Raw genomic sequence first — 56,642 nt, forward strand, 5'->3', positions numbered from 1 at the left:
CTGGGCCGCCCCCTAGACCGGCCCCGTACCGGGGGCGCCGCACATAACACCGCCCGCCGGCCCGGCCGGCGTCTGCGGCCCGCCGGGCGCCCCGACGTACCAGCCGGTCCGGCGCGACGCCCCTCGTCGGCTCAGAGGCCCACCGAGAACATGTCGCTCCTCCCGGAGCTGTCCTCAGGCGCCGGACTCGTCGTCCGGCGCCGGACCGGACGCGTCTGCGGCCGTCTGGCACCACGCCGTACCGGCCAGCGCGACGCCCCTCGTCAGACGCCCAGCTCAGAAGTCCAGCGAGGACACGTCGCTCTCCGGAACTCCGGAGCTGTCCTCGGACCGGGCTTGTCGGCGGGCGCCGGGCTTGTCGGCGGGCGCCAGCCCGGCCACGTCTGCGGCCCGTCCGGCGGCACGACGTACCGGCCCGGTCCGGCGCGACGCCCCTCGTCGGCTCAGAAGCCCACCGAGAACACGTCGCTCCTCCGGAGCTGTCCTCGGGCGCCAGCCCGGCCGCGTCTGCGGGGCGGCCGGCGGCACGCCATACCGGCCCGGGCCGGCGGCACGACGTAGCGGTCCGGGTCGGCGCGCCTCGTCAGAGGCCCAGCGAGGACACGTCGCCCATCACCACCTGTGGGCGCTTCGACGGGTCCAGCCAGCGCAGGAGTTCCTTCATGCGGGGCATCGGGAGCGAGACACAGCCCTGTGTCGGGCCGCCGTGGTCCACATGGATCCAGATGCCGCCGCCCCTGGACGCGCCCAGCGGGCGGGTCCAGTCCAGCGGGGTGGTGCCCGCCTTGCGGTTGTAGTTGATCGCGACCACATGGTCGAACGACCCGGCCAGCGGCTCGCCCTCGAAACCCACGCCGCCGAGCGTGAAGGCCGGGCCCTGGTCGTACGGCAGTCTCGTGCCCGGGTCCGGGAGCCGGCCGCCCGCGTCGGTCAGGCCGAAGACACCGATCGGACTGCGCAGGTCGCCCTGCCGGTGCTCGTCGGTCCAGCCCTTCAGGGCGTTGTGCGCCGGCCAGGGGTCGGAGACCGAGCGCCAGCCCTCCACGGGGTCCCGCTCGTAGAGGACCAGCGTGGCGCGGTTGGAGTCGGGCGCGTCGCCGGTGACCACGACGGCCTGGCGCGAGGACCGGGGGATCGCCGCCCTGGTCTTCGGGCCGAGCGCCGGGATCTGTCTGGGGCGTACCACCCGGCTCTTGGACTCGCCGGCGTCCGGCACCGCGCGCCCGAGACCGCCGCGCGCCGCCTCGCCGCTCCCGTCGGCGCTCGCCTCCCCGGCGGCGGCCTTGTCGTCGACCGCCGTCGGGACGGACGATCCCCCATCGCCCCCGAACGCGCCGCCGAGCCCTCCCCCGCAGCCACCGAGCAGCAGACCGCCGACGAGCACGAGCGCGGCCACGTGGTGCGGGCGTGCGCGGTGAGACATGTGTGACCTTTCAGTTCGCACGGGCGTCACTCCGCCCGGTCGTTCTCGGCATGGGGGGTCGGGGCCCGGCTTGGTTCGGGGCCGTGCGCCCCGGGGGCGGGATAGTCCACATCGGCGATCATGGCGCGTACCGTGCCGACGATCGGGGAACTCGCCCCGGCGCCCGCGGTACAGACACTGACTTGGATGCCCTCGCCGCCCTCGGGGTCCGGTCCGGGCAGCAGGGCGCTGTACTCCTCGGTGCCCCCGAGCTTGCGGCAGAGCACCTGGGGCTCCGCCAGCGCGCGGAGCACGGACGGATCCTTCGGACCGGTGTCGAACCCGCTGTAGTTCTTCGGATCCAGCGAGACCAGGACGCCCCCGGGCCGCAGCGTCCTGACGGGGTCGCAGAAGGTCTCCGGCTCCGTCGGACAGACGGGCGTCACGGTCGGTACGGGCTGGCTCGCGACGAACCCGCGGGGCGCGCTCTTGAACTCGGGTTCGCTCGGCACCGCGAGCGCCTGCCAGCCCGGCGGCAGCCGCAGGGTGAGATCGCCCAGGTCCGGGAAGCGGACCGCGTGGCCGCCCGCCGAGTCCGTGGTGGCGACGGTGGGGGCCGGGCTCGCGGGCGGTGCGCCCTCGTCCGGGCCGCGCAGGAAGCCCGGCAGGAGTGTGCCCGCCACCACGAGACCGGTCACCGCCGCCGACGTGCCGGCGGCGCGGCGGCGCCGGCGGGAGCGGGCCGCCCGCTCCCGGACGCGGCGCAGCCGCTCCTCGGGGGCGTGCAGCCGGGGTACGACACGCTCCAGCAGGATCCGCAGCTCCCGCTCCTCGGCCGGCGGGCTCGCGTCCTCACCCGGGTCCCCGGCCGGGCCCGGCCCTCCGCCCTCCTCGGGCCCGCCCCCGTAAAGGCTCCGGCGCTCGTGCTCAGACACCTCGTGCTCAGACACCCCGCTCACCCCCGTCCACCGGCACGGGCAGCGCGGCCCGCAGCGCGCGCAGCGCCTTCGCCGACTGGCTCTTGACCGTCCCCGGCGCGCAGCCCAGCGTCGCCGCCGTCTCCTCGACGCTCAGGTCCTCGAAGAAGCGCAGCACGACGACCGCGCGCTGTCTCACCGGCAGCGACCGCACCGCGGCGGCCAGCGACTGCTCCAGGTCCACGCTCTCGTACGCGTCGAACGAACCCGCCGCGTCCGGGACTTCGCCGTGCGGCACCTCGCCGCGCCAGCGTCTGCGCCACCAGGAGGCATGCGTATGGACCAGCGCCGTGCGTACGTATGCCTCCGGCCGCTCGCCGGAGATCCGGTGCCACTTGGGCCACACCTTGGCCAGGGTCGTCTGGAGCAGGTCCTCCGCCAGGTGCGCGTCGCCCGTCAGCAGCCAGGCCACCCGCAGCAGTCGCGGCCCGCGAGAGGCGACGAAAGCCTCGAAGTCGCCGTCGCTGTCGCCCGGGTCCATCGCCTCGTCGCCCTCGCCAATCCGTTCGGTCGTCCACGACCGGTCAACGTGCCGGGGAGGCTTTCAGGTTGCCCCATGGCAGGAAGACGCCACGCACAGGGCCCGGAACCGTACGGTTCCGGGCCCTGCGGTGAACGGGAGACGCGGCGGCGGCTACTTCGCGACCGGCTTGCGGAGCTGGATGTTCAGCTCCCGCAGCCGGGTCTCGTCCAGCTCGGTCGGCGCGCCCATCATCAGGTCCTGCGCGTTGCCGTTGAGCGGGAAGGCGATCGTCTCGCGGATGTTGGGCTCGTCGGCGAGCAGCATCACGATGCGGTCGACGCCCGGCGCGATGCCGCCGTGCGGCGGGGCGCCGAGGCGGAAGGCGCGCAGCATGCCCGCGAACTCGTGCTCGACGGTCTCGCGGTCGTAGCCCGCGATCTCGAACGCCTTGAGCATCAGCTCGGGCTCGTGGTTCCTGATCGCGCCCGACGACAGCTCGATGCCGTTGCAGACGATGTCGTACTGCCAGGCGAGGATGTCGAGCGGGTCCTTCGTCTCCAGGTCCTCAAGACCGCCCTGGGGCATGGAGAACGGGTTGTGCGAGAAGTCGATCTTGCCGGTCTCCTCGTCCTTCTCGTACATCGGGAAGTCCACGACCCAGCAGAAGCGGAAGACGCCCTCCTCGAAGTGGCCGGAGCGCTTGGCCGCCTCGACGCGGACCGCGCTCATGATCTTCGAGACCTCGTCGAACTCGCCCGCGCCGAAGAAGATCGCGTGGCCGGGCACGAGGGACAGCCGCTCGGTGAGGACCTTGACGTTGTCCTCGGTGAGGAACTTGGCGATCGGTCCCGCGAGCGTGCCGTCCTCGCCGACCCGCACCCAGGCCAGGCCCTTGGCGCCCTGCTCGACGGCGTAGTCGCCGAGGCCGTCGAAGAACTTCCGCGACTGGCCCGCGGTGTCCGGCACGGGCAGCGCGCGTACGTGCTTGCCGGCGAACGCCTTGAACTCGGAGCCCTCGAAGACGTCCGAGATGTCGACCAGCTCCAGCTGCGCCCGCAGGTCCGGCTTGTCGTTGCCGTACTTGAGCATCGACTCGCGGAACGGGATGCGCGGGAAGGGGGACGTGACCTCCCGGCCGCCGCCGAACTCGGTGAACAGCTCCGTCATCAGCTTCTCGATCGGCCGGAAGACGTCCTCCTGCTCGACGAAGGACATCTCCACGTCGAGCTGGTAGAACTCGCCGGGCGAGCGGTCGGCGCGGGCATCCTCGTCACGGAAGCAGGGCGCGATCTGGAAGTAGCGGTCGAAGCCGGAGATCATCAGCAGCTGCTTGAACTGCTGGGGGGCCTGCGGCAGCGCGTAGAACTTGCCCGGGTTCAGCCGGGAGGGGACGACGAAGTCACGGGCGCCCTCGGGGGACGTCGCCGTCAGGATCGGGGTCGCCATCTCGTTGAAGCCCAGCGCGGTCATCTTGTGCCGGATGGCGGAGATCACGGCCGTACGCAGCAGGATGTTGCGGTGCATGCGCTCGCGGCGCAGGTCGAGGAAGCGGTATTCGAGCCGCCGCTCCTCGTTGACGCCGTCGTCGGTGTTGATCGTGAACGGCAGCGGTCCCGCGGCGCCGAGGACCTCGACCTCGCCGACCTCGATCTCGATCTCACCGGTCGGCAGGTCCGGGTTGACGTTGTCGGCGCCACGGGCGGAGACCGTGCCGTCGATCCGGACGACGGTCTCCTTGGTGAGCTTGGAGAGCGCCTCGTTCGCGGGGGTGCCGGGGCGGGCGACGAGCTGGACGAGACCGTAGTGGTCGCGGAGATCGATGAAGAGGATGCCGCCCAGGTCTCGACGATTGTGCAGCCAGCCGCTCAGCCGGACGTCGGTGGAGACGTCGGAGGCGCGGAGCTCGCCGCAGGTGTGGGACCTGTACCGATGCATCGTCGTTCATCCAGTCTTAGCTCTTGGCGGATGGGCTTGGCCGCACCAGGTTACCGGCAGGGCCAACGGCGCCTCCCCCCTGTTTACGGGGTCCGCCCGGCGGCCGGTCCCCGCCCGGCGGACGCCCGGCCACCCGCACGCCTGCTTGACACCGCGCATAGCACCTGTACCGGTTTAAAGTGGTCCAATGCGCACCGAGGAGGTACTGGCCGCGATCGCGACCGGTCTGTGGCGCTGGGACAACGCCGCCGGGTACGTCACTCTCGACGCGGAGGCGGCGCGGCTCTTCGGGCTGCCCGCGGAGCCCACGGTCCTGAGCGAGGCCGCCATGCGCGCGCGCCTGCACCCCGTCGACTGGACCGAGACCTACGGCATCGTGCGCCTCGCCGTCGCCGAGGGGACGCTCGCCGAGGCCCACGCGCGGGTCGTGGACGAGGACGGGCAGGTGATCCGTACCATCAGGTCCCGCTCGAAGCCCCGCGTCACCCAGCACGAGTACGGGGAGGACTACGAGCTGATCGGCACCATCCAGGAGATCGTGGCCCCCCAGCCGGGCGCGCTGACCGGGCAGAGCCCCGTCGCCGGCGACTGGCGGCGCTCACGCGAGGCGTTCCTCCTCGACGCGGGCCGGGCGCTCGCCGAGGCGCACTCCACCTCCGAGGTGCTGCGGGTCGCGGCGTCGCTGTCCATGCCCGGGTTCTCCCCCGACGGGCTCGCCGTCTTCGGCGTCGAGGGCGAGCATCTGACGATCATCGGGCACCACGGGCACCCGGACGGCGCGGAGGGACCCTTCACGAACATGTCCGTGAACACGGACTACCCGGCGGCCGAGGTCGTACGGACCGGGCGGGCGATCTATCTGCCGACGCCCAGGGACTACCAGGACCGCTACCCCGCGACCTGGCCGCTGGTCCAGGGCTTCGGCCGCAGGTCCTGGGCGTTCGTGCCGCTGATCGTCGCCGGGCGCACGATGGGCGCCTGGATGGCGGCGTTCAAACACCCGGTGACGTTCACGCCCGACGAGCGGTCCGTGCTGACGACGGTCGCCAGGATGCTCGGGCAGGCGCTGGTGCGCGCGGATGTCGCGGAGACGGAGCGCGAGCTGTCGCTGGGGCTCCAGCGCACGATGATGCCGACGCTGGGGCCGGAGATCCCGGGGATGAGCGTGGCGGCGCGCTATGTGCCGACGGGCGGCGGGCTCCAGGTGGGCGGCGACTGGTACGACATGATCCCGCTGCCGGGCAGCGGCAAGGTGGCCCTGGTCATCGGGGACGTGCAGGGGCACGACGTACGGGCCGCGGGCCTGATGGGGCAGCTGCGGATCGCCCTGCGCGCGTACGCGGCCGAGGGGCACCGGCCCGATGCCGTACTGGCCCGGGCGTCGCGCTTCCTGCACGGGATGTACGAGTTCTCGACCCCGCACGGGCTCGCGCACCTCGACGACAGCGAGGAGGACCGGGACGCCGAGTACAACCTGGCGCGCTTCGCGACGTGCCTGTACATGGAGGTCGACCCGGACAAGGGCACGCTCGACATCGCACGGGCCGGACACCCCGACCCGGTGATCCGGTCGGCGGACGGCACGGCCCGTATCCGGCAGACGGCGGGCGGGATGCCGCTGGGCATCGAGGCCGACTCGAACTACCCCACGACGCGGGTGGTCCTGGAGCCCGGCGACACCATCATGCTCTGCACCGACGGGCTGATCGAGACCGGCGGGCACGACATGCTGAGCGGCTGGACACGGCTGCGGCCCGTGCTGGAGAGCAACACCGGCGCCTCGCTGGAGAAGCTCGCGGACGCGCTGGTGGAGGCGGTCCACGGCCCCGGCTCGCACTACACGACGGGCCCGCTGGCCGACCGCCGCGAGGACGACATCGCGCTGATGCTGCTCTCACGGGACAGCACGCGTCCGGCACCGGCGCGCCCGCATCCGCGCCGCGCGGTGCTGACGATCTCCCAGGCGGAGCCCTCGCAGGTCGCGGACGCCCGGCGGCAGTTGAAGGATCTGCTGCACGACTGGGCGGACGAGGAACAGGTCGACTCGGCGGTGCTGATGCTCTCCGAGATGGCCACGAACGTGCTCGTCCACACGGACGGCGACGCGGTGCTGATCGCGGAGGCGGCGGGGGAGCGGGGCAAGCGCCGGCTGCGGGTGGAGGTCGCGGACGCCAGCGACGAACTCCCCCACCGGCGCAAGCCGGGCGAGCTGGCGTCGAGCGGCCGGGGCCTGGTGCTGATGGAGATGCTGGCGGACGCGTGGGGGGTGGATCCGCGCGGCGAGGGCAAGTCGATCTGGTTCGAGATCTACGAGTCGGGCCGGACGGCCACGGTGTAGGCCACGTCCGGTGAGCGCGCCCGTTCGGCGGGTCAGGGGGCGCCGGGCGGGCCGGGGCCCGGGGTCCCCGCCTCGTACCGTTCCCTGATCTCCGCGAGCACCCCGAAGGCCGCCGCCGTCAGTGGTACGGCCAGCAGCGTGCCCAGGATTCCGGCCACGCTCGCCCCCGCCGCGATGGCCAGCATCACCACCGCCGGATGCATCTGCACCGTCCGGCTCTGCACCACCGGCTGGAGCACATGCCCCTCCAGGACCTGTACGGCGAGGACGACCCCGAGCACCCACAGGGCGATCGCCACCCCCCGGTCGGCGAGCGCGACGAGCACGGCGACGGCGCCGGTCAGGAACGCGCCCAGGTACGGGATGTACGCCCCCACGAAGACCAGCGCCCCGAGCCCCACGGCGCCCGGCACGCGCAGGATCAGCAGACCGGCGGTGATGCAGACGGCGTCGATGAGCGCGATGAAGGTCGTACCGCGCATGAAGCCCTCGACGGCCCCGAACGCCCTGCGGGCCATGGCCTCGACGGTGTCGCCGGTACGGCGCGGGGCGACGGAGCGCAGCGCGCCGGCGACCCGGTCGGAGTCCTTGAGGAAGAAGAAGATCAGCAGCAGCGCCAGGACGGCGGTGGCGATCAGCTCGCCGACGACGCTGAGCCCGGTGATCACGCCGGAGGCGGCCGTACCGCCGAACTTGCTCAGCAGGTCCTTCGCGTTCGACGCGACGTCGTCGAGCGAGGTCCCGGCCACCCCGAACTGGTCCCCGAGGTCCTGCCCGGCCTGCTTGAGCGAGTCGACGATCTGGTCGCCGGTCTCGATGAGCGCGGTGACGACGACGTATCCGGCCCCGCCGACGACCCCGACCACGGCCAGACAGGTCAGCCCGGCGGCCAGGGACCTGGGCATCCTCATGGCGACGAGGCGCCGGTGGAGCGGGCGCAGCAGCGCGGTCCCGAGGATTGCGAGCAGCACGGGGGTGACGGCGGTCTTGAACGTGACGACGATCCACACCCCGACGGTGACGACGCCGGCGACGAGCAGCACGACGGCGCACCAGGCACCCACCCGCCAGACCTCGGGGGGCAGCACGCCGGGCGGGCCCCCGCGCGAGTTCTCCATCCGCCCACCCGACCACGCCGACCGGGGCGGTGCCGCGCGGATGGGGCCGGGTGGGTGCCGGGGTGTCACTCACGGGTGGGGCGGGCGCGTCGGTGGGCGGACCGGGGCGCGGTGTCCGGTGTCCGGCGGATCGGGGTGGGGCGGAGACCGCCCCACCCCGACCGGACCCGCGCGCTCCTACCTCGTCCTACTCGGCGTCGGCCGGCACCGTGCCCAGCCGGCCGGACTGGAAGTCCTCGAAGGCCTGCTTCAGCTCGGCGTGACTGTTCATCACGAACGGGCCGTAGTGCGCCATCGGCTCCCGGATCGGCCGGCCGCCCAGCAGGACGACCTCCAGGTCCGGCGTGTTCGAGTCCTGGGACTCGTCCGCGCGGACCGTCAGCGACGACCCCGCGCCGAAGACCGCCGTCTGGCCCATGTGCACCGGCCGCCGGTCGGGACCGGCGGCGCCGCGCCCGGCGAGGACGTACGCGAGACCGTTGAAGTCCTCGCGCCACGGCAGCGTCACCTCGGCACCCGGCCGGAGCGTCGCGTGGATCATCGTGATCGGCGTGTGCGTGATGCCGGGGCCCTCGTGCCCGTCGAGCGAGCCCGCGATCACCCGCAGCAGCGCGCCTCCGTCGTGCGAGGTGAGGAGCTGCACCTGGCCGCCGCGGATGTCCTGGTAGCGCGGGTCCATCATCTTGTCGGCGGCGGGCAGGTTCACCCAGAGCTGGAGGCCGTGGAAGAGACCCCCCGACATCACGAGGGACTCCGGCGGCGCCTCGATGTGGAGCAGGCCGGAGCCCGCCGTCATCCACTGGGTGTCGCCGTTGCGGATCGTTCCGCCGCCACCGTTGCTGTCCTGGTGGATGAAGGTGCCGTCGATCAGGTACGTCACGGTCTCGAAGCCGCGGTGCGGGTGCCAGGGGGTGCCCTTGGGCTCTCCCGGCGCGTACTCCACCTCGCCCATCTGGTCCATCATGATGAACGGGTCGAGGTGCTGGTAGTTGATCCCCGCGAACGCCCGGCGCACCGGGAATCCCTCGCCCTCGAAGCCACCGGGCGCGGTGGACACGGCGAGCACGGGCCGGGCGACGGCGTCGGCGGCCGCCGTGACACGGGGAAGGGTGAGTGGGTTTTCGACGGTCACAGCGGGCATTGGGGGCCTCCTCGGCTTCTGGCTCCAATTTAGTTGAACGGTGAACATCTGACAAGGCAGCGGATATTCCGCGCGCGTGTTACGCGCGTCACGCAGGGGAATCGGGTCAGCCGTTCATCGGTCAGCGGTGCGGAAGAACAGTCGCGCGAGGGGTCGGGCCCGGAGGGGCGGACCGCATAGGGGCCGACCGCGGAAGGATCAGCGGCGGAAGGATCAGCGGCGGAGGGATCAGCCGTACATCCGGCGCATCGCGAAGTCGACCATCTGCTCCACGGCCTTCGCGTCGAACACCATCCGGTGCTCACCCTCCATGTCGATCACGAAGCCGTACCCCGTCGGCAGCAGGTCGATCACCTCGGCACCCGTGATCACGAAGTACTTCGACTCCTTGCCCGCGTACCGCCGCAGCTCCTTGAGCGTGCTGAACATCGGGATGACGGGCTGCTGGGTGTTGTGCAGGGCCAGGAACCCGGGGTTGTCGCCGCGCGGGCAGTAGACCTTCGACGTCGCGAAGATCTGCTGGAAGTCCTCCGCGGAGAGCGACCCGGTCGTGAACGCCCGCACCGCGTCCGCCAGCGAGGGAGGGGACGGCTCGGGATACAGCGGCTGCTCGCCGTATCCGCCGCCCATCGGCTGCTGCGGGGGTGCGTACTGCTGCTGAGCGCCAGCGTTCTGGTCGTAGCCGTACATGGCCCCCAGAGTACTGAGGAAAGACCCGTCCATGGGCGCGTTGGGCCGCATGCGCTCCTCGTCGTCCTCGTCACAGATGTCCGGTAGGGGTTGCGTCTTATTACCGGCGGGTAGCATCATCGGAGCCAGTACTGAGTACGGGTACGAGGAATCTGCCTCCCTACCGCTTACGGAGCCGTCGCCATGGGGCACTACAAGTCGAATCTCCGCGACATCGAGTTCAACCTCTTCGAGGTCCTCGGGCGCGACAAGCTGTACGGCACGGGCCCGTTCGCGGAGATGGACGTCGAGACAGCCAGGACGATTCTCTCCGAGGTCACCAAGCTCGCCGAGTCCGAGCTGGCCGCCTCCTACGCCGACGCAGACCGCAATCCTCCGGTCTTCGACCCCGAGACCAGCACCGCTCCGGTGCCCGCCTCCTTCAAGAAGAGCTACCAGGCCTTCATGGACTCGGAGTACTGGCGTCTCGGCCTGCCCGAGGAGATCGGCGGCACCACCTCGCCCCGCTCCCTGATCTGGTCCTACGCGGAGCTGCTGCTCGGGGCCAACCCGGCGATCTGGATGTACACCTCGGGCCCGGCCTTCGCCGGCATCCTCTTCCAGGAGGGCAACGAGGCGCAGAAGAAGATCGCCGAGATCGCCGTCGAGAAGCAGTGGGGCTCCACGATGGTGCTCACCGAGCCCGACGCGGGCTCGGACGTGGGCGCCGGCCGGACGAAGGCCGTCGAGCAGGAGGACGGCTCCTGGCACATCGAGGGCGTGAAGCGGTTCATCACCTCCGGCGAGCACGACATGTCGGACAACATCCTCCATTACGTGCTGGCCCGCCCCGAGGGCGCCGGCCCCGGCACGAAGGGCCTGTCGCTCTTCCTCGTACCGAAGTACGAGTTCGACTGGCAGACCGGCGAGCTGGGCGAGCGCAACGGCGTGTACGCGACGAACGTCGAGCACAAGATGGGCCTCAAGGCGTCCAACACGTGCGAGCTGACCTTCGGCGACCGGCACCCGGCCAAGGGCTGGCTCATCGGTGACAAGCACGACGGCATCCGCCAGATGTTCATGATCATCGAGTTCGCCCGGATGATGGTCGGCACGAAGGCCATCGCCGCGCTCTCCACGGGCTATCTGAACGCGCTGGAGTACGCCAAGGAGCGCGTCCAGGGCCCGGACCTCTCGCAGTTCATGGACAAGAGGGCGCCCAAGGTCACCATCACGCACCACCCCGACGTACGCCGCTCGCTGATGACGCAGAAGGCGTACGCCGAGGGCATGCGCGCGCTGGTGCTCTACACCGCCTCCCTCCAGGACGAGATCGCCAAGCGGGAGGCGGAGGGCGAGGACGTCAAGGCGCAGCACGCTCTGAACGACCTGCTGTTGCCCATCGTGAAGGGCTACGGCTCCGAGAAGTCGTACGAGCAGCTCGCGCAGTCGCTCCAGACGCTCGGCGGCTCCGGGTATCTCCAGGAGTACCCGATCGAGCAGTACATCCGCGACGCCAAGATCGACACGCTGTACGAGGGCACCACCGCGATCCAGGGCCAGGACTTCTTCTTCCGGAAGATCGTCCGTGACCAGGGGCAGGCGCTGAACACCCTCTCCGAGGAGATCAAGCAGTTCCTCGCCGTCGGCACCGGCGGCGGAGAGCTGGCGCCGGCCCGTGACGCGCTCGCCAAGGCGGCCGTCGACCTGGAGGCGATCGTCGGCAGGATGCTGACCGACCTCTCCGCCACCGCCGAGGACGTCAAGAACATCTACAAGGTGGGCCTCAACACCACCCGCCTGCTGATGGCCTCGGGCGATGTCGTGGTCGGCTATCTGCTGCTGCGCGGCGCGGCCGTGGCGGTGGAGAAGCTGGAGACGGCGTCCGCGAAGGACGTTCCCTTCTACCAGGGCAAGATCGCGGCGGCGAAGTTCTTCGCGGCGACGGTCCTGCCGGGGGTCTCGGCGGAGCGCACGGTGGCCGAGTCGGTCGACAACTCGCTGATGGATCTGGACGAAGCGGCGTTCTGACGCGGGGGTCGGGAGCGGACCCCCGCACCGTTCCGACGCCGAGGGCGGGAGCGGACCCGTGCAGGGTTCGGACGCTGTGGGCGGGAGCGGACCCGCGCCGTTCCGTCGAGGGCGGGTCAGGGCCGGCGCGCCGGTCCGAGGCCGTGGGTGGGTGCGGACCCCCGCACTGTTCCGACGCCGTGGGCGGGTGCGGACCCGCACGCCGTTCCGACCTCGTGGGCGGGTGCGGACCCGCGCAGGGTTCGGACGCCGAGGGCGGGTCAGGACCGGCGCGCTCTTTCGGCCTGTGAGCGGGCCCGCTCCCGCCCGCACCGTTCGGACGGCGAGGGCGGGAGCGGGCCCGCGCCGTTCCGCCGAGGGCGGGTGCCGACCCGTGCAGGGTTCTGACGTCGAGGGCGGGAGCGGGCCCGCGCAGGTATGCGAGATCGTCGGGCGGGCCGATGGCGGGCTGGTCGGCGATCTCGCTCTCCGGTCGGGAGTTCGCACCGCGCCCGCGATGTCGGTGTAGCGGACAGGAATGGTCCGCCGTCCGGGTCGGCGGCCCCGGAGGCCGTCTCGTTATGGTGACCTCATGAGCAGATCCGCCCGCTTCGACCGCGGCCACACCGACGACCTGATGACCTTCCTCGCCACCAGCCCCACCCCGTACCACGCGGTGGCGAGCGCGGCCGAGCGCCTGGAGAAGGCCGGCTTCCGGCAGGTCCAGGAGACGGACGCGTGGGAGGGGACCACCGGCGGCAAGTACGTCCTGCGCGGCGGGGCGCTCATCGCCTGGTACGTCCCGGAGGGTGCCGAGCCGCACACGCCGTTCCGGATCGTCGGCGCGCACACGGACTCCCCCAACCTCCGGGTGAAGCCGATCCCCGACACCGGCGCGTACGGCTGGCGACAGGTCGCCGTCGAGGTCTACGGCGGGCCGCTGCTCAACACCTGGCTGGACCGGGACCTCGGGCTGGCCGGGCGCCTCTCCCTGCGGGACGGCCGCGAGCGGCTCGTCAACGTGGACCGGCCGCTCCTGCGCGTACCGCAGCTGGCCGTCCATCTGGACCGGGGCGTCAACTCCGACGGACTGAAGCTGAATCCGCAGCGGCACATGCAGCCGATCTGGGGGCTCGGCGAGGCCGAGGAGGGCGACCTGATCCGCTTCGTCGCCGAGGAGGCCGGGGTCGAGGCGTCCGACATCATCGGCTGGGACCTCATGCCGCACTCGGTCGAGCCGCCGGCCTACCTCGGGCGCGACCGCGAACTGGTGGCCGGGCCGCGGATGGACAACCTGCTGTCGGTGCACGCCGGTACGGCCGCGCTGGCCGCCGTCGCGACGGCGGGCGGGTCGGGGACGGCGCTGCCGTACATCCCGGTCCTCGCCGCCTTCGACCACGAGGAGAGCGGCTCCCAGTCGGACACCGGCGCGGACGGGCCGCTGCTGGGCACGGTGATGGAGCGCTCGGTGCTGGCACGCGGCGGTTCGTACGAGGACCGGGCGCGGGCACTGGCCGGCACGGTCTGTCTCTCGTCCGACACCGGGCACGCCGTGCACCCCAACTACCCGGAGCGGCACGACCCGACGCACCACCCGCGTGCCAACGGCGGCCCGATCCTCAAGGTCAACGTCAACATGCGGTACGCCACGGACGGGGGCGGGCGCGCGGTGTTCACGGCGGCGTGCGAGCGGGCGGGCGTGCCGTGGCAGACGTTCGTCTCGAACAACTCGATGCCCTGCGGCACGACGATCGGCCCGATCACCGCCGCCCGGCACGGCATCAAGACGGTGGACATCGGGGCGGCGATCGTATCGATGCACAGCGCGCGTGAACTGTGCGGTGCGGACGACCCGTTCCTGCTGGCCAACGCGCTGGCCGCGTTCCTGGAGGGCTGAGCGGAGAGCCGGGCGGAGGGCAGCGTTCCGCCGACGCGGAGTCCGGCTTTCCGGCCGACCTCGGCCCGCCCTCGGCCCGCCCTCGGCCGGCCCTCGGCCCGCGTCGGCCCGCGTCGGCCGGAGCGCCGCCGGCGTCCGCGCCCCCGGTTCCGCGCGCCGGTCCGCGCGCCGGCCGGAAGGTCGGACTCCCCGCGCCCGCATGGGTGTTGCCGGGCCGGGTACCCGCATGGTCGGCCCGGGAACGGCCACCAATCGTGTCAGGAGGCGGGATTCATGGGCGTTGGCGGATGCATCGCACTCATCGCGGTGGGGGCGATCCTCACGTTCGCGACGGACTGGGAGGCGGAGAGCGTCAACCTCGACCTGGTCGGGGTGATCCTCATGGCGGTCGGCCTCATCGGCATCGCGACCTTCACGAGCATGGCGAAGCGTCGGCGGGCGGTCGTCCAGCCGCCGACGGTCATCGAGCGCGAGCGCTAGGCGAGGAACGCGGCGTGGGGCGCTCCACGCCCGCCTCCTCTCCCGGCCCTCCCGTCCTCTCGGTCCCCTCAGTCCGACGCGTCGAGACCGGCCAGCACCAGGCCCAGCCGGCCCGTGCCGGACGCGGTGACACGTACGGGTACACCCCAGTCCTGCTGGTGCACATGGCAGGCCGGGTACTCGATCTCCGGCGCGTCGTCGCAGGACGCGGCCATCGCCGAGACATGCAGGACGCCCTCGGTGACACCGTCCGCGAGCACCAGCTCGCGCGCCAGGTCGGTCCCGGCACCGGCGCCCTCCGCCAGCAGTTCGGGCGGGGTGGCGGAGATCAGGAGCCGGGTCGAGGGACCGTAACGGGTGTCCAGCTTCTGCCCCTTGGGCGCCTCGAAGACCACGTCGAGCCGCAGTGCCCCCGGCGCCACATCGGTCGCGGCGCGCCGCGTGCGGTGCGCGACCGACTCGACGCTGACGGCCTCGTCCGGCAGCCGGAGCCTGGTCAGCCGGTGCCGGGCGGACTCGACCACGACGATGCCGTCACCGACGAGCACCGCGCCGGACGGCTCCCGCAGATCGGTGGCGAGCGTCGTGACCTCGCCGGTCGCCGGGTCGTAGCGGCGCAGGGCGTGGTTGTAGGTGTCCGACACGGCCACCGAGCCGTCCGGCAGGGCGGTCACGCCGAGCGGGTGCTGGAACAGGGCCTCCGCGGCGGGGCCGTCGCGGTGGCCGAAGTCGAAGAGCCCGGTGCCGACGGCGGTCCGTACCGCGTAGCCGTCCCCGTCCCGCTCCACGTACCGCAGGGCGCTGGTCTCGGAGTCGGCGACCCACAGCCGGTCCTCGGTCGCGGCCAGTCCGGACGGCTGCGCGAACCACGCCTCGGCGGCGGGCCCGTCGACCAGACCCTCGTTGGTCGTCCCGGCCGCGACCGAGACGGTGCGGGTCTTCGGGTCGTACGTCCACAGCTGGTGCACACCGGCCATCGCGATCCACAGCCGGTCGTCCCACCAGGCCACGTCCCAGGGCGAGGAGAGCGCGACGTCGAGCGCGGGCCCGTGGGTCGGTGAGCCCTGCCACCACTGGCTGCCCGTGCCGGCGAGGGTCTCGACGGCGCCGGAGGCGGGGTTGAACTCGCGGACGGCGTGGTTCACGGTGTCGGCGACCGCGATCCGGCCGTTCGGGAGCTGGGCGATGCCCTGCGGCTCGTTGAACGACTCCGGCCCGAATCCGCGCTCACCGCCGCCAACCCGCCGCACGACGCTCTCGCCGTCGGCCGCCAGCTCGACGAGCTGGTGCCGGGTGGTGTCGGAGACGAGGAAGTTCCCCGAGTCGAGCGTGAGCACCTTGCCGGGGAAGCGCAGGTCGGTGGCGACGGGCTCGGGCGGGACGTAGGGGCCGTCGCCGCGCCGCAGGGTGCCCTTCGCGGCGTGCTCGGCCTCCAGCTCCTCCACGAGCCTCTCGATGGCGTGCGCGTGGCCCTCGCCGGCGTGCTGCGCGACGACGTACCCCTCCGGGTCGATGACGACGAGCGTGGGCCAGGCCCGTACCGCGTACTGCTTCCAGGTCGCCAGCTCCGGGTCGTCCAGCACGGGGTGATGCACCTCGTACCGCTCGACGGCGTCCACGACGGCGGCGTGCTCGGCCTCGTGGACGAACTTCGGCGAGTGGACGCCGACGGTCACGACCGTGTCGCTGTGCTTCTGCTCCAGCTCGCGCAACTCGTCGATGACATGGAGGCAGTTGATGCAGCAGAAGGTCCAGAAGTCGAGCAGGACGATACGCCCGCGCAGCTCGGCGAGGCTGAGCGCCTTGCCCCCGGTGTTCAGCCAGCCACCGGCCCCGACCAGCTCGGGAGCACGGACACGGGCGCGGCGGCGTGGTACGGGAGGGGGTGCGGAGGCGGAAGCGTCGTTCATGCTCCAAGGGTGCCATCCACCTCGCCCCCCGCCACCGGGCCCGGCCCCGGGCCCCGACAATCCCCAGATGTACGGGCTACCGCGTCCCACGGCACCCCTGCCCACCGGGGCCAAGTAGCTGCCCGCGCGCGGGCGGGGCGGGGGTCCGCGTACCACTCCGGCCACGCCCAACGGGGCCGGACCGCCGCCCGCGCGTGGGCGGGTGGGCCGGGGGGAGCTGGCCGGGACGGCCGCGTACCCCGACGGGCCACGGCCGCCCCATGCGGCCGGGTGCGCCCGCGGGCACAGCCCGAAGGCCGCGAAGCCCGGCCCCGCACCCCGAAACGCCCATGCCCACCGAGGCCGCACGATCGCTCCCGCGCCAGCGTGGTGGGCCCGGGCAGTAGCCCGATTCGACGCCCCCGACGAGCTACCGCTCACCATTACGCCCATGCCCGCCGGGGCCTTACGGCCGCCCCCGCGCGGGCGGGTTGGCCCCGGAGGCGCCGCCCCGGACGGCCGGCATCCCCGGCCTCGGCGCCCCCGACAAAAGTCGGATGTACGAGCTGCCACACACCGCACCGCCCTGCCCACCGGGGCCGAGTGGGCGGAACTCCGCCCCGAAGGCCGCGAAGCCCGGCTCCGGCACCCCGACGAGCTACCGCTCACCACTCCGGCCACGCCCACCGGAGCCGGATACCCGCCCGCGCGTGGGCGGGTGGCCGCCCCCACGCCGGGCGGGTGAGCCGGGGGGAGCTGGCCGGGACGGCCGCGTACCCCGACGGGCCACGGCCGCCCCATGCGGCCGGGTGCGCCCGCGGGCACAGCCCCGAAGGCCGCGAAGCCCGGCCCGGCACCCCGACGAGCTGCCGCTCACCACCCCGCCCACGCCCACCGGGGCCGGACGGCTGCCCCCGCGCCGGGCGGGTGGGCCGGGGGGAGCTGGACGGGACGGCCGCGTACCCCGACGGGCCACCGAGGCCGGACGGTCGCTTCCGCGCCAGCGTGGTGGGCCCGGGCGGTAGCCCGATTCGACGCCCCCGACGGGCTACCGCCCAGGCCCACCCGGGCCGGACGGCCGCCCCCGCGTCGGCGCGTTGGCACCGGGTGGGGCGTCCGGGGCAACCGGCATCGCCGGGGGCGGCGTGGTGCGTGGGTTCGCCGCGTGCAGGAGGGTTTCGCCCGGCTCCGTGCGGAAGTAGAGCACCGACCGGCCCGAGCGGCGGCGGGCGATCAGGCCCGCGTCCCGCAGGACCCTGAGGTGCCGGCCCACCGAGCCGAGGGCCTGGCCCGTGAGTGCCACCAGTTGCGTCGTGCTCTTCGGGGAGCCGAGCAGCGCCAGTACGGCCGCCCGGCCGGGGCCGAGCAGGGCCCGCAGGGGCTCCGGCACCGGCGGGCGGGCGCCCTCGTGGGCCAGGGCCCCGGCGCACGGGTACACCACGGCGTACCGGTCGGCGTCCCACGACACCCAGCTCTGCCGGGGCGTCACCGGCACGAACATCAGCCGCGCACCGGGGATCTCCTGCGACCGGTCCGCGCGGGTGGAAATCTGGAGCCGGCTGCCGCCGAGCCAGCGCATCCCCCGGCGCATGTCGCCCAGCGCGCTCGCCCAGCCGCCCCGGCTGAGCTGCGCCGTACGCGCGACGATGTCGGCCTCGATGAGGCGCCGGCGCCGCGGCCAGTACGGCAGCACCGTCTCCGCCCACACCCACTCGACGACCTCGGCGGCCCGCTCCGGCAGATCGTCGCGGCCGACGAGCAGGGCGGGCAGCGGGCCGTTCAGGGAGACCAGCAGGTCGGCGCGGACGGCCGCGGGCGGGGTGTCCCGGATCCGCGTCAGCTCGGTCTCGAAGGTCTGCCCGGTCAGGGGCCGGCCGGTGGGCGTGGGGGTGATGAAGTCCGCGTTCCATGTGCGGCCGAAGGCCGCCCGTACGAGCAGGGCCGTCACCGGGTCCTCGGCCTGCCGGGCCCGGTAGGCGGGCAGATGGGCGTCCAGCCACGCGCGCTCGCCCGGGTGCGCGGCCCGGCCGTCCTCCAGGGCCCGCAGGCTCGCCACCGCCTCCGTAAGAGGCGACACCACGAACCGGCTCCCGGCGAGCGTGTCCGCGTCGACCTGCCACCAGCCCATCCCGTCCCGCCTCCCGCCTCCCGCCCCCGCCATGTTTCGCCCTCCCGCGAAACATTAACGCCCGCTCCGGCGCGCCTCGGAGACTCCGGACATGCGCACCTACCAAGAGCTCTTCCGCACCCCGGAGTTCACCCCGCTCTTCCTCACCTCGGCCGCACAGGTGGCGGCCCAGACCGTGAGCGGACTCGCGCTGAGCACGCTCGTCTACACCGCGACCGGCTCACCGCTGCTCTCCGCGCTCGCCATGTTCGGCCCCTCACTGGCGCAGGTGCTCGGCGCGACGATGCTCCTGTCGGCGGCCGACCGGCTGCCCCCGCGCGCCACACTGACCACGCTGTCGCTGATCTTCGCCCTCGGCACGGCGGCCACGGCACTGCCGGGTCTGCCGGTCCCCGCGGTCCTCGCGATCGTGCTCTGCCTCGGCACGGTCTCCGCGCTGGGCGGCGGGGTGCGCTACGGGCTCCTCAACGAAGTCCTCTCCAAGGAGGGCTACCTCCTCGGCCGGTCCGCGATCAACATGTCCGCCGGGCTGATGCAGATATGCGGCTTCGCGGCCGGCGGTGTGCTGGTCGCGTTGCTGTCGCCGCGCGGCGCGCTGCTCACCGGCGCCGGGCTGTATCTCGCCGCGGCGGCCGTCGCGCGACTCGGCCTCAGTAGGAGGCCGCCACGCGCCACCGGCCGCCCCTCGGTCGCCCAGACCTGGCGGAACAACGCGCGCCTGTGGTCCTCCCGGCCCCGCCGCACCGTCTATCTGGCGCTCTGGGTCCCCAACGGTCTGGTCGTCGGCTGCGAGTCCCTGTACGTGCCCTACGCGCCCGAGCACGCGGGGCTGCTCTTCGCCGCCGGCGCGGCGGGCATGCTCACCGGGGACATCCTGATCGGCCGGTTCGTCCCGCGACGCCTGCGCGCGCGTCTCACCGTCCCGCTGTTGCTGCTGCTCGCGGTGCCGCACCTGTTCTTCTTCCTCGGCCCGGCGCTCCCGCTGGCCGTACCCCTCGTGACGCTCGCGACGGTCGGCTACGCGGCGAGCCTCGTCTCCCAGGAGCGCCTCATGGCCCTGACCCCGGACGAACTGGGCGGGCACGCGCTCGGGCTGCACTCCTCCGGCATGCTCACGATGCAGGGCGTGTGCGCCCTCCTCGCGGGCACCGTCGCCGAGCGGACCTCGCCCGCGACGGGCATCACGGTGCTGGCGGCGGCCTCCGTCCTGGTCACGCTCCTGCTGGCCCCCGGGCTGCGGGAGAAGGCGGTGCCGCCGACGGGCGCCGTCATCCGTACGCGTACAGGTGAAGCGGTCCCGCCGTCGCCCGGGGACCCGGTGGGTACGGATCCCGTATGAAGTACTTGGTGCGCGACAAGATCTTCGCCATCGGCGACGACTACTGGATCGAGGACGAGCAGGGCCGCCAGGCCTTCCTCGTGGACGGAAAGGCGTTGCGGCTGCGCGACACCCTGGAGCTGAAGGACCCGCAGGGGCGGGTGCTGGTCACGCTCCGCCAGAAGCTGGTGAGCCTGCGGGACACGATGACGATCGAGCGGGACGGCGAGCCGCTGGCCACCATCCGTAAGAAGAGGCTGTCGCTGCTCCGCAACCACTACCGGGTCGCACTCGCCGACGGCACCGAACTGGACGTGAGCGGGCGGATCCTGGACCGCGAGTTCGCGATCGAGTACGACGGCGAGTTGCTGGCGCATGTCTCACGCCGGTGGTTCCGGGTGCGGGAGACGTACGCCGTGGACGTGATCAGGGACGAGGCCGACCCCTCGCTGCTGATCGCGGTCGCGGTGTGTGTGATCCGGATGGCGGAGAAGGAGCGCGAGGAGGGCTGAGTCCGGCCCGCCGCCCAAGGAAGAGGGCTGAGTCCGGCCCGCCCCTCAAGGAGGCGGGCCCCTCGGGCGGCGGACTCAGCGGCCGGGTGCCGTCACGCCCAGCAGACGGTCCTTCAGCACCGGAAACCGCTCACGCGTCGTCGCGACCTTCGCCGGGTCGAACTCGACGGTCAGGACCTCCTCGCCGGTCCCCGCCTCCGCCAGCACCTCGCCCCACGGGTCGACCACGATGCTGTGTCCGGACTGCTCCACCCCGGCGTGCGTGCCGGCCGTCGAGCAGGCGAGGACGTACGCCTGGTTCTCCACCGCGCGCGCCTGCGCGAGCAGCGTCCAGTGCGCGCGGCGGCGGGCCGGCCAGCCCGCCGGGACCACGAAAAGCTGCGCGCCCTCGTCCAGCAGCCCCCGGAACAGCTCGGGGAACCGCAGGTCGTAACAGGTCGCGAGGCCCATCACCGCGTCCGGCAGGGCGACGGTCACCAGCTCGTCGCCCGCGCCCATCAGGGTCGCCTCGCCCTTGTCGAAGCCGAAGCGGTGGATCTTGCGGTACGAGCGTACGAGCGAGCCGTCCGGCGCGATGACGAGCGCGGTGTTGTAGAGGTCGGCCGCACCGTCCAGGACGGCCTCGGGGGCGCGTTCCACGATGGACCCGGCGTGCAGCCAGACACCCGCGTCGCTCGCGGCCTTCGACATCTCCTGGAACGTCGGACCGTCCAGCGTCTCGGCCTCGGCGGCGAACGACTCGTAGGCGAAAGCACCCACCGGCCAGAGCTCGGGCAGGACCACGAGGTCGGCGCCGCGCTGCTGCCTTACCAAGGAGGCCGCGCGTTGCCTACGGGAATTGACTGATTCGTCCGGGTCTACTGCGATCTGGATGAGAGAGGCGCGCACACTACCACCGTCCTGGCATTCGAGCCTTCTACACGGGCCTACGATCGTCACACGAAAGCACTGCCGGGGTGCCAACGGGCAGCGTAACTTAGGCCTTCGAACCTCCCACGCAGCCCACAGCCCGCCGCCCGCAGCCAGCAGCCCAGCCCGCTAACCGCAGAACCGTCGAGGGGTCCCGTGACCGTCCATCCCAGCCTTCAAACCTACGCCGACGCCTGGTCCCACTCCATTGAAGCCATAGCCGAGCTGGTGCAGCCACTCGTCGAGGGTGAGTGGAACCGGCGCACGCCGTGCCCCGGCTGGTCGGTGCGGGACATCGTCTCGCACGTCATCGGTCTTGAGTGCGAGATGCTCGGGGACCCGCGCCCGATCCACACCCTGCCGCGCGACCTGTACCACGTGCAGAGCGAGATCTCCCGCTACATGGAGATGCAGGTGGACGTACGCCGCCACCACACCGCTCCGGAGATGACCTCCGAGCTCGAATACACGATCATCCGCCGCAACCGTCAGTTGCGGAACGAGAACCGCGAACCCCACACCATGGTCCGCGCCCCCCTCGGCACCGAGCAGACGCTCGAACAGGCCATGCGGGCCCGCGCGTTCGACATCTGGGTGCACGAGCAGGATCTGCGTACGACCCTGAGCAAGCCCGGCAACCTCGACTCCGGCGGGGCGCTGGTCACCCGCGACGTGCTCCTCGAAGCCCTTCCGAAGGTCGTCGCGAAGAGCGCGGGCGCCCCGCCGAACACGGCGGTCGTCCTCGACGTGCACGGACCCGTCGAGTTCCTGCGGACGGTCCGGGTCGACGCGGACGGCCGCGGCACGATCGACGGCTCTCCTTCGCTCGGCCCCGCGGTGACGCTGGTGATGGACTGGGAGACGTACTTCCGGCTGGCGTGCGGGCGGGTGCGGGCCGCGGCGGTGCCGGACCGGATCAAGACGGACGGGGACGCGGAGCTGGCGGCGGCGATCCTGCGGGAGTTCGCGGTCACGCAGTAGCGCCGCGCGCCTTCTGTGTCCGTGCGTTCTGTGTCCGTGCGTTCTGTGTCCGTGCCTTCTGTGTCCGTGCCTTCTTACGTAGGCGGGCTTACGTAGGCAGGCTTACGTAGGCGGGTGCGTACGCGCTCAGGCGGGCACGTGCACCGCCTCCACCCGGCTCGCCACCAGCCGCTCCCTCTCCCGTCGTGCCGTACGCGCCCGCAGCCGCAGGATCTGGACGATCCCGAGCGCTTCGAGGACGAAGACGGACGAGAACGCCACGCGGTAGTCGCCGTCGGTCGCGTCCAGCAGCACGCCGATCGCGAGCAGCGTCGTCATCGAGGCCATGAAACCGCCCATGTTGACGATGCCGGACGCGGTGCCCTGACGGGCCGGCGGGTTCGCGGGCCGGGCGAAGTCGAAGCCGATCATCGAGGCGGGTCCGCAGGAGCCGAGGACGACGCAGAGGGTGATCAGCAGCCACATCGGCGCGTGGTCGCCCGGGTAGGCGAGGGTGGACGCCCACACGAGCGCGGTCACACCGACCGTGCCGAGGGCGAGCGGGGCTCTCGCGGCGTGGTGGCGGGCGATGATCTGCCCGTAGACGAGCCCGATCACCATGTTGACGAGGACGACGAGGGTGAGCAGATCGCCCGCCGCGGCCCGGGACAGCCCCTGGGCCTCGACGAGGAACGGCAGGCCCCACAGCAGCAGGAAGACCATGGCGGGGAACTGGGTGGTGAAGTGCACCCAGAGCCCCAGCCTGGTGCCGGGCTCCCGCCACGACTCGGCGATCTGCTTCCGTACGTAGGTCGCGCCCGCGTGCTCGGAGGGCGGCGGTTCATGACCCTCGGGGTGGTCCTTCAGGAAGCACAGCAGGAGTACGAGGACGACGACACCGGCCATCGAGCTGCCGACGAACGTCGTCGTCCAGCCGAGGCCGCTCAGCAGCCGGGCGATGAGGAGGGTCGACACCAGATTGCCGGCCATCCCGAAGAGCCCCGTGAACTGCGCGATCAACGGGCCCTGGCGGGCGGGGAACCAGTGGGCGCCCAGGCGCAGTACGGCGATGAAGGTCATCGCGTCGCCGCAGCCGAGCAGGGCGCGGGCGGCGAGGGCCATGCCGTAGGTGGGGGCGAGGGCGAAGCTGAGCTGGCCGAGGGTGAAGAGGGTCACGCCGAGGGTGAGGACTCTGCGGGTGCCGAGCCGGTCGACCATCAGACCGACGGGGATCTGCATCCCCGCGTAGACGAGGAGTTGGAGGATCGAGAAGGTGGAGAGGGCGGAGGCGTTGACGTGGAAGCGGTCGGCGGCGTCGAGCCCGGCGACGCCGAGGCTCGTACGGAAGATGACGGCGACGAAGTAGACGGCGACGCCGATGCTCCAGACGGCGAGGGCGCGTCGGCCGCCGGGCGGGTCACCGGGGAGGGCGGGAGAGGGGCGGCGGCCGGAGGAACCGGACGATCCCGAGGAACCCGAGGAACCCGAGGCCCGGGACGGCGCCGACGGACCGGAGGGGCCCGAGGCCCCGGACGGCGCCGACGAACCGGAGGGCCCTGAGGGCCCGGAGGCCGCGCCGGGGTCGCCTTCTGACGGCTCCGAGGCCGCGCCCGGGTCGCCTCCCGACGGCTCCGAATCTCCCCAGGGTCCCGAATCTCCCGACGGCCCCGACGCTCCGGAGGAGGACGAGCTCACCGGTCCTCACCCCGTATGAGCACCTTGACGCGGCTGACGTGGGCGCGCACGCACCGCGCGGCGGCCTCGGCGTCACCGGCCCGGATCGCTTCCAGCAGCTCGGCGTGCTCGACGATGCTGGTCTCCACGCGGTCGGGGTGCGCCTCCATGACGGCGACGCCCATCCTCAACTGCCGGTCCCTGAGCTGGTCGTAGAGCTTCGACAGGATCTCGTTGCCGGCGTTGCGCACGATCTCGGCGTGGAAGCACCGGTCGGTGACCGCCACGGCCGCCAGGTCGCCCTCGGCGGCGTGGCGGCGCTGCTCTTCGAGGAGTTCCTCCAGGCGAGCGACGAGCCGCGCGGACGCGGGGACCGCCTTGCGGGCAGTGAACTCCTCCACCAGCAGACGGGTCTCGACGACATCGGCGATCTCCTGCGCGGAGACGGCGAGGACGAGGGCGCCCTTCTTGGGATAGAGCTTGATCAGCCCCTCGACCTCCAGCTTGAGCAGCGCTTCACGCACGGGTGTACGGGACACCCCTACGGCCTCGGCGAGTTCGCCCTCCGTAAGGAGGGTTCCACCCTGGTAGTGCCGGTCGAGAACGCCCTGCTTGATGTGGCTGTACACACGGTCGGCTGCGGGCGGCTGTTTCACGGGGACGGCGGACACGGGGGAGGTGGCGGCAGGCGCGGATGGCATGCGCACAGCTTAGATACAACAGGGATGCGAGAGTGATCCCGTCCGTATCGCGGAACGGCCGGATTTCCCTGGCGTGCCGTACATCCCTTCGGATCACTCATATGTCTTTTCAGTGGACCGCCCCTTTTAGGGTGTGAGTCGTATTGACTTGAGCAGGCTTCACCTCAGACAGCGCAGTCGCGACATCGGAGCGTTCCTTTGATAACCAGCTTCCCCGGCGTGCGGAGAAACGTACGTAGGTCCACCGTGGTAGCCCTCACCGCCGGCGCCATGCTGACGGGCACGGCCCTGGTCGCCCCGGCGACCCAGGCCGCCGAGTCCGCGCCCGCCGCCAAGGCAGCTGCCGCGGCCCTGCCGACCCTCTCGGCCAAGGGCGCCTACCTGCTGGACAACGCCACTGGCGCTAAGAAGTACGGCAAGGCCGCCGACACGCGCCGCCAGATGGCCAGCACCACGAAGATCATGACCGCGGCCGTCGTGCTCAACACCAAGGGCATCGACCTCAACCGCAAGGTCACCATCAAGCAGACCTACCGCGACTACGTCGTCCGGGAGGGCGCGAGCACCGCGGACCTGCGCACCGGCGACAAGGTGACGATCCGCCAGCTCCTCTACGGCCTGATGCTCCCGTCCGGCTGCGACGCGGCGTACGCCCTGGCGGACGCGATCGGCACCGGCTCGACGGTGGCGGCGCGCACGAAGTCGTTCATCGGGAAGATGAACACGAAGGCCAAGGACCTGGGCCTGAAGAACACCAAGTTCGACTCGTTCGACGGCATCTCGGCGGCGGGCAACAACTACACGACCCCGCGTGATCTGGCGACGATCGCCCAGTACGCGATGAAGAACTCCACCCTGCGCGGAGTCGTCAAGGCCACGAGCTACAAGACCACGACACCGACAAGCTCGGGCGGCACCCGCACGTACACCTGGTACAACACGAACCAGCTCCTCGGCTCGTACTCGGGCGCGATCGGCATCAAGACCGGCACGGGCACGGCCGCGGGCCCCTGCCTGATCTTCGCCGCCACCCGTAACGGCAAGACGCACGTGGGCGTCATCCTGAACGGCGCGAACCGCTACACGGACGCGGCGAAGCTGCTCGACTACTACCTGGGCGCGTCGACCGCGAAGACGATGAAGCTCCGCCAACTCCCGGCGGGCGCACAGCGCGACTGACCCCCCTGCGGGATGCGGTAAGGGGCGCGGCCACCACGGGGTGGCCGCGCCCTTGTTGTTGCCGGTAGCTGGAGGCTGGCGGCCGCAGAAACGGTCACTCCTCACCCCCAGTGGTGAATATCCGGCTCTCTCCTCATAGTTCGGGTTTGTTCGCTATTACGTTCCACCTTGGAGGTGGTTCGAAATGACAGAGAACAGCCAGACGTCGGCCGTGGCCACGCGGTACGAGGCGATCGACATCAGTGACTTCGTCTTCGGAGCGACGGGGGCCCGAATCCGGAGACTTACGATGCCGGACGGAAGTCACTGGTTCCCGGCGGCGGATGTACTCGGTGAACTGGGGTACACCAATCCGCGAAAGACTCTGATGGACCATGTCCCGGAAGCCTTCCGAACCCATCTCGGAAGCCTAACGACACGTTACGAGTCACCTGTTCCCGCAGGTCATGGCTTCAAGCGATCGATGAACATGGTGAACCTGAACGGTCTCATCATGCTGCTCTCCGCGACATCGAAACCGGAGACTCAGCCGTTCAGAAAGTGGATCACGGAGATGGTCGTTACGGTTCAGCGCACCGGCTCCTACACCCTCCCCCAAGCCCAGGCGCAGCCGTTGGCCCCCGCCCCCGTCGCCTACACCCTCCCCCCACAGGTCGCCGATGCCATCGTCCGGCTGGAGGAGCGGAACATACGGCTCGACGAGCAATTCGCAGCCGTACAACGCGAAACGCTCGAAACCCGACGGGAAATGCTCACCGCCCATCAAGCCACCGCCCGCGCCATGGAACGGATCGCCGACCGGCTCGACACCCTCATCCCCGACCGCCCGGCCACGCCGCCCCCGCGCGCCACGTCCCCCGACGCCGTCCTCGCCGACTGGAAGTCGCGGATGTCGGTGACCGAGGACGTGTGGGCCGTCGCCGTCACCATCGCGCCCGCCCTCGCCGCCGACGGCGAGCTGCGGCAGTCCCTGGAGTCCATCGCCACCCGCACGGGCCTCACCGAGCACCGCGTCAACGAGTGCCTGCGGTTCATGCGTAAGCACGCCTGCATCCATGCCCGGGGCAGCACCGTCGACGGCGTCCCCGTCTACGGACTGAGCCCGGCGCGCCCCCTGTAACCTTCCTCGGTCAGACGTCGACCGACATCGAGGAGGACGGGTGGCCGGTCAGCGGATCACAACCCGCAACGCCCGCTTCCAGCAGTGGCACGCGCTGCTCGCCAACCGCAACAAGCGCAAGCGCCAGAACGAGTTCCTCGTCCAGGGCGTACGCCCCATCACGATGGCCGTGGAGCACGGCTGGACCATCCGCGCCCTGCTGTACGACGCGAGCCGGCCGCTCTCGCGGTGGGCGGAGGAGCTGCTGCGCGGCATCAGCACCGACCGGGTCGCGATGGCCCCCGAACTCCTCGCCGAACTGGGCGAACGCGCGGACGGTCCGCCCGAGGTGCTCGCCGTGGTCGAGATGCGGCCGGACGAGCTGAGCCGCATCCGCGTCCATGACGCCTTCCTGGGCGTCCTGTTCGACCGCCCCACCCAGCCGGGAAACATCGGCAGCATCATCCGCTCGGCCGACGCCTTCGGCGCGGACGGCCTGATCGTCACCGGCCACGCGGCGGACGTCTACGACCCGAAGTCCGTACGCGCCACCACAGGCTCCCTGTTCGCGCTCCCGGTCGTCCGGAGCCCCTCGCACCACGAGGTCGCGGAGTGGCTGTCGAAGGAAAGCGCGGAGGGACGCCCGGTAGCCGTGATCGGCACGGACGAACACGGCGAGGCCGACGCCGACCGATTCGATCTCACCCAGCCGGTGTTGCTGCTGATCGGCAACGAGACATCGGGCCTGAGCACAAGCTGGCGCGAGTTGTGCGACCACGTACTGAACATCCCGATGTCAGGCTCGGCCAGCTCCCTGAACGCCTCGAACGCGGCGTCGGTGATCCTCTACGAGACAGCCCGCCAACGCCGCCTCGCGGCACGCGGCTGACGCACGACCGAAGGGCCGCGACCCCGGTGGAGTCGCGGCCCTTCCGTCGTGGTGTTCCGTCGGCGGTCGGGGTCAGCCCCAGGTGATCAGTCTCTTCGGCTGTTCCAGGATCGCCGCCGTGTCCGCGAGGACCTTGGAGCCCAGTTCGCCGTCGACCAGGCGGTGGTCGAACGAGAGCGCCAGGGTGGTGACTTGGCGGGGTTTGACCTTGCCCTTGTGGACCCAGGGCTGGAGCTTGATCGCGCCCACCGCCAGGATCGCCGACTCGCCCGGGTTGAGGATCGGGGTGCCCGTGTCGACGCCGAAGACGCCGACGTTCGTGATGGTCACCGTGCCACCCTGCATGGCCGCCGGGGTCGTCTTGCCCTCGCGGGCCGTGGACACCAGTTCGCCCAGGGACCGGGCGAGTTGCGGCAGGGTCAGGTCGTGCGCGTCCTTGATGTTCGGGACCAGCAGGCCGCGGGGGGTCGCCGCCGCGATGCCGAGGTTCACGTAGTGCTTGACCACGATCTCCTGGGCCGCCTCGTCCCAGGCCGCGTTGACCTCGGGGTGGCGCTTGACCGCCACCAGCAGCGCCTTGGCGACGAGCAGCAGCGGGTTGACCCGTACACCCGCCATGTCCTTGTCGGACTTGAGCTCCTCCACCAGCTTCATCGTGCGCGTCACGTCGACCGTCACGAACTCCGTGACGTGCGGCGCGGTGAACGCGCTGCCCACCATCGCCGCCGCCGTCGCCTTCCGTACGCCCTTGACGGGGATACGGGTCTCCCGGCTGGCTGTCACCGGCGCGGCAGGCGCGTCGGTCACCGGGGCCGGCGCCTCGGCCTCGGGCGCCGGAGCCGTCGCCGCGTGGACGTCCTCGCGGGTGATGATCCCGTCCGGTCCGGTCGGCGTGACCGTCGTCAGGTCCACCCCCAGGTCCTTGGCGAGCTTGCGCACCGGCGGCTTCGCCAGCGGGCGGGACAGTGTCCCGGCGACCGGCGCGGACGCCACGCCGTTCATCTCCGCCTGGATCGCCGCGGCCGCGGCGGCCTGCTCGGGCACCGCCCCGGCGCCCCGGCGCGGACGCCGCTTCGTGGACGCCTCCGAGACGCCGTAGCCCACGAGGACCGGCTGGCGCCCCTTCGGCCCGGCGGCCGGTTCGGCCGCGGGAGCGGGAGCCGGGGCGGCGGCCGGGGCCGTTCCCTCGTCGCTCCCCGGCGCCACGTCCACCGTGATGATCGACGCCCCGACGTCGACGGTCGTGCCTTCGTCGAAGCGCAGCGCGTGCACCACCCCGTCGTAGGGGATGGGCAGTTCGACGGCCGCCTTCGCCGTCTCCACCTCGCACACCACCTGGCCGTCGACGACGGTGTCGCCCGGCTGTACGTACCACTTGAGGATCTCGGCCTCGGTGAGTCCCTCGCCCACGTCGGGCATCTTGAACTCCCGGTAGCGGGCAGAAGTGTCAGCAGTCATGGTCACGGCACTCCTCAGTACGCGAGCGAGCGGTCGACGGCGTCGAGCACCCGGTCCAGACCCGGCAGGTACTCCTCCTCCAGGCGCGCCGGCGGATACGGGGAGTGGAATCCGCCCACCCGCAGCACCGGAGCCTCCAGGTGGTAGAAGGAGCGCTCCGTGATGCGGGCGGCGATCTCCGCGCCGGAGCCGTAGAACACGGGAGCCTCGTGGACCACGACCAGCCGGCGGGTCTTCTCCACCGACGTCTGGATCGTGTCGAAGTCGATCGGGGACATCGAGCGGAGATCGAGGACCTCCACCGACCTGCCCTCCTCCGCCGCGGCCGTCGCCACCTCCAGACAGACCTTGACCATCGGACCGTACGCCGCGAGCGTCAGATCCGTGCCCTCCCGGGTGACCCGGGCCTTGTGGAGCGGGCCGGGGATGGCCTCGGTGTCGATCTCGCCCTTGTCCCAGTAGCGGCGCTTGGGCTCGAAGAAGATGACCGGGTCGTCGCTCTGGATGGCCTGCTGCATCATCCAGTAGCCGTCCGCGGACGTCGAGGGGGAAACGATCTTCAGCCCCGCCACATGCGCGAACAGGGCCTCGGGCGACTCCGAGTGGTGCTCGACGGCGCCGATGCCACCGCCGTACGGAATCCGGATGACGACCGGCATCTTGATCTTGCCGAGCGCGCGGGCGTGCATCTTCGCGAGCTGCGTGACGATCTGGTCGTACGCGGGGAAGACGAAGCCGTCGAACTGGATCTCCACGACCGGCCGGTAGCCGCGCAGCGCGAGGCCGATCGCCGTACCGACGATGCCCGACTCGGCGAGCGGGGTGTCGATGACCCGGTCCTCGCCGAAGTCCTTCTGGAGACCGTCGGTGACCCGGAAGACGCCGCCGAGCTTGCCGACGTCCTCGCCCATGATCAGGACCTTGGGGTCGGTCTCCAGCGCGACCCGCAGCGACTCGTTGATCGCCTTGGCGAGGGGGAGTTTCTGTACGGTCATGGCTACTTGCCCTCCTCGGCAGAACCGGCGCCGGCGTCGTCGAAGGACGCCTCGTACGCCGCGAACTGCGCCCGCTCCTCGTCGACGAGCGCGTGCCCGTCCGCGTAGACATGCTCGAAGATCGCCATGTGGTCCGGGTCGGGCATGGCCCGCACCGCCTCACGCACCCGCCTGCCGAGCGCCTCGCTCTCCTCCTCCAGAGCGGCGAAGAACGCCTCGTCGGCGGCCGACTCCTTCTCCAGATACGCGCGCAGCCGCAGGATGGGGTCCTTCGCCTCCCACGCCTCGCGCTCCTCGTCCCGCCGGTACTTCGTCGGGTCGTCGGACGTGGTGTGCGCGCCCATGCGGTAGGTGAAGGCCTCGACGAGCATCGGGCCCTCACCGCTGCGGGCGCGCTCCAGCGCGGCGCGCGTCACGGCCAGACAGGCCAGTACGTCGTTGCCGTCGACCCGGACGCCCGGGAAGCCGAAGCCCTGTGCGCGCTGGTAGAGCGGCACCCGCATCTGCTTCTCGGTCGGCTCCGAGATGGCCCACTGGTTGTTCTGGCAGAAGAAGACCACGGGCGCGTTGTAGACGGCCGAGAAGGTGAACGACTCGGCCACGTCGCCCTGGCTGGACGCGCCGTCGCCGAAGTAGGCGATGACGGCGGAGTCCGCCCCGTCCTTGGCGACGCCCATCGCGTAGCCGGTGGCGTGCAGCGTCTGCGAGCCGATGACGATCGTGTACAGATGGAAGTTGTTGGTCTTCGGGTCCCAGCCGCCGTGGTTCACACCGCGGAACATCCCCAGCAGATTGGTCGGGTCGACGCCCCGGCACCAGGCGACGCCGTGCTCCCGGTAGGTCGGGAAGACGTAGTCGTCGTCGCGCAGCGCGCGTCCCGAGCCGATCTGGGCGGCCTCCTGGCCGAGCAGCGACGCCCACAGGCCCAGCTCGCCCTGGCGCTGGAGGGATGTGGCCTCGGCGTCGAAACGGCGGGTGAGGACCATGTCGCGGTAGAGACCGCGCAGGGAGTCGGGGGTGATGTCGGCTACGTAGCCGTCGTACTCGTCGTTCTTCACGCGCTCGCCCTCGGGCGTCAGCAGCTGTACGAGCTGGGGCTCGGAAGCCTTCGGCTGCGGCGTCGTCCTGGCGCCGGCGCGCTTGGTGCCGCTGCTACGTCGCGGCTTTCGCGCGGCGGCAGTGCTCTCCACGGTCACGTGCGTGCTCCTCCGTCGGTCCGGTCCCCGGGATCCGCCGGGAACCAGTGCGGCTCGCCTGCTTCCGGACGCGCGCACGGGGTGGGTGCGGCCCGGCCGGGACAGGCGTGACAGGTGCCCCGGCGAGCGCCCTGTCACAGGCACGTTACCCAGTGGGTCGCATTCCTGCGAAACCCCCTTGACCTGCGATTTTGCTTGGATTTCCAAGTAAATCGAAAAAGTTGGGGACAACCACTGGTCACAGCCTTGCAGGCCGCCGGAACAACGGCACGTTATCCCGGCGGCCCACGACGGGGATAGAGGGAAGTGTGTTTGACTGAAGTCGTGCCTGAAAAGGGAAAAATCATCGTATTTCTTCTGGACGACCACGAGGTCGTCCGGCGGGGTGTCCATGAGCTGCTCGCCGCCGAGGACGACATCGACGTCGTGGGCGAGGCGGGCACGGCCGAGGACGCGCTGACGAGGATCCCGGCGACCCGGCCCGATGTCGCGGTGCTCGACGTACGGCTGCCGGACGGCAGCGGGGTCGAGGTGTGCCGTGAGATCCGCTCCAGGGACGAGGGCATCAAATGCCTGATGCTGACCTCGTTCTCCGACGACGAGGCGCTGTTCGACGCGATCATGGCCGGCGCCTCGGGCTACGTGCTCAAGGCCATCCGGGGGGACGAGCTGCTGACCGCCGTACGGGACGTGGCGGCGGGCCGCTCCCTGCTGGACCCGGCCGCGACCGCGCGGGTGCTCCAGCGGCTGCGCGAGGGCAACACCCCCAAGGGCGACGAGAGGCTGGCCAACCTCACCGACCAGGAGCGGAAGATCCTGGATCTCATCGGCGAGGGCCTGACCAACCGCGCCATCGGTGAGCGGCTCCATCTCGCCGAGAAGACGATCAAGAACTATGTCTCCAGCCTGCTCTCCAAGCTGGGGATGGAGCGCCGGTCTCAGGCCGCCGCCTATGTGGCCCGGATCCAGGCCGAGCAGCGCTGAAACCTGCCGAAGGGCCCTTTGCGGCCCCGGTTCCCTAAAGGCCCGATAAGGACCAAGGTCCCCCGTATCCGGGGCGGGCTGCCCTGTTCCGTGGGCGTTCGGTGACTGAGAGTGGAACCCATGTCCACCGATGATCTGCGCGCCATCGAGCTGCTCAACCGGGTCCGGTACGGACGGGTGGCGACGAGCATGCGGGCGATGCCCTTCGTGGCCCCCGCCCGTCACCTCGTCATGGACGACAGCGTCGTGCTGCGGATGCACCGGGGGATGGGCTACCACCGCGCGTGCAGCGGCAGCGTGGTCGCGTACGGCGCCGACAACTTCAACACCGGCGAGCGCGATCTCTGGTCGGTCCAGCTCACCGGCACCGCGAAGATGATCACCCCGACGGATCACGAGCTGGCGCTCTTCGGCGGGGGTCCGCACCATGTCGACGGGGAGCCGTTCGACGCCGTCTATATGAGCATGACGCCGCAGTTCACGACGGTGCACGTGCTCGAATACGGGGCGGGAGAAACGACCGCGGGGGCGGCCGGGACCACCGGAAGCGGACCGCGACACGATCAACACGCTGAGTGATCTATCATTTGACGGGTGCCGCGCTCATCTGCAACGACTGCGACGATGCCCTATGTCGCGACCGCTCCACCCGTGGCCGACCAGCCCTTCGGCCTCCTTCCCCTCGGTGACCTGCTCAGACGCTACAGACACGGCGGCGAACCCCTGTCCTGCCGACCCGTCGCCCAAGGCCTGCTCAACCGCGGCTACCGGCTCACCACGACCCATGGCTCCTACTTCCTCAAGCACCACCTCGACGGCGACCACGAGTCGATCGCCCGCCAGCACCACGCCACCCGGCGGCTCCAGGCGCTCGGCGTGCCCGTCGCCCCGCCCGAACGGGACACCGAGGGCGGCACGGTGGCCGTCGTCGGTGGCCACTGCTACGCCCTGCACCCCTGGATCGAGGGCCGGCACCGCACCGGCGCCCAGCTGACACCCGCCGCGTCGGGCCGGCTCGGGTCGCTCCTCGGGGTCGTACACACCTCTCTGGAGCAGGTGATGGAGCCGGCCGGGTGCCGCCTCGCGTACGACGGCGCGTACGACAGCGCCACCCCCGCCGACACCTTCGCCCTCATCGACGAACTGCTGGCCCTCGCCCGTGGGCGCACCCCGCGCGACGGCTTCGACTCCCTCGCCGAACACCGGCTGCGGGAGCGCCGCGGGCTCCTGGAGTCCCACGCCCACCACCGCCCGCCACCGGGCGCCGAGAGCGCCACCGGCTGGGTGCACGGCGACTTCCACCCGCTGAACCTGCTCTACCAGGGCACCGAGCCGGCGGCGATCGTCGACTGGGACCGGCTCTCCGTCCAGCCGCGCGCCGAGGAGGCGGTACGGGCGGCGGCGATCTTCTTCGTACGCCCGTCGGGTGAGCTGGACCTGGAGAAGGTACGGGCGTACGCGCGCGGCTACCGGCTCGCGGCCGGGGCCGACGCCGCCGAACTGGCCGCAGCCGTCCACCGGGTGTGGTGGGAGCGGCTCAACGACTTCTGGATACTGCGCTGGCGCTATCTGCTGGACGACCGAAGGGCCGACCCGCAGTTCCCTGCGGTGTCGGCCCTGGCGGTCTGGTGGACGCGGAGGTACGAGGAGGTGGGCGAGGCGTTCACGGGGTGAGCGGCGGCCCTGCCGCCGCTCCCGCGACGGCTATCCGCCGACGGCACCCTCGACGGTGCCCGGATCGCTCGTGGCGCCCTCGTTCGTTCCCGAGGTGCCTTCCGTCGTCCCCTCGGAGGTGCCTTCGGAGGTGCCCTCCGACGTTCCTTCGGAGGTGCCCTCGGAGGTGCCTTCCGACGTGCCCTCCGTGGTCCCCTCGGACGTGCCCTCGGTGTCGCCCTCCGTCGCGCCCTCGTCGTCGCCCGGTTCGGGCGAGGACGGCGTGTCCGTGGGGTCCTCGGACGGCGTCGTGTCCTCGCTCGGGGTGTTGTCCGTCGGGTACTCCGGCTGCTGGTTGCCGCCCGTCGAGGTGTCCGGCTCGTCCTCGGACGGCGAGGACTCGTCGTCCGACTTCGTCGGCTTCTCGCTCGGCGTGCTGGTGGGGCTCTGCGTGGTCTTCTGGTCCTGCTTGTCCCCGGTGCCCGCGCCGCTCATGCTGTTCAGCGCGTACGCGGCGCCCGCCACGATCGCGATCACGGCGAGCACGGCGAAGAGCCACATCTTGCCCCGGCCGCCGCTCCCGTTGCCGTGGTGGCCGCCGTCGTAACCGCCGTCGTTCGGGTTCTGCGGCGGCAGCAGCGGGCGCTGCGCGGTGTCGCCGTGCGGCGGGTGGCCGAGCGCGCTCGTCGCGGCGACGCCCATCGCCGGGGTGCCGCCCTCGTGCATGTCGACCGGCCCGGTGTTCCACGTGCCGACGTGGCTGCCCTGCTGCTGGAGCATCTGCATGCCGTACTGGACGAGGCCGCGCATCTCCTCCGCGCTCTGGAACCGGTCGTCCGGGTCCTTCGCGAGCGAGCGCATGACCAGCCCGTCCAGCTCCGGCGGCACCACGTCCGAGACCTCGGACGGCGGCACGGGGATGTCCTGGACGTGCTGGTACACGACCGAGAGCGGCGTCTCACCGGTGAACGGCGGGCGCAGCGACAGGAGTTCGTAGAGAAGACAGCCCGTGGCGTACAGGTCGGACCGGTGGTCGACCGCCTTGCCGAGCGCCTGCTCGGGGGAGAGGTACTGGGGCGTGCCCATGACCATGCCGGTCTGGGTCATCGTCGACTGCGCGCCGTGCAGGGCACGGGCGATGCCGAAGTCCATCACCTTGACCGCGCCGCCGTGCGTGATGATCACGTTCGCCGGCTTGATGTCGCGGTGCACGATGCCGTGCTGGTGGGAGTAGGCGAGCGCCTCCAGCACACCGGAGACGATGATCAGCGCCTGCTCCGGCGGCGGTGCCTCCGCGTTGAGCAGCAGATCTCGGATCGTGTTGCCCTCGACGAGCTCCATGACGATGTACGGAACGGTCTGGCCGCCCACGACATCTTCACCGGAGTCGTACACCGCCACCACGGCGTGGTGGTTGAGACCGGCCACCGACTGGGCCTCGCGGGTGAAGCGGGCCTTGGAGACCGGGTCCTCGGCGAGGTCGGAGCGGAGCAGCTTGACGGCCACGGTCCGGCCGAGCCGGACGTCCTCCGCCGCGTACACCTCCGCCATACCGCCCCGGCCGAGGCGGTACGTCATCCGGTAACGGCCGTCGCCGACCAGCCCGCCGACGCCCCATGAGTCCGCAGCATCAGGCACTCCGCCGCCGCCTGCTTCGGGTTCGGGTGCCATCAGTCCTCGCCGTCGTATCTGTCCGCGTGTCGCGCGCGGGCGCGGGGTCGCGGTGGTGCCTGGGATGGATGAAGGTGTGGGACCAGGAGCCGGTACGAATCCTGGTCGTTGCTCTGTGCCGGTCACGCTACAGCCTTCACGCGGCACGCCGATCGGAGATGGACCGGTCATCGAACCCGCTACTGCGGCGCACGGGCGAATTCCATGCGTTTCCTGTAACGCTTCCGAGACTCTTGTTGTGCGTAGGGTCACGGAACGGGCACCCGGCTTGACGTGTCCGGGCCCTGCGGCAGACTTGGCCCGTAAATACGGGAGCATGTGAGCACGGATCAGCGCGAAGCACTGAATCACCGCGTCGCCGCGCCGAGGGGGAAGCACAGTCATGAGCCACGACGGCGCACAGGGCCGCTACGCGGGCGGTTCGGTCGCGGGCGGCCGGTACCAGCTTCGTGACCTTCTCGGCGAGGGCGGCATGGCGTCCGTCTACCTCGCGTACGACGCCGCGCTCGACCGACAGGTCGCCATCAAGACGCTCCACACCGAACTCGGCCGCGAACAGTCCTTCCGTGAGCGCTTCCGCCGCGAGGCACAGGCTGTGGCGAAACTGTCGCACACGAACATCGTCTCCGTCTTCGACACGGGTGAGGACGAGCTGGACGGCGCGCTCATGCCGTACATCGTCATGGAATACGTGGAGGGGCAGCCGCTCGGCTCCGTCCTCCAGTCGGACATCCAGCAGTACGGCGCGATGCCGGCCGACCGCGCGCTGAAGGTGACGGCGGACGTTCTGGCCGCGCTGGAGACCAGCCACGAGATGGGCCTGGTCCACCGCGACATCAAGCCCGGCAACGTGATGATGACCAAGCGCGGCGTCGTCAAGGTGATGGACTTCGGCATCGCGCGGGCCATGCAGTCGGGCGTCACGTCGATGACGCAGACGGGCATGGTCGTCGGCACACCGCAGTACCTCTCCCCCGAACAGGCGCTGGGACGCGGCGTCGACGCCCGTTCCGACCTCTACTCGGTCGGCATCATGCTCTTCCAACTGCTGACGGGCCGGCTGCCCTTCGAGGCGGACTCGCCGCTGGCGATCGCGTACGCGCATGTGCAGGAGGAGCCGGTCGCGCCCTCCTCCATCAACCGCTCCATCACTCCCGCGATGGACGCGCTCGTCGCACGGGCGCTGAAGAAGAACCCGAACGAGCGGTTTCCGAGCGCCGCCGCGATGCGCGACGAGTGCGCGCGGGTGCTTCCGCAGGGCCACACCGGCGCGCCGGTGATCGTGCAGGGCGCCCCGTCGGTGAGCGGCGCGGGTGTGGGCTCGGCGGTCTTCCCGCCGGTCGACCAGGGGACGCAGCCGCCGCAGGGCGGCGTGCAGACGCCGTACCAGCCGGGGGCGTACGGTCCGCCGACGCCCGCCGCGCAGGCCCCGGGACCGATGCAGACGCCGCCTCCCACGTACGGCTACCCGCCGCAGCCCAACCAGGGCTACCAGACCCCGGCGCCCTCGTACTCGATGTCGCCCACGTCCCCGATGGGCCAGGGACCGGGCGGGCACGGCGGTCACGTCGGGCCCGGCGGCGGTCCCCACAACGGGGGCGGCAGGCGGAACATGCCGGTCGTGATCGGGGCGGTCGTGGTCGCCGTCGCGGCGATCGCGGGGCTGGCCTTCGCGTTCTCGTCCGGCGGGGACGAGGACAAGGGCGGCTCCGAGGCCAAGCCCAGCGGCTCGGCGGTCGAGGGCCACCGGCCGCCGGAGCGCAACCGCGTCATCGACAAGGAGAAGTGCTCGGACGCGTACGAGGACGGGGTCGACCCGACCAAGGTCCAGGCGCCCGACCTGCGGTACAAGGACATCCTCTCCGTCAAGGAGTGCCTGCGGTCCGCGAAGTGGACATGGACGGTGACCGAGGTCAACGACCCCACGCAGGCGCAGGACATCGTGGTCGAGCAGTTCCCGAGGCAGGGCGCGGCGGTGCTGCCCGGGGACCAGGAGTTCGAGCTCAAGATCTCCACGGGCAACCCGGAGTAACCGGCCCGGCCGGCGGCCCGGCCGGCGGCCCGGCCGGCGCGTTCCGCGCGTTCCGCGCGGGAGTGTACGGCGGCCGGGACGGCCGGCTGTCGCCGAGATGCCGCTTCTGTCACCACATGTGACGCTGAGTCGGTGATGTTACGGCTCCACGCACGGCTCCACGTACGGCTCCGCACCTCCCGCGCGATCGCGACCGCGCCCGCGATCGCCGTCGCGGTCACCCTCGCCGCCCTGCTGTCGAGCGTGCCTCCCGCCTACGCGGACGACCGCGAGCTCCCGCGAGCCGAGCCGTCGGACCCCCCGAGCGCCACCTCATCGCTGGCCGGGAACGAGGCCGGGCAGGGACGGCCCCGGCCCGGGCGGACGTCCGCGAGTGCCGACGTGTCGTCGTCGGCCGGCGTCGCGGAGTCCGCGGCGCCCTACGTGCCGCCCTGGCCGAGCACGAGCGGAGGGCCTTCGTCCGGTTCCGCTTCGCCGTCCCACAGCCGTTCCGCGACGCTCTCGGCCACGCCCGGGAAGAGCCGGACGCCCGGCCCGGAGAAGACTCCGAAGAGGAAGCGCGAGCGGGAGCCGGAGAGCCCCCACGAGAGTGACGCCATGGACGAGGAGCTTCTGTCGGACGACTCCGAAGCCTCGGAGGAGGGGCCGGTTCCACCCCGTACACCGCCCCACAACGCCACCGCGCGGGAGCAGGACAGCCAGGCGGTCTCCCAGCCGGTCGCCCGCGCCGTCCCCGCGCTGACCCTCGGCATCGGCATGGCGATGATGGGACTCGGTATCGGTTTTCTGGGCCTGCGACTGCGGCGCCGCTGACCGGCGAGGACCCCACCGCACCCTGATCCACCCCATCCGACCTGCGTGTTCGACGCCCTCCTCCCTCTCGCGTCGCCCTTACCTCCTCCCTACGACGGACGCGTGACGTCCCTCTCAGGGCCCTTGCCGCCCCGGCCATACCGGGTATACATACTGAGTATGTCGATCCGCCACGGGCTGCTGGCCCTCCTCGAATCGGGACCGCGCTACGGCTCCCAGCTCCGTACGGAGTTCGAATCCCGCACCGGCGCCACCTGGCCCCTGAACGTCGGCCAGGTCTATACGACGCTCAACCGTCTGGAGCGCGACGGCATGGTCGTCCAGGACGGTGAGGACGAGGCGGGGCACGCGCTCTACGCGGTGACCGACGCCGGCCGCGAGGAGCTGCGGAACTGGTTCCGCTCACCGGTCGACCGGCGCAGTCCGCCACGGGACGAACTGGCCATCAAGCTCGCGATGGCCGTGGGCGCGCCCGGGATCGACATCCGCGACGTGATCCAGTCGCAGCGCCACCACACCGTGCAGGCGATGCAGGACTACACCCGCCTCAAGGCCCAGGCCACCGACGTCTCGCCGGACAACCGGGACGACGTGGCCTGGCTGCTCGTCCTGGAACAGCTCATCTTCCAGACCGAGGCCGAGGCGCGCTGGCTCGACCACTGCGAGGCGCGGCTCGTCCGGCTCTCGCTGATGAACGCGCAGAAGGAGAAGCAGCGGGAGAAGGAGCGGGAGAGCGCGGGCGCCGGCCACGACGGACCGTCGCCCGACACCGCGCCGCCGGCGGAGAAGCCGGCGCCCGCCTCCCGGATCGGCCTGGGCCGCTCCAGAGGCCGCTGACCCCACGCGCACCAGTGCCCCATCCGTATCGCACGCGCCCACTCACGTACCACGCACACCGCAGGCACCCACTCACCTCGGCGTCCGCGCACCAGATCCGCTCCCAAGGGGGACCACCCATGCCTGACCAGGCACCGCATCCCGTGCTCCAACTCAAGGACCTGACCCGCGTCCACGGCAGTGGCGCCACCGAGGTCCACGCCCTGCGCGGGATCAATCTCGATGTCTTCCCCGGCGAACTCGTCGCCGTGATGGGCCCGTCGGGCTCGGGCAAGTCCACACTGCTCACCATCGCCGGCGGTCTCGACACCCCGACCTCGGGCCAGGTGATCGTCGAGAACACCGACCTCACCACCGCGGGCCGCAAGCAGATCGCCGCCCTGCGCCGCCGCAGCATCGGCTACGTCTTCCAGGACTACAACCTCATCCCCGCCCTCACCGCCGCCGAGAACGTCGCCCTCCCCCGGGAACTCGACGGCACATCGGCCCGCAAGGCCCGGGGCGAGGCGGTCGCCGCGCTGCGCGAGATGGACCTCGACGACCTCGCCGACCGGTTCCCGGACGAGATGTCCGGCGGCCAGCAGCAGCGCGTGGCCATCGCCCGCGCCCTCGTCGGCGACCGCCGCCTCGTCCTCGCCGACGAGCCCACCGGCGCCCTCGACTCCGAGACCGGCGAGTCCGTGCTCGCGCTGCTGCGCAGCCGCTGCGACCAGGGCGCGGCCGGCGTCCTGGTCACGCACGAACCGCGGTTCGCGGCCTGGGCCGACCGTGTGGTCTTCCTCCGGGACGGCGCCGTCGTCGACCAGACCCTGCGCAGTCACGCCGACTCGCTCCTCACGGGCCAGGCGGCCGAACGGTGAAGAACTGGTACCACTCCTGGCGCGCGGCGATCCGCATAGCCCGCCGTGACGCCTGGCGCTTCAAGGGACGCAGCTTCCTCGTCCTCGCCATGCTCGCCCTGCCGATCCTCGGTGTGAGCGCCGCCGACCTGACACTGCGCAGCGCCGATCTGACCGCCGCCCAGCAACTGGACCGGGACCTCGGACGGGCCGACGCCCGCGTCACCGACCCGACCATGGGCGGGGTCCCCCTCCTCCAGACCCCCAAGGGCGACGGCTACGAGCCGGTGACGACCGACGACGACGGGCCGTGGCCCGAGGGCGAGATGGACGTCGCGTCCGCCCTCCCGCCGGACACGGAGTCCCTCGTCGACTCGGAGGGCACGGCCAAGCTCGGGACGACACACGGCCTGCTGAACGCCTCGGTCCGCGAGCTGAAGGCGGCCGACCCGATGGCCGAGGGCATCATGGTCCTCGACCGCGGCCGGTTCCCGGAGAAGGCCGACGAGGTCGCGGCGACCAACGCCTTCCTGGAGAGCAGCGGTCTCCACGTCGGTTCGAAGCTCCGCGTGCACGGGTTCGACCGCACGTACCGGATCGTCGGCGCGTACGAACTGCCGGACGCCCTGGACACCGCACAGGTCAACGCCCTTCCGGGCACGCTGCTCGCCCCGCTGGCCAAGGCGCTGGAGGCCGCGGAGCTGCCCGGCGGGCAGGCGTTCACCAGTTATCTGGTCTCGGTCCCCGGCGGCGCCGGTTACACGTGGGACATGGTCAAGGAGACCAACGCCAAGGGCGCCGTGGTCACTTCACGCGCGGTGACGCTCGATCCGCCGCCGGACTCCGACGTGCCGCTGTACGAGAAGAACGGCCCGACCGACTACGGCGGCGGCTCCACCTCCAACGCCACCGAACTCGCCGTCGTCAGCACCATCGTCGGCCTCGCGATGCTGGAGATCTGTCTGCTGGCAGGCCCGGCGTTCGCCGTCGGCGCCCGCCGCTCCCGCCGCCAGCTCGGCCTGGTCGGCGCCAACGGCGGCGACCGGCACCACATCAGGGCCATCGTCCTCAGCGGCGGTCTGGTGATCGGCGCGGTCGCCGCGGTGGTCGGCACGGTGCTGGGCATCGTCCTGACCTTCGCACTCCAGCCGGTGCTGGAGGACTTCCTGGGCAAGCGCTTCGGGAGCTTCGACCTGCGTCCGCTGGAGCTGGTCGCGATCGCGCTGGTCGCGGTCGTCACCGGTCTGCTGGCCGCGATCGTGCCCGCGGTGACCGCGTCGCGGCAGACCGTCGTCGCCTCGCTCACCGGGCGCCGTGGCATCCGTAGGAGCAACAGGCTGCTGCCGATCCTGGGCCTGGGCGCCGTCGTACTCGGCGCGGGCATCGCGCTGTACGGCTCCACGGTCTCCGACCAGGCCATGTTCGTCGCCGGCGGCAGCGCGCTCGCCGAGCTCGGGGTGGTGGCCCTGACGCCCGCGCTGGTCGGCCTCTTCGGCCGGATCGGGCGCTGGCTGCCGCTCTCGCCGCGGCTCGCGCTGCGCGACGCCGTGCGCAACCGGGGCCGTACGGCTCCGGCCGTGGCGGCGGTGCTGGCGGCGGTCGCGGGCACGGTGGCCGTGTCGACGTACACGGCCAGCTCGGAAGCCCAGTCCGAGGCCCGGTACCTGCCGGAGCTGCCGTACGGCGCGGTCGCGGTGCTGTCCCCGGAGTCCGCGGCGGATGTCCCGTCGATGCGGGAGGACACGCAGAAGCTGCTTCCGACGGGCGTGCGCGCCGATGTGGACCGTGTCGTCGTCGGCAGGAAGAACTGCTCCTCCTACGGAGGCGGCGAGGAGTGCGGCTACTACCAGGTGGTCACGCCGAAGGCGTACGAGTGCCCGCTCTGGACGTCCGACGACAGCGGCGAGGACCCGGCGGCGAAGTTCTCCACGGCCCAGAAGCGCAAGCTGGCCAAGGACTGGCGCTGTGAAATGGGAACGAGCGGCATCGGCACCACCGGCGGCGAGATCCTGGTCGGTGACGACAAGCTGCTCAAGGTCCTGGAGATCGACAACCGGGAAGCGAGCGAGGCGCTGGCGAACGGGCGGGCGGTCTCCTTCAACAAGCGTCTCCTCACCCCCGAAGGCACCGGCTCCCTCGACAAGGGCGGCGCGCTCGATGTGGCGGCGCCCAGGAGCGGCGTCAACGGGACGATCGACGTCCGCCTGATCACCGCCGCCCAGCAGAAGGAGGCGGACCAGGCGGGCGATTCCGACGGCGAGAGCGTGCCGGGCACGGTCAAGTCGATCCCCGCCCACCAGTTCTCCGGCGGCGAGAACTCGTACGGGGTCACGGTGATCGTGCCCCGGGACGTCGCCGAGAAGGCGGGAATGGCCACCGTCCCGTTCGGTTCCTTCTTCACCACCGAGAAGCTGCCGAGCGGCGCCCAGGAACAGAAGCTCACCAGCGAACTCGCCAAGACGGGCAGCGATCCCCTCCTGACCATCGAGAAGGGCTTCGTCCCCGAGAACAACGCCACACTCCTGGCACTGGCCGTCTTCGCGGGCCTGATCACCATCGGCGCCGCCGGTATCGCCACGGGCCTCGCCCAGGCCGACGCCGAGCCCGACCTGAAGACCCTCGCCGCCGTCGGGGCGCCGCCCCGGGTCCGCAAGGCGCTGAGCGGATTCCAGTGCGGGGTGGTGGCCGCGATGGGTGTCGTCCTCGGCTCGGCGTCCGGAATCCTGCCCGCGATCGGGCTGCGCTTCACCGAGCGCCGCGCGGAGGACCGGCTGTACGAGCGGATGCTGGACGAGGGATGGTCCAACGGGCAGGAGGCCTCGGCTCCCTTCGTACCGGTGGTCATCCCGTGGGAGACCCTCGGCGTGCTGCTCGTCATGGTCCCGCTCGGCGCGGCGCTCCTGGCCGCGCTGGTCACGCGCTCGCGGGGCGCGCTGGCGCGCAGAGCGGCGGTCTGACACCGGTCCGCGGAGCCGCCGAGCCCCCGTGGGAGAGGGTTTTCCTCACCTACGGGGGCTCACCGCGCGTCGGCACCCAGGTGCGAGACAATGAAAGTATGGAAATGCCGAGGAACGAACGGTCGCAGGAGAGCAACCCCCATGTCCTCGTGGTGGGACAGGACGGAATGGCGCTCGGCGGCGGACACGACGACGACGAGCCGCGCGAGATCCCGGTGACGGAGATGGTCGAGCAGCCGGCGAAGGTCATGCGTATCGGCAGCATGATCAAGCAGCTGCTCGAAGAAGTGCGCGCCGCTCCTCTGGACGAGGCGAGCAGGGTACGGCTGAAGGAGATCCACGCCGGTTCGGTCAAGGAGCTGGAGGACGGACTCGCGCCCGAGCTCGTCGACGAGCTGGAACGGCTGTCCCTCCCCTTCACCGACGAGGCCATCCCGTCGGAGGCCGAACTGCGCATCGCGCAGGCCCAGTTGGTCGGCTGGCTGGAAGGCCTTTTCCACGGGATCCAGACCGCGCTGTTCGCCCAGCAGATGGCGGCACGGGCGCAGCTGGAGCAGATGCGCCGGGCGCTGCCGCCGGGCGCGTCGCAGGACGGCGAGGACGGGGAGGACCCGGGCGCGCACGGCGCGATCCGGTCGGGGCCGTATCTCTGACGCTCCGGGTCGGAGGCTCCGTCCCGAGGCCTCTGTCTTGGTCCCGAGGCCCCTGTCTTGTGTGTCCGGTGTTCGGTCGGTCTCCGAGGAGTCTCGGAGACCGACCCAGGAGCGCTGTCCCGTTTACGGGCGCAGCAGCAGGATCTTGCCCACGTGGTCGCCCGACTCCAGCGCGCGATGCGCCTCGGACGCCTCCGACAACGGGAACGTCCGGTCCACGATGGGCCGCACCTGCCCGGCGCCGATCAGCGGCCAGACGTGCTCCCGTACGGCGGCGACTATCGACGCCTTCTCGCCGAGCGGACGCCCGCGCAGCGACGTCGCCGTGACGGCGGCGCGCTTGCCCAGGAGGGCGCCCAGATTGAGCTCACCCTTCACCCCGCCCTGGAGACCGATGACCGCGAGGCGGCCGTTGATGGCCAGGGCCTTCACATTGCGGTCGAGATACTTCGCGCCCACGATGTCGAGGATGACGTCCGCGCCGGCGCCGTCCGTGGCCTTCTTCAGCTCGTCGACGAAGTCCTGCTGCCGGTAGTCGATCAGGATGTCCGCGCCCAACTCGGCGCAGCGCGCCAGCTTCTCGGGCCCGCCCGCCGTGACGGCGACGCGCGCGCCGACCGACTTCGCGAGCTGTATCGCCATCGTGCCGATGCCGCTCGCCCCGCCGTGCGCCAACAGCGTCTCGCCGGGCCGCAGATGGGCGATCATGAAGACGTTCGACCAGACGGTGGCGGTGACTTCGGGAAGCCCGGCGGCCGTCGCCAGGTCCACGCCGTCGGGCAGGGGAAAGAGCTGGCCCACGGGGACGGCGACCTTCTCGGCGTAACCGCCGCCCGTCAGCAGGGCGCACACCTCGTCGCCGACCGACCAGCCCGAGCCCTCCGTGCCGGGGCCCAGCGCGCTGATGCGGCCGGAGCACTCCAGACCGGGGTAGGGGGACGAGCCGGGCGGCGGATCGTAGAAGCCCTGGCGTTGCAGCAGATCGGCGCGGTTGACCGCGCTCGCGACGACATCGACGAGGACTTCGCCCTCCAGGAGTACGGGATCGGGCACTTCGGCCCAGACGAGCGCCTCGGGGCCACCGGGTTCCGGAATCGTGATCGCATACATGGTCGGGAGGCTACCCCCCGGTTCTCTCCGCAGTACCGCTCCGGTCGAGGGCTCTGCGCGGGGCCCGCGATCGGGCCCGGGCCGGGGCTCGTTGGGCCCCCGGCCGGATTCGCGGGGGTCCCGGCTCGGGGTCTCCGGGCGTCGAAGTCGGCGCCGGCGCCGGCTGCTTGGGCTTCGGTTTGGGTTTCGGCTTCGGCGCCGGCTGCTCGGGCTTCGGTTTGGGTTTCGGCTTCGGCTTCGGCGCCGCCGGTCAGTCCGACTTGCTCTGTTCCGGATTGGGATCCGCGCGCACGATCGTGATCAGCCGGTCGGTGAGCTGGAGCGGGCTGGCCGACGGGTCGTCGTACCCCAGGAGCCGGTGCCCACGCAGCACGCTGACCACCAGATCGTCCGTCTCCCTCACGTTCCGCCCCACCTCGGCCTTTATCACCGGGCGTTCGATGAGATCGAGGCCGCTGCCCTGCTGGATCAGATCCTCCATCACCGTGCCCGCGACGGGGCTGAGCACGGAGAGGCCGAGCAGCCGGCCCGCCGCGCTGGCGCTGGTGATCACGGCGTCCGCGCCGGACTGGCGCAGCAGCGGAGCGTTCTCCTCCTCACGTACGGCGGCGACGATCTTCGCCCCACGGTTGAGCTGACGCGCGGTCAGCGCCACGAGCACCGCCGTGTCGTCCCGCTGAGTGGCGATCACCACCTGCCGCGCACGCTGGAGTTCGGCCCGCAGGAGTACGTCGCTGCGCGTCGCGTCGCCGATGACGCCCACGAAGCCGTCCGCGTTGGCCGCCTCGATCACCTTCGCGCTGGGGTCGACGATGACGATCTGGTCCTTCTTGAGCCCGGTGGCGCAGAGGGTCTGCATCGCCGACCGGCCCTTGGTGCCGAAGCCGACGATGACGGTGTGGTCACGCAAGTTGGACCTCCAGCGGTTCTGCCGCCACTCCTCCCGGGTGCGCTCGGTGAGGACCTCAAGAGTGGTACCGACCAGGATGATCAGAAAGAGCACACGCAGCGGTGTGACCAGTACGACGTTGATGAGCCGGGCCGCGTCGCTGTACGGGACGATATCGCCGTAACCCGTGGTCGAGAGGGTGACGGTGGCGTAGTAGACGGCATCGAGGAAGTCGACCGAGTCGTCGGAGTTGTCGTGGTAGCCGGTGCGGTCGATCCAGACGATGAAGACGGTGGTCGCCAGCACCCCCAGCGCCATCAACAGCCGCTTGCTGACCTGCCGCAACGGCCGGTCGACGATCCGGCGCGGCAGCTTCACCCGGCTGGTGACCAGGTGTTCGTCGGCGTGACGCGCCATGGCGTCGTGGCCGGGAAGTTTCACGTGAAACACCCGTCATCGATCGAGGCGGTGGCATCGGCCCAGGCGGCCCAGGGCAGGTCGAGGACTTCCAGCTCGTCGCCCGGACGCGCGCCGCCCGGCGGGACGACCGCGAGCCCGTCGGCGACGGCGATCCCGCGCAGCATGGCGGGACCGTTGTAGCGCAGCGGCACGAGCCGGTCGTCGCGGTGGACGAAGGGAACGAGACGGGTGTCGTGAGGATGGCCGTGCACCTCGTCCCGTACGGGAGCGTGGTACGGCGGCGGCTGCTCCCGCCCGCCGAGTGCCCGCAGCAGCGGCTCGGCCAGCGTCAGCAGGCCCGATACGGCCGCGAGGGGGTTGCCCGGCAGACCGACGAGGTGGCGGCCGGAGGGGAGTCTGGCCAGCAGCATGGGGTGGCCGGGGCGTACGGCGACGCCGTCCACGAGCAGTTCGGCACCCGCCCTGGCGAGGACGGGGTGGACGTGGTCGACGGGGCCGCCGGCCGTACCGCCGGTGGTGAGGACCAGATCGGCCTCCGACTCGGTGACCGCCCGGTACAGGGCGCCCGCGTCGTCGGCGACCCGCCGGGTGTCGACGACCTCGGCGCCGAGCGCGCGCAGCCAGGGCGCGAGCATGGGGCCGAGCGCGTCGCGGATGAGACCGTCGTGGGGCAGCCCCCGCACGAGCAGTTCGTCGCCGAGGACGAGGACGTCGACGGTCGGGCGGCGGGCGGTGAGCAGTTCGTCGTAACCGGCGGCGGCGGCCAGGCCGAGCACCGCCGGGGTCACCACGGCGCCGGCGGGCAGGAGTTGGTCGCCGGAGCGGCACTCCTGGGCGCGCGGGCGGATGTCCTGGCCGTGGACCACCTCGCGATCGGCGTGGAGATGGCCGGTGCTGTCCGTGCGGGCGTGCTCGCTGCGGATGACAGCGGTGGCGTCGGGCGGGACACGGGCTCCGGTGGCGATCCGTACGGCCGCGCCGTCGGGGAGCGGGGTGACGGCGGCGTGTCCGGCGAGGATGCCGTCGGTCGGGGCGGTGCCCGACGCGGCTTCGCCGGACTCCACCTGGCGCAGGGACCAGGGGCCGGGTCCGGAGACCGCCCAGCCGTCCATGGCGGAGGTGTCGAAGGACGGCAGGTCGGTGAGGGCGGTCAGAGGCTCGGCGAGGACGTGGCCCAGGGCCTGTTCGAGAGGGACCCGGCGCGTGCGGGAGGAGGCGGTGGGGTCTTCTCCGGGTATGGCCGGCCCGGGGGTGGTGGTTCGGGAGGCGGTGGGGGACGGGGTGGCGGGTGCGGGGCCCGGGGTGGCGGGCGCCGGGGGGGCCGTCGCCGCCGAGCGGCCGGAGCAGGCCGCGGTCGCGCGGGCCTCCGCCCACGGCGATGCGCCGTGCCTGCCGCCGGCCGTCCTGGACGGCGCGGAGCTGTGGTCGGGGTCGCGGCCCGGCGCGGCACTCGGCTCTTCGCCCGGTCCCGCCTCCGGCTGCCTGGCGAACAGCGCGAGGACGTCCTCGACGCCGTCGACCTCGCGGTCCTGAGCCGTCATCCGGCTTCGGCCCCCTCGGCCTTGCCGTCACCCTCGGCCTTGCCGCTCCCGTCCTTGCCGCCACCCTCGTCCTTGGCGCCCGCTGCCGTCGCGTCCGTCTCGTCGGCCCAGCGCAGGGCGAGCGCCGTGGCCTTCCGCGACGCCTCGGCCACCGCCTCGGGACCTCCGCCGCCGGCGGCCGCACGGCCCGCCGCGTACCCGACCAGGAAGGTCGTCAGCGGCGCCGCCGGCCGGGCCACCCCGTGCGCGGCGTCGCGGGCGAGATCGAGCAAGTCCTTGATGTCGACGTCGAGTTCGAGGCCGAGCTCGTCCTTGACTGCGGTAATCCATTCATCCAGCACGGTTCCATGCTCCCTGATGCGTGCCCGCGCCGCGGAGATGTCTTCCCAGGTGTCGCAGTCGAAGGATGCGAGCGGGTCGGCATCCGCGGCGAGCCGGGCGAGGTCGAGTTCATGCGTCAGCAGTCGGAGCGGCAGCCCGGCGAGGCTGCCGTACTCGGTGGCGAGAAGCGCGATCTCACGGCGCAGAGGTTCGGTGCGGTACGCCGCGACCAGCGGCTGGTCGCGCCCGTCCGCGTCGGTGAGCAGCGCGCCTTCGCGTTCGGCGTCCGCCGCGAGCACGTCCAGGAGGCGGTGTGTCGTCTCCCTTGTCAGGAAGGGCAGATCGGCAGAGAGCACGAGCACCGTGTCCGCCTCGACCTGCCGTACGCCCGCGCCGAGCGCGGCGACCGGGCCGCCGCCGGGCGGCTCCTCGCGCGCCCAGCGCACCGGCCTCACCGTGGGCCGCCGGCCGCCCACCACGACGGTCCGTCCGGCGTCGCCGCAGGCGCCGAGCACCCGGTCGAGCAGGGCCCGGCCGCCGACGCTGACGGCGGGCTTGTCGATTCCGCCGAGCCGCTTCGCGGAACCTCCGGCGAGCACGATGGCGTCATGGGCGGTCGTGGTCATGGCTGAAGTATGGTCCGCGATCGGGTGTCCGACGCATGTGTGCCGAACCGTGATGTACGACCGTGATGTTGGACTGCGAGGTAGGGCCGTGATGCCGGACTGGCCCGGACCGTGATCGTGGTCCCGGTGCCGGGCCCGCCCTACAACGTGCGCAGGAGCACCGCCGGTTGTTCCACACAGTCCGCCACGTACCGGAGGAAGCCGCCCGCCGTGCCGCCGTCGCACACCCGGTGGTCGAAGGTGAGGGAGAGCTGGACGACCTGGCGTACGGCCAACTCGCCCTGGTGCACCCACGGTTTGGCGACGATGCGGCCGACGCCGAGCATGGCGGCCTCGGGGTGGTTGATGATCGGCGTGGAGCCGTCGACGCCGAAGACGCCGTAGTTGTTCAGCGTGAACGTGCCGCCCGTCAGATCTCCCGGGGTCAGCGTCCCGGACCTGCCGGCCTCCGTGAGCCGCGCGAACTCCGCGCTCAGGGACTCCGCCGAACGGTTCTGCGCGTCCCGTACGACGGGGACGACCAGGCCCCGGTCGGTCTGCGCGGCGAAGCCGAGGTGGATGTCGCGCAGTCGGACGATCTCCCGGGCCTCGGTGTCCACCGTGGAGTTGAGCTCCGGGAAGCGCGCGAGCGCGGCCGTGCAGATCCGTGCCAGCAGCGCGATGAGCGAGATCTTCGGGCCGCCGGCCGCGTTGGCGGCGGTCCTGGCGGTCATCAGTTCCGTCGCGTCCGCTTCGACCCAGCAGGTCGCCTCGGGGATCTCGCGCCGGCTGCGGCTGAGCTTGTCGGCGACCGCGCCGCGTACACCGCGCAGCGGTACGCGCTCAGTGACCGCCCCGGCCGGGGGGGCGGACGAGGGCGAGGCGGGGGTCGCGGCGTCGGTCCGGGTCTCTGTCCGGGCCTGGGTCTGTGCCTGTGCCTGGGTCTGTGAGGCGTGCTCGATGCGCTCGATGGCCTGCTCGACGTCGCACCGCAGGATCAGCCCGTCCCGGCCGGATCCCGTCAGTGTCCGGAGGTCGAGCCCGTTCTGCCGGGCCAGCCGCCGCACCAGCGGCGAGATGACCGGGACGGGCCCGGACCGCTCGGGCGCGGGGGCGGGCGTCGTGGCTGAGGGTGCCGGTGCCGCTGCGGGCTCGGGTGCCGGCTCGACGAGTGCGACCGGGGCGGCCGGCGCCGGAGGCGCGGCGACCACCGTCGCGGGGCGCATGCGGCGCCGCCGGGCGGCCGGAGCCCCGGTCCCGTACCCGACCAGCACGTTCCCCGACGTCTCCGCCGGGCCGGACGAGGCGGCCCCGGCGCCCGAACCGGAACCCGAATCCGCGGCGGGACCCGCCGGGGTGGCCGGCTCCGACGCCCCCACCGCCACCGTCAGCAGCGGCGCGCCGACCGGCAGCTCGGTGCCCTCCTCGCCGTACCGCGCGGTGACCACGCCCCCGTAGGGACACGGCACCTCCACCATCGCCTTGGCCGTCTCGACCTCGACGACGGGCTGGTCGATGGCGACGACGTCGCCGACCGCCACCAGCCAGCGGACGATCTCGGCCTCGGTCAGCCCCTCGCCGAGATCCGGCAGCTTGAATTCGAGCACCTGGGCCATCAGCTGTCCGCCTCCCACTGAAGCCGCGCAACCGCGTCCAGCACCCGGTCCACACCCGGTAGATGGTGCTGTTCCAGCATCGGCGGCGGATACGGGATGTCGAATCCGGCGACCCTCAGCACGGGCGCCTCCAGATGGTGGAAGCACCGCTCACCGATCCGGGCAGCGATCTCCCCACCGGGTCCGCCGAAACCGGTGGACTCGTGGACGACCACCGCGCGTCCCGTGCGCCGTACGGAGGCGACGACCGTCTCGTCGTCGAAGGGCACCAGGGAGCGCAGGTCCACCACCTCCAGGTCCCAGCCCTCCGCGCGGGCGGCCTCCGCCGCCTCCAGACAGACGGTGAGGGAGGGGCCGTAGGTGACGAGGGTGGCGCTCAGTCCCGTACGCCGCACGACCGCCCGGCCGATCGGCTCGACCGTCGCCGGTGCCTCGGGGGACCACTGCGCCTTCGACCAGTACAGCCGCTTCGGCTCCAGGAAGACCACCGGGTCGTCGGAGGCGATGGCCGCGCGCAGCATCCCGTAGGCGTCCTCGACCGTGGCGGGGGTGACGACGTGCAGGCCCGGCGTCGCCATGTAGTACGCCTCGGAGGAGTCGCTGTGGTGCTCGACGCCGCCGATGCCGCCGCCGTACGGGATCCGGATGGTGATCGGCAGGGGCAGCGCCCCGCGCGTGCGGTTGCGCGTCTTGGCGACATGGCTGGCCAGCTGCTCGAACGCCGGGTACGCGAAGGCGTCGAACTGCATCTCCACCACGGGCCGCAGCCCGTACATCGCCATGCCGACAGCCGTACCGAGGATGCCCGCCTCGGCCAGCGGCGTATCCGTACAGCGGTCCTCGCCGAACTCGGCGGCGAGTCCGTCGGTGACCCGGAAGACACCGCCGAGCGTGCCGACGTCCTCACCGAGGACGTGCACGGTCGGGTCCTCGGCCATCGCGTCACGCATCGCGCGCTGCAACGCCTGCGCCATGGTCGCCGGCTTCGCGGGCCGGTCGGTCCTGGCCGCCCTGGGGGCCACGGTGGTCATCGCGCTCCACCCTGTCCCGCCGCGTCGCCGGCCGGCCCGGCGGACTCGTCCGACGCGTCCAGCTCGGCCCTCAGCTGGGCCGCCTGCTCGCGCAGTTGCGCCGTCTGCTCCGCGTAGACGTGCGCGAAGAGATCCATGGGGTCGAGCTCCGGCTCGGCGTTCATCCGGTCGCGCAGCCGCGCGGCCATCGCGTCGGCGTCGTCGGCCGCCTTCCTGATCCCATCCTCGTCGAGCATCCCGCGCTCCGTCAGCTCGTGCTCCAGCAGCCGGACGGGGTCGTGCGCACGCCACGCCTCGACCTCGCCGTCACCGCGGTAACGGGTCGCGTCGTCCGCGTTCGTATGAGCCTCGATGCGGTAGGTCAGGGCCTCGACCAGGGTCGGGCCGCCGCCGCTCCTGGCCCGCCGGACCGCCTCGGAGAGGACCGAGTGCACCGCCGGCGCGTCGTTGCCGTCGACCAGCCTGCCGGGCATTCCGTAGCCGACGGCCTTGTGGGCCAGCGACGGGGCCGCGGTCTGCTTGGCGAGCGGGACGGAGATGGCGAAGCCGTTGTTCTGCACGAGGAAGACGACGGGGGCCTTCCATACGGCGGCGAAGTTCAGCGCCTCGTGGAAGTCGCCCTCGCTGGTGCCTCCGTCGCCGACCAGGGCGAGCGCCACCACGTCGTCGCCCTTGAGGCGCGCGGCGTGCGCCAGCCCGACGGCGTGCGGGAGCTGCGTGGCCAGGGGCGTGGAGAGCGGGGCGATGCGGTGCTCGTGCGGGTCGTAGCCCGTGTGCCAGTCGCCGCGCAGCAGGGTGAGGACCTGGACGGGGTCGAGGCCGCGGGCCACGAGGGCGAGGGTGTCGCGGTAGCTGGGGAAGAGCCAGTCCTGCTCCTGGAGCACCAGGGCCGCGGCGACCTCGCAGGCTTCCTGGCCGGTGCTCGACGGGTAGACGGCCAGCCGGCCCTGCTTGGTGAGGGCGGTGGCCTGCGCGTTGAACCGACGGCCGCGGACCAGCTCCGCGTAGAGCCGCAGCAGCAGCTCGGGGTCGGCGTCCGCCATCGCCTCCGTACCCAGGACGCGGTACGGCTCGCGGTCGGGGAGCAGTGGGGCGGGGTCCGTGAAGGGCTGCCAGGGTGGGGGCGGGGTGGACCGGTGGACGACGGCACCCGGGGGCTCCTGGACCGTCGTGCTGCTCTTCTTCAACGCGTGCACCTCCTCATGGGAGCGGGGCATGGGCGGCGCGTGAGTGTGGCGCGCCTCACCTACCGATTGTTCGGTTGCCGCGCCATTTTGGCTACTGGCGCCTTCAGCCTGTGGACAAACGGTTCTGCACAGCCTGGGATGGGCACAAGGTGTCCAAGAGTGGAGAGGTGGGGGACATGGCGGCTGAACAAATGGCCGAGGACTGGGACCGGACCGGGCAGCAGCCGCCGCCCCGGCCGCTCGACGCGATCGACCACTCCATCCTGCGCATCCTCCAGACGGACGGCCGCGCCTCGATACGGTCCGTGGCCGAGCGCGTCCATGTCTCGCGGGCCAACGCGTACGCCCGGATCAACCGGCTGATCGAGGACCGGGTCATTCGGGGGTTCGGCGCCAGGATCAACCACGAAAGGGCAGGTCAGGGCGCCTCCGCGTACATCACGCTCAAGATCGTGCAGAACTCCTGGCGCACCGTGCGCGAACAGCTCCAGGAGTTGCCTGGTGCCACGCACATCGCCCTGGTCAGCGGCGATTTCGACGTGCTGCTGCTGGTCCACGCGCCGGACAACCGGACGCTGCGGGAGCTGGTCCTGACCCGGCTCCAGTCAATCCCGGAGGTGCTGTCCACCCGCACCCTGCTGGTCTTCGAGGAGACCGATCTCGACCAGCAGGGCCCGCCCACGCCCTGAGGCCGGGGGCGGTCACCTCCCGAAACCGGGGGCGGCTCCGGCGCCGTCCGGGTGTTACGAGGGCTCCCTACGCAGCCCGTCGAACGCCATCCGTACGACCGCCTCGGCCACCTGGTCGCTGTCGTAGCCGCCGATCGGCTGCGGCCGGTACCACTCCACCAGCGAATTGATCATGCCGAAGAGCAGCCGTGTCGCCAGCCGGATGTCCATGTCCGCGCGGAGGTCGCCGTCGGCCGCCGCCGCCTTCAGCAGGCCGGCCACCCGCTGGTCGAACTCCCGCCGCCGCTCCATGGCCCAGCGCTCGGTCCTGGTGTTGCCCCGCACCCGCAGCAGCAGCGTCACATAGGGCAGCTCCGCCATCAGGACCTCGACGGTGCGCCGCGTCACGTACTCGACCCGCTCGATGGCCCGGCCCCGCCCCGCGTCCGGCTCGTCGAGAATCCCGAAGAGCCCGTCGATGGCCCGGGTGACCGCCCGGCGCAGCAGCTCCTCCTTGCCCGCCACATGGTGGTATATCGAGGACTTGGAGATACCGGCGGCCTTCGAGAGATGCTCCATGGAGGTGCCGTCGTAGCCGCGCTCGTTGAAGACGCCGACGGCGACCGTCAGCAGTGTCTCCGGGGTGTAGGTGTCCCGCTTGGCGGTGGTCATGAGCCCGCCCCTTCCGACACGGTGCCGGTGGCCCACGTGGTCTCCGCCGCCGGGTCGGCCTCGGCCGCCGTCGCGGTCTCGGCGGCGGCGAGGCGGCGCAGCGCCTGGGAGGCCCCGTACCGGCCGGTCGGATACTCCTGGTGCAGCCGCTCCAGCAGATAGAGCGTGCGGGCCGCCCCCAGCTCCGCCCCCCAGTCGAGCGGTCCGCGCGGGTAGTTCACACCGAGCCGCATCGCGGTGTCGATGTCCTCGGCGGAGGCGACCCCGCGCGCCTCCGCGTCGAGGGCGAAGTCGACGAGCATCGCGACGGTGCGGGCCACGATCATGCCGGGGACGTCGGCGATCACGGAGACCTGCTTGCCGAGCGCCTGGAAGAGGCCGACGGCCGTACGGACGGACTCCTCGGACACCGTGGGGGACGGCGCGAGGGCCATCCGGGTCGCGGTGCGGTAGTCGAGCGCGAGATCGAAGTGGATCAGCCGCAGGTAGGAGCCGTCCGCCGGCTCGCCGTCGGTGAGGAAGAGCCGGGTGCCGCAGGGCAGTTCGAGCCAGCCGGGGTATTCGGGGTCGGCGTCGTCCTTGACTATGACCTCGATCCCGGCCTCTTCGATCAGCTCGGGCAGCGCCGCCGCCACGAACAGCTCACCCTGGAGGATGACGGACGACGGCGCCTCGGCGGGCGGCTCGGTCCGCGGTACGGGGGCGGGGGCCCCGTCCTCGTAGGAGAACCAGCCCCGGCCCGACTTGCGGCCGAGCCGGCCCGACTCGACCAGGCGCCGCTGGGCGAGGGAGGGCGTGAACCTCACGTCTTGGAAGAAGGAGTCCCAGACGGAGCGGGTGACCGCCTCGTTGACGTCCTGGCCGATGAGATCGGTCAGTTCGAAGGGACCCATCCGGAAGCCGCCGCACTCGCGCAGGACGGCGTCGATGGTCGCGGGGTCCGCGGCCCGCTCCTCGTACAGACGCAGCGCCTCGGCGTAGTAGGGGCGGGCGAGGCGGTTCACGACGAAGCCCGGGGTGTCGGCGCAGCGCACCGGGGTCTTGCCCCAGGCCGCCGCCGTCTCCCACGCGCGCGTGGCCGTGGTCTCCTCGGTCGCGTGGCCGCTGACGACCTCGACCAGCTTCAGGAGCGGCGCGGGGTTGAAGAAGTGCAGGCCGACGAAGCGGCCGGGGCGGCGCAGGGCGCCCGCGACGGCCGTGACGGAGAGGGAGGAGGTGTTGGTGGCGAGCAGGCAGTCGTCGCCGACGATCTCCTCCAGCTTCGCGAACAGCTCCTGCTTGACCGTCAGTTGCTCCAGGACGGCTTCGACGACAAGGGCCGCGTCAGCGAGTTCGGACAGGTCGGCCGCGGGCAGCAGCCTGGCCTTGGCGCTGTCGCGGGCTTCCGGGTCCAGCCGGCCCTTCTCCGTCAGCCGGTCCAGCCGGGCCGCGACGGCGCCCGCCGCCTGCTCGGCGCGGCCGGGCACGGCGTCGTAGAGGCGCACGGGGTGGCCGGCGACAAGGGCCACCTGGGCGATTCCCTGGCCCATCGTGCCGGTGCCGACCACCGCGACGACGCGGGAGCGCTCGATTGCTGTCATGACCCCGATCCTCCTGTATGAACATTCGCCGCGGTACGCGACCTCCCCAAGGAGACCGGTCTGGGGTGGTGGTCAGCCGGAACTGACCGGAACGACACCCTCCACGCGGCGGGAAAGCGCGGGTTTTCCACAGCCCCCCTTGTCCCGACCGATCGTTCGGTTACTCTAACTCTGTCCGTTGCCCATGTCCCCCTGTCGCTCATGTCCCTGTCCCGCCCAGCTCGACGAGGAGTTGGTCCTCATGGCCGCCCAGCTCAGCCCCCAGCAGCTCAACGAGAAGCACCGGCCCACGCTCGACCAGGCCCTCGACGCGATTCGCACGCGTGCCTACTGGTCGCCGCACCCCGAGCACCCGAAGGCGTACGGCGAGAGCGCGCCGGCCGAGGGCCTGGCCGCGTTCAAGGCCCTGCACGGCACGCGTATCGACCTGGACCAGCCCGGTACGGACGGCTGGACGGGCGGCGAGACCTCGCCGTACGGCCCTGAGCTCGGCGTCGAGTATCCGCACGCCGACGTCGACGTCCTGCTGCCCGCCATGCGCGCGGGCATGAGCGCCTGGCGCGCTGCGGGACCCGAGACGCGCGCCCTGGTCTGCCTGGAGATCCTGGCCAGGATCAGCGCCCGCACCCACGAGTTCGCCCACGCCGTGATGCACACCAGCGGACAGGCGTTCATGATGGCGTTCCAGGCGGGCGGGCCGCACGCGCAGGACCGCGGCCTGGAGGCCGTGGCGTACGCGTATCAGGAGCAGACCCGCACGCCCGAGGACGCGGACTGGTCCAAGCCCCAGGGCAAGCGCGACCCCCTGGAGCTGCGGAAGTCCTTCGCGGCCGCGCCGCGCGGCATCTCGCTGCTCATCGGCTGCAACACCTTCCCGACCTGGAACGGCTATCCGGGCCTGTTCGCCTCTCTGGCCACCGGCAATCCGGTCCTCGTCAAGCCGCACCCGCGCGCGGTGCTGCCCCTCGCGCTCACGGTGCGGGTGGCCCGCGAGGTCCTCGCGGAGGCGGGCTTCGACCCGAATCTGGTCGCGCTGGCCGCCGAGCGGCCCGGCGAGGGCATCGCCAAGACCCTGGCCGTCCGGCCCGAGATCAAGATCATCGACTACACCGGGTCCACCGCCTTCGGCGACTGGCTGGAGACCAACGCCCGCCAGGCGCAGGTCTACACGGAGAAGGCGGGCGTCAACACGGTCGTCGTCGACTCCACCGACGACTACAAGGGCA

Annotated in this window: 47 protein-coding genes (1 of these 47 running past the window's edge); 21 read left to right on the top strand and 26 right to left on the bottom strand. The window is 71.8% G+C overall.

All coding sequences use genetic code 11. The features are described 5' to 3' along the window. Nucleotides 1–583 precede the first annotated feature (583 nt). The 4 genes from ACFWU9_RS19720 to aspS all read right to left on the bottom strand — a co-directional run bounded on the left by ACFWU9_RS19720 (nt 584) and on the right by aspS (nt 4,777). Nucleotides 584–1,423, bottom strand: a complete 840-nt coding sequence (locus tag ACFWU9_RS19720; RefSeq protein WP_384320036.1) for a L,D-transpeptidase family protein — start codon at nt 1,421–1,423, stop codon at nt 584–586. Nucleotides 1,424–1,449: 26 nt separating this feature from the next. Beyond that, complete coding sequence (locus tag ACFWU9_RS19725; RefSeq protein WP_384320037.1) at nt 1,450–2,352, bottom strand: hypothetical protein; 903 nt, start codon at nt 2,350–2,352, stop codon at nt 1,450–1,452. Next, nucleotides 2,345–2,860, bottom strand: a complete 516-nt coding sequence (locus tag ACFWU9_RS19730) for a SigE family RNA polymerase sigma factor (protein WP_384320039.1) — start codon at nt 2,858–2,860, stop codon at nt 2,345–2,347. Before ACFWU9_RS19730 ends, ACFWU9_RS19725 begins: the two co-directional genes overlap by 8 nt. Before the next feature lie 153 nt (nt 2,861–3,013). Then, nucleotides 3,014–4,777, bottom strand: a complete 1,764-nt coding sequence (gene aspS / locus ACFWU9_RS19735) for an aspartate--tRNA ligase (RefSeq protein ID WP_384320041.1) — start codon at nt 4,775–4,777, stop codon at nt 3,014–3,016. A gap of 187 nt (nt 4,778–4,964) precedes the next feature. Between aspS and ACFWU9_RS19740 the strand changes: the two genes are divergently transcribed. Further along, on the top strand, nt 4,965–7,115 hold the full coding sequence (locus tag ACFWU9_RS19740; protein ID WP_384320043.1) for a SpoIIE family protein phosphatase: 2,151 nt from the start codon (nt 4,965–4,967) through the stop codon (nt 7,113–7,115). Between the two features lie 32 nt (nt 7,116–7,147). Here the strand turns inward: ACFWU9_RS19740 and ACFWU9_RS19745 are convergent, their stop codons facing one another. The 3 genes from ACFWU9_RS19745 to ACFWU9_RS19755 all read right to left on the bottom strand — a co-directional run bounded on the left by ACFWU9_RS19745 (nt 7,148) and on the right by ACFWU9_RS19755 (nt 10,064). Beyond that, entirely contained in the window at nt 7,148–8,233 is a 1,086-nt protein-coding gene (locus ACFWU9_RS19745; protein WP_384320045.1) for an AI-2E family transporter, read from the bottom strand. Nucleotides 8,234–8,420: 187 nt separating this feature from the next. Next, entirely contained in the window at nt 8,421–9,374 is a 954-nt protein-coding gene (locus ACFWU9_RS19750) for a pirin family protein (RefSeq protein ID WP_384320047.1), read from the bottom strand. A 228-nt stretch (nt 9,375–9,602) separates the two neighbouring features. Then, on the bottom strand, nt 9,603–10,064 hold the full coding sequence (locus tag ACFWU9_RS19755) for an SseB family protein (protein WP_329384705.1): 462 nt from the start codon (nt 10,062–10,064) through the stop codon (nt 9,603–9,605). 183 nt (nt 10,065–10,247) lie between these two features. On the opposite strand from ACFWU9_RS19755, the gene ACFWU9_RS19760 reads away from it, so the two are divergent. The 3 genes from ACFWU9_RS19760 (at nt 10,248) to ACFWU9_RS19770 (ending at nt 14,430) form a co-directional block, all read left to right on the top strand. After that, entirely contained in the window at nt 10,248–12,074 is a 1,827-nt protein-coding gene (locus ACFWU9_RS19760; RefSeq protein WP_384320048.1) for an acyl-CoA dehydrogenase, read from the top strand. Between the two features lie 571 nt (nt 12,075–12,645). Then, the gene (locus ACFWU9_RS19765; protein ID WP_384320050.1) at nt 12,646–13,950 is read left to right on the top strand and encodes a M18 family aminopeptidase; all 1,305 of its coding nucleotides are present in this window, start codon (nt 12,646–12,648) and stop codon (nt 13,948–13,950) included. A 273-nt stretch (nt 13,951–14,223) separates the two neighbouring features. Further along, the gene (locus tag ACFWU9_RS19770; protein ID WP_384320052.1) at nt 14,224–14,430 is read left to right on the top strand and encodes a DUF6458 family protein; all 207 of its coding nucleotides are present in this window, start codon (nt 14,224–14,226) and stop codon (nt 14,428–14,430) included. Nucleotides 14,431–14,498: 68 nt separating this feature from the next. Here ACFWU9_RS19770 and ACFWU9_RS19775 read toward each other — a convergent pair whose 3' ends face one another. Both ACFWU9_RS19775 and ACFWU9_RS19780 read right to left on the bottom strand, forming a co-directional pair. Continuing rightward, the gene (locus ACFWU9_RS19775; RefSeq protein WP_384320054.1) at nt 14,499–16,340 is read right to left on the bottom strand and encodes an NHL domain-containing thioredoxin family protein; all 1,842 of its coding nucleotides are present in this window, start codon (nt 16,338–16,340) and stop codon (nt 14,499–14,501) included. A 1,027-nt stretch (nt 16,341–17,367) separates the two neighbouring features. Next, the gene (locus ACFWU9_RS19780; RefSeq protein ID WP_384320231.1) at nt 17,368–18,447 is read right to left on the bottom strand and encodes an ArsR/SmtB family transcription factor; all 1,080 of its coding nucleotides are present in this window, start codon (nt 18,445–18,447) and stop codon (nt 17,368–17,370) included. Nucleotides 18,448–18,538: 91 nt separating this feature from the next. Between ACFWU9_RS19780 and ACFWU9_RS19785 the strand changes: the two genes are divergently transcribed. Together ACFWU9_RS19785 and ACFWU9_RS19790 are read left to right on the top strand one after the other, a co-directional pair. Beyond that, the gene (locus ACFWU9_RS19785) at nt 18,539–19,786 is read left to right on the top strand and encodes an MFS transporter (RefSeq protein WP_384320056.1); all 1,248 of its coding nucleotides are present in this window, start codon (nt 18,539–18,541) and stop codon (nt 19,784–19,786) included. Further along, nucleotides 19,783–20,277: an LURP-one-related/scramblase family protein gene (locus ACFWU9_RS19790; RefSeq protein ID WP_384320058.1), complete on the top strand. Its 495-nt coding sequence runs from the start codon at nt 19,783–19,785 to the stop codon at nt 20,275–20,277. Before ACFWU9_RS19785 ends, ACFWU9_RS19790 begins: the two co-directional genes overlap by 4 nt. Nucleotides 20,278–20,352: 75 nt before the next feature. Here ACFWU9_RS19790 and ACFWU9_RS19795 read toward each other — a convergent pair whose 3' ends face one another. After that, complete coding sequence (locus ACFWU9_RS19795) at nt 20,353–21,165, bottom strand: carbon-nitrogen family hydrolase (protein ID WP_384320060.1); 813 nt, start codon at nt 21,163–21,165, stop codon at nt 20,353–20,355. Between the two features lie 177 nt (nt 21,166–21,342). Here ACFWU9_RS19795 and ACFWU9_RS19800 point away from each other — a divergent pair, with 177 nt between their 5' ends. Continuing rightward, on the top strand, nt 21,343–22,167 hold the full coding sequence (locus ACFWU9_RS19800; RefSeq protein WP_384320062.1) for a maleylpyruvate isomerase family mycothiol-dependent enzyme: 825 nt from the start codon (nt 21,343–21,345) through the stop codon (nt 22,165–22,167). 126 nt (nt 22,168–22,293) lie between these two features. Here ACFWU9_RS19800 and ACFWU9_RS19805 read toward each other — a convergent pair whose 3' ends face one another. Together ACFWU9_RS19805 and ACFWU9_RS19810 are read right to left on the bottom strand one after the other, a co-directional pair. Then, nucleotides 22,294–23,526, bottom strand: a complete 1,233-nt coding sequence (locus tag ACFWU9_RS19805; protein ID WP_384320232.1) for a nitrate/nitrite transporter — start codon at nt 23,524–23,526, stop codon at nt 22,294–22,296. A gap of 311 nt (nt 23,527–23,837) precedes the next feature. Further along, nucleotides 23,838–24,521 carry a GntR family transcriptional regulator gene (locus tag ACFWU9_RS19810; RefSeq protein ID WP_384320064.1) on the bottom strand — a complete coding sequence of 228 codons (684 nt, stop codon included), beginning with the start codon at nt 24,519–24,521 and terminating at the stop codon, nt 23,838–23,840. Nucleotides 24,522–24,791: 270 nt separating this feature from the next. Between ACFWU9_RS19810 and ACFWU9_RS19815 the strand changes: the two genes are divergently transcribed. The 3 genes from ACFWU9_RS19815 to ACFWU9_RS19825 all read left to right on the top strand — a co-directional run bounded on the left by ACFWU9_RS19815 (nt 24,792) and on the right by ACFWU9_RS19825 (nt 27,688). Next, nucleotides 24,792–25,700: a D-alanyl-D-alanine carboxypeptidase family protein gene (locus ACFWU9_RS19815; protein ID WP_384320234.1), complete on the top strand. Its 909-nt coding sequence runs from the start codon at nt 24,792–24,794 to the stop codon at nt 25,698–25,700. Between the two features lie 289 nt (nt 25,701–25,989). Beyond that, nucleotides 25,990–26,820, top strand: coding sequence for a Bro-N domain-containing protein (locus ACFWU9_RS19820; RefSeq protein ID WP_384320236.1), 831 nt, complete (start codon nt 25,990–25,992; stop codon nt 26,818–26,820). Nucleotides 26,821–26,860: 40 nt separating this feature from the next. Beyond that, nucleotides 26,861–27,688: an RNA methyltransferase gene (locus tag ACFWU9_RS19825; RefSeq protein ID WP_384320066.1), complete on the top strand. Its 828-nt coding sequence runs from the start codon at nt 26,861–26,863 to the stop codon at nt 27,686–27,688. 72 nt (nt 27,689–27,760) lie between these two features. Here ACFWU9_RS19825 and ACFWU9_RS19830 read toward each other — a convergent pair whose 3' ends face one another. From ACFWU9_RS19830 to pdhA (ACFWU9_RS19840), 3 genes are read right to left on the bottom strand one after another with little or no spacing between them, the layout of a single operon-like run. Further along, entirely contained in the window at nt 27,761–29,146 is a 1,386-nt protein-coding gene (locus tag ACFWU9_RS19830) for a dihydrolipoamide acetyltransferase family protein (RefSeq protein WP_384320068.1), read from the bottom strand. Nucleotides 29,147–29,160: 14 nt separating this feature from the next. Beyond that, nucleotides 29,161–30,141: an alpha-ketoacid dehydrogenase subunit beta gene (locus ACFWU9_RS19835; RefSeq protein ID WP_384320070.1), complete on the bottom strand. Its 981-nt coding sequence runs from the start codon at nt 30,139–30,141 to the stop codon at nt 29,161–29,163. A gap of 2 nt (nt 30,142–30,143) precedes the next feature. After that, nucleotides 30,144–31,337: a pyruvate dehydrogenase (acetyl-transferring) E1 component subunit alpha gene (gene pdhA, locus ACFWU9_RS19840; RefSeq protein ID WP_384320072.1), complete on the bottom strand. Its 1,194-nt coding sequence runs from the start codon at nt 31,335–31,337 to the stop codon at nt 30,144–30,146. A 324-nt stretch (nt 31,338–31,661) separates the two neighbouring features. On the opposite strand from pdhA (ACFWU9_RS19840), the gene ACFWU9_RS19845 reads away from it, so the two are divergent. The 3 genes from ACFWU9_RS19845 (at nt 31,662) to ACFWU9_RS19855 (ending at nt 33,995) form a co-directional block, all read left to right on the top strand. Then, nucleotides 31,662–32,321, top strand: coding sequence for a response regulator (locus ACFWU9_RS19845; protein WP_384320074.1), 660 nt, complete (start codon nt 31,662–31,664; stop codon nt 32,319–32,321). Nucleotides 32,322–32,441: 120 nt separating this feature from the next. After that, the gene (locus ACFWU9_RS19850) at nt 32,442–32,900 is read left to right on the top strand and encodes a pyridoxamine 5'-phosphate oxidase family protein (RefSeq protein WP_384320076.1); all 459 of its coding nucleotides are present in this window, start codon (nt 32,442–32,444) and stop codon (nt 32,898–32,900) included. 45 nt (nt 32,901–32,945) lie between these two features. Then, nucleotides 32,946–33,995, top strand: coding sequence for a phosphotransferase (locus ACFWU9_RS19855; protein ID WP_384320078.1), 1,050 nt, complete (start codon nt 32,946–32,948; stop codon nt 33,993–33,995). A gap of 30 nt (nt 33,996–34,025) precedes the next feature. Here ACFWU9_RS19855 and ACFWU9_RS19860 read toward each other — a convergent pair whose 3' ends face one another. Next, entirely contained in the window at nt 34,026–35,645 is a 1,620-nt protein-coding gene (locus tag ACFWU9_RS19860) for a protein kinase (protein WP_384320080.1), read from the bottom strand. A gap of 382 nt (nt 35,646–36,027) precedes the next feature. Here ACFWU9_RS19860 and ACFWU9_RS19865 point away from each other — a divergent pair, with 382 nt between their 5' ends. Then, nucleotides 36,028–37,677 carry a protein kinase gene (locus ACFWU9_RS19865; RefSeq protein WP_384320083.1) on the top strand — a complete coding sequence of 550 codons (1,650 nt, stop codon included), beginning with the start codon at nt 36,028–36,030 and terminating at the stop codon, nt 37,675–37,677. Nucleotides 37,678–38,096: 419 nt separating this feature from the next. Here ACFWU9_RS19865 and ACFWU9_RS19870 read toward each other — a convergent pair whose 3' ends face one another. Beyond that, nucleotides 38,097–38,276, bottom strand: a complete 180-nt coding sequence (locus ACFWU9_RS19870; protein ID WP_384320085.1) for a hypothetical protein — start codon at nt 38,274–38,276, stop codon at nt 38,097–38,099. Between ACFWU9_RS19870 and ACFWU9_RS19875 the strand changes: the two genes are divergently transcribed. From ACFWU9_RS19875 to ACFWU9_RS19895, 5 genes are all read left to right on the top strand, one after another. After that, entirely contained in the window at nt 38,275–38,490 is a 216-nt protein-coding gene (locus tag ACFWU9_RS19875; protein ID WP_384320087.1) for a hypothetical protein, read from the top strand. The two genes, ACFWU9_RS19870 and ACFWU9_RS19875, sit on opposite strands and share 2 nt — an antisense overlap. A gap of 159 nt (nt 38,491–38,649) precedes the next feature. Continuing rightward, on the top strand, nt 38,650–39,327 hold the full coding sequence (locus ACFWU9_RS19880; RefSeq protein WP_384320089.1) for a PadR family transcriptional regulator: 678 nt from the start codon (nt 38,650–38,652) through the stop codon (nt 39,325–39,327). A 119-nt stretch (nt 39,328–39,446) separates the two neighbouring features. Further along, nucleotides 39,447–40,187 carry an ABC transporter ATP-binding protein gene (locus ACFWU9_RS19885; RefSeq protein WP_384320091.1) on the top strand — a complete coding sequence of 247 codons (741 nt, stop codon included), beginning with the start codon at nt 39,447–39,449 and terminating at the stop codon, nt 40,185–40,187. Continuing rightward, nucleotides 40,184–43,123 carry an FtsX-like permease family protein gene (locus tag ACFWU9_RS19890; protein WP_384320093.1) on the top strand — a complete coding sequence of 980 codons (2,940 nt, stop codon included), beginning with the start codon at nt 40,184–40,186 and terminating at the stop codon, nt 43,121–43,123. The genes ACFWU9_RS19885 and ACFWU9_RS19890 overlap by 4 nt, the downstream gene beginning before the upstream one ends. A 98-nt stretch (nt 43,124–43,221) precedes the next feature. After that, on the top strand, nt 43,222–43,776 hold the full coding sequence (locus tag ACFWU9_RS19895; protein ID WP_384320095.1) for a bacterial proteasome activator family protein: 555 nt from the start codon (nt 43,222–43,224) through the stop codon (nt 43,774–43,776). Nucleotides 43,777–43,899: 123 nt separating this feature from the next. Here the strand turns inward: ACFWU9_RS19895 and ACFWU9_RS19900 are convergent, their stop codons facing one another. The 7 genes from ACFWU9_RS19900 to pdhA (ACFWU9_RS19930) form a co-directional block, all read right to left on the bottom strand. After that, nucleotides 43,900–44,886: an NAD(P)H-quinone oxidoreductase gene (locus tag ACFWU9_RS19900; protein WP_384320097.1), complete on the bottom strand. Its 987-nt coding sequence runs from the start codon at nt 44,884–44,886 to the stop codon at nt 43,900–43,902. A gap of 250 nt (nt 44,887–45,136) precedes the next feature. Next, the gene (locus tag ACFWU9_RS19905) at nt 45,137–46,192 is read right to left on the bottom strand and encodes a potassium channel family protein (protein ID WP_384320238.1); all 1,056 of its coding nucleotides are present in this window, start codon (nt 46,190–46,192) and stop codon (nt 45,137–45,139) included. A gap of 20 nt (nt 46,193–46,212) precedes the next feature. Then, nucleotides 46,213–47,736: a molybdopterin molybdotransferase MoeA gene (locus ACFWU9_RS19910; protein ID WP_384320099.1), complete on the bottom strand. Its 1,524-nt coding sequence runs from the start codon at nt 47,734–47,736 to the stop codon at nt 46,213–46,215. After that, nucleotides 47,733–48,683, bottom strand: coding sequence for a DUF6457 domain-containing protein (locus ACFWU9_RS19915; RefSeq protein WP_384320101.1), 951 nt, complete (start codon nt 48,681–48,683; stop codon nt 47,733–47,735). Before ACFWU9_RS19915 ends, ACFWU9_RS19910 begins: the two co-directional genes overlap by 4 nt. A gap of 140 nt (nt 48,684–48,823) precedes the next feature. Then, nucleotides 48,824–50,278: a dihydrolipoamide acetyltransferase family protein gene (locus tag ACFWU9_RS19920; RefSeq protein ID WP_384320103.1), complete on the bottom strand. Its 1,455-nt coding sequence runs from the start codon at nt 50,276–50,278 to the stop codon at nt 48,824–48,826. Then, nucleotides 50,278–51,309, bottom strand: coding sequence for an alpha-ketoacid dehydrogenase subunit beta (locus ACFWU9_RS19925; RefSeq protein ID WP_384320104.1), 1,032 nt, complete (start codon nt 51,307–51,309; stop codon nt 50,278–50,280). The genes ACFWU9_RS19920 and ACFWU9_RS19925 overlap by 1 nt, the downstream gene beginning before the upstream one ends. Continuing rightward, nucleotides 51,306–52,526 (bottom strand): pyruvate dehydrogenase (acetyl-transferring) E1 component subunit alpha, encoded by a 1,221-nt coding sequence (gene pdhA, locus ACFWU9_RS19930; protein ID WP_384320106.1) that lies wholly within the window; start codon nt 52,524–52,526, stop codon nt 51,306–51,308. Before pdhA (ACFWU9_RS19930) ends, ACFWU9_RS19925 begins: the two co-directional genes overlap by 4 nt. Before the next feature lie 161 nt (nt 52,527–52,687). Here pdhA (ACFWU9_RS19930) and ACFWU9_RS19935 point away from each other — a divergent pair, with 161 nt between their 5' ends. Next, complete coding sequence (locus ACFWU9_RS19935; RefSeq protein WP_384320240.1) at nt 52,688–53,185, top strand: Lrp/AsnC family transcriptional regulator; 498 nt, start codon at nt 52,688–52,690, stop codon at nt 53,183–53,185. Nucleotides 53,186–53,239: 54 nt separating this feature from the next. Here the strand turns inward: ACFWU9_RS19935 and ACFWU9_RS19940 are convergent, their stop codons facing one another. Continuing rightward, entirely contained in the window at nt 53,240–53,836 is a 597-nt protein-coding gene (locus ACFWU9_RS19940; RefSeq protein ID WP_384320108.1) for a TetR/AcrR family transcriptional regulator, read from the bottom strand. After that, nucleotides 53,833–55,416: a 3-hydroxyacyl-CoA dehydrogenase gene (locus tag ACFWU9_RS19945; RefSeq protein WP_384320111.1), complete on the bottom strand. Its 1,584-nt coding sequence runs from the start codon at nt 55,414–55,416 to the stop codon at nt 53,833–53,835. Before ACFWU9_RS19945 ends, ACFWU9_RS19940 begins: the two co-directional genes overlap by 4 nt. A gap of 241 nt (nt 55,417–55,657) precedes the next feature. Here ACFWU9_RS19945 and paaN point away from each other — a divergent pair, with 241 nt between their 5' ends. Then, nucleotides 55,658–56,642: the 5' portion of a phenylacetic acid degradation protein PaaN gene (paaN, locus tag ACFWU9_RS19950; protein ID WP_384320113.1), read on the top strand. 725 nt of this gene lie beyond the right edge of the window; the window shows 985 of its 1,710 coding nt (coding positions 1–985); the start codon lies at nt 55,658–55,660; its stop codon lies beyond the right edge, outside the window.

Source organism: Streptomyces sp. NPDC058653 (genome assembly GCF_042716895.1).
GTDB lineage: Bacteria > Actinomycetota > Actinomycetes > Streptomycetales > Streptomycetaceae > Streptomyces.

Coding starts and splice junctions, on each gene's coding strand:
- ACFWU9_RS19925 (WP_384320104.1), bottom strand. CDS start 51,309: ATGACCACCGTGGCCCCCAGGGCGGCCAGGACCGACCGGCCCGCGAAG.
- ACFWU9_RS19935 (WP_384320240.1), top strand. CDS start 52,688: ATGGCCGAGGACTGGGACCGGACCGGGCAGCAGCCGCCGCCCCGGCCG.
- ACFWU9_RS19765 (WP_384320050.1), top strand. CDS start 12,646: ATGAGCAGATCCGCCCGCTTCGACCGCGGCCACACCGACGACCTGATG.
- ACFWU9_RS19815 (WP_384320234.1), top strand. CDS start 24,792: ATGCTGACGGGCACGGCCCTGGTCGCCCCGGCGACCCAGGCCGCCGAG.
- ACFWU9_RS19920 (WP_384320103.1), bottom strand. CDS start 50,278: ATGGCCCAGGTGCTCGAATTCAAGCTGCCGGATCTCGGCGAGGGGCTG.
- ACFWU9_RS19775 (WP_384320054.1), bottom strand. CDS start 16,340: ATGAACGACGCTTCCGCCTCCGCACCCCCTCCCGTACCACGCCGCCGC.
- ACFWU9_RS19875 (WP_384320087.1), top strand. CDS start 38,275: ATGGACGAGGAGCTTCTGTCGGACGACTCCGAAGCCTCGGAGGAGGGG.
- ACFWU9_RS19810 (WP_384320064.1), bottom strand. CDS start 24,521: ATGCCATCCGCGCCTGCCGCCACCTCCCCCGTGTCCGCCGTCCCCGTG.
- ACFWU9_RS19865 (WP_384320083.1), top strand. CDS start 36,028: ATGAGCCACGACGGCGCACAGGGCCGCTACGCGGGCGGTTCGGTCGCG.
- ACFWU9_RS19720 (WP_384320036.1), bottom strand. CDS start 1,423: ATGTCTCACCGCGCACGCCCGCACCACGTGGCCGCGCTCGTGCTCGTC.
- ACFWU9_RS19760 (WP_384320048.1), top strand. CDS start 10,248: ATGGGGCACTACAAGTCGAATCTCCGCGACATCGAGTTCAACCTCTTC.
- ACFWU9_RS19900 (WP_384320097.1), bottom strand. CDS start 44,886: ATGTATGCGATCACGATTCCGGAACCCGGTGGCCCCGAGGCGCTCGTC.
- ACFWU9_RS19905 (WP_384320238.1), bottom strand. CDS start 46,192: ATGGCGCGTCACGCCGACGAACACCTGGTCACCAGCCGGGTGAAGCTG.
- ACFWU9_RS19880 (WP_384320089.1), top strand. CDS start 38,650: ATGTCGATCCGCCACGGGCTGCTGGCCCTCCTCGAATCGGGACCGCGC.
- ACFWU9_RS19745 (WP_384320045.1), bottom strand. CDS start 8,233: ATGGAGAACTCGCGCGGGGGCCCGCCCGGCGTGCTGCCCCCCGAGGTC.
- ACFWU9_RS19940 (WP_384320108.1), bottom strand. CDS start 53,836: ATGACCACCGCCAAGCGGGACACCTACACCCCGGAGACACTGCTGACG.
- ACFWU9_RS19770 (WP_384320052.1), top strand. CDS start 14,224: ATGGGCGTTGGCGGATGCATCGCACTCATCGCGGTGGGGGCGATCCTC.
- ACFWU9_RS19870 (WP_384320085.1), bottom strand. CDS start 38,276: ATGGCGTCACTCTCGTGGGGGCTCTCCGGCTCCCGCTCGCGCTTCCTC.
- ACFWU9_RS19855 (WP_384320078.1), top strand. CDS start 32,946: ATGCCCTATGTCGCGACCGCTCCACCCGTGGCCGACCAGCCCTTCGGC.
- ACFWU9_RS19750 (WP_384320047.1), bottom strand. CDS start 9,374: ATGCCCGCTGTGACCGTCGAAAACCCACTCACCCTTCCCCGTGTCACG.
- ACFWU9_RS19885 (WP_384320091.1), top strand. CDS start 39,447: ATGCCTGACCAGGCACCGCATCCCGTGCTCCAACTCAAGGACCTGACC.
- ACFWU9_RS19835 (WP_384320070.1), bottom strand. CDS start 30,141: ATGACCGTACAGAAACTCCCCCTCGCCAAGGCGATCAACGAGTCGCTG.
- ACFWU9_RS19895 (WP_384320095.1), top strand. CDS start 43,222: ATGGAAATGCCGAGGAACGAACGGTCGCAGGAGAGCAACCCCCATGTC.
- ACFWU9_RS19730 (WP_384320039.1), bottom strand. CDS start 2,860: ATGGACCCGGGCGACAGCGACGGCGACTTCGAGGCTTTCGTCGCCTCT.
- ACFWU9_RS19915 (WP_384320101.1), bottom strand. CDS start 48,683: ATGACCACGACCGCCCATGACGCCATCGTGCTCGCCGGAGGTTCCGCG.
- ACFWU9_RS19785 (WP_384320056.1), top strand. CDS start 18,539: ATGCGCACCTACCAAGAGCTCTTCCGCACCCCGGAGTTCACCCCGCTC.
- ACFWU9_RS19740 (WP_384320043.1), top strand. CDS start 4,965: ATGCGCACCGAGGAGGTACTGGCCGCGATCGCGACCGGTCTGTGGCGC.
- ACFWU9_RS19830 (WP_384320068.1), bottom strand. CDS start 29,146: ATGACTGCTGACACTTCTGCCCGCTACCGGGAGTTCAAGATGCCCGAC.
- ACFWU9_RS19790 (WP_384320058.1), top strand. CDS start 19,783: ATGAAGTACTTGGTGCGCGACAAGATCTTCGCCATCGGCGACGACTAC.
- ACFWU9_RS19945 (WP_384320111.1), bottom strand. CDS start 55,416: ATGACAGCAATCGAGCGCTCCCGCGTCGTCGCGGTGGTCGGCACCGGC.
- ACFWU9_RS19820 (WP_384320236.1), top strand. CDS start 25,990: ATGCCGGACGGAAGTCACTGGTTCCCGGCGGCGGATGTACTCGGTGAA.
- pdhA (WP_384320106.1), bottom strand. CDS start 52,526: ATGCCCCGCTCCCATGAGGAGGTGCACGCGTTGAAGAAGAGCAGCACG.
- ACFWU9_RS19860 (WP_384320080.1), bottom strand. CDS start 35,645: ATGGCACCCGAACCCGAAGCAGGCGGCGGCGGAGTGCCTGATGCTGCG.
- ACFWU9_RS19755 (WP_329384705.1), bottom strand. CDS start 10,064: ATGTACGGCTACGACCAGAACGCTGGCGCTCAGCAGCAGTACGCACCC.
- ACFWU9_RS19910 (WP_384320099.1), bottom strand. CDS start 47,736: ATGACGGCTCAGGACCGCGAGGTCGACGGCGTCGAGGACGTCCTCGCG.
- aspS (WP_384320041.1), bottom strand. CDS start 4,777: ATGCATCGGTACAGGTCCCACACCTGCGGCGAGCTCCGCGCCTCCGAC.
- ACFWU9_RS19780 (WP_384320231.1), bottom strand. CDS start 18,447: ATGGGCTGGTGGCAGGTCGACGCGGACACGCTCGCCGGGAGCCGGTTC.
- ACFWU9_RS19850 (WP_384320076.1), top strand. CDS start 32,442: ATGTCCACCGATGATCTGCGCGCCATCGAGCTGCTCAACCGGGTCCGG.